This is a genomic window from Pseudomonas folii (assembly GCF_014357575.1).
GTDB classification, from domain to species: Bacteria; Pseudomonadota; Gammaproteobacteria; order Pseudomonadales; family Pseudomonadaceae; genus Aquipseudomonas; species Aquipseudomonas folii.
This window is the reverse complement of the sequence record NZ_JACONW010000009.1, coordinates 1-55,546: the sequence shown is the minus strand read 5'-3', so window position 1 is coordinate 55,546 and position 55,546 is coordinate 1. Positions and strand designations below refer to the sequence as shown.

Genomic DNA, 55,546 nt, shown 5'->3' with positions numbered 1-55,546 from the left:
CAAAGAAATCCGTTCGCTCGGCATCGATATCGATCTGGAAACCGAATAACACGTGACGCGAATCGAGGGTGGGTCGGTATGACTGCCCTCTGCTCCGCCAGGAGGAAAGGCCTTGAAAGACCTACTGAATTTGCTGAAAAACCAGGGTCAAGTCGAAGAGTTCGACGCCATCCGTATTGGATTGGCATCGCCTGAGATGATCCGTTCGTGGTCGTTCGGTGAAGTTAAAAAGCCGGAAACCATCAACTACCGTACGTTCAAACCTGAACGTGACGGCTTGTTCTGCGCCAAGATCTTTGGTCCGGTCAAGGATTACGAGTGCCTGTGCGGTAAGTACAAGCGCCTGAAACACCGTGGTGTGATCTGCGAGAAGTGCGGCGTTGAAGTTGCACTGGCCAAGGTCCGTCGTGAGCGTATGGCTCACATCGAACTGGCATCGCCTGTTGCCCACATCTGGTTCCTGAAATCACTGCCGTCCCGTATCGGCTTGCTGATGGACATGACCCTGCGTGATATCGAACGTGTTCTCTATTTCGAGAGCTATGTCGTAATCGATCCAGGCATGACCACCCTTGAAAAAGGTCAGCTGCTGAATGATGAGCAGTACTTCGAAGCGCTGGAAGAGTTCGGTGATGACTTCGACGCCCGCATGGGTGCTGAAGCCGTTCGTGAGCTCCTGCACGCTATCGATCTGGAGCATGAGATTGGTCGTCTGCGTGAAGAAATTCCGCAAACCAACTCCGAAACCAAGATCAAGAAGCTGTCCAAGCGTCTGAAGCTGATGGAAGCCTTCCAGGGGTCGGGTAACCTGCCTGAGTGGATGGTTTTGACCGTTCTGCCGGTTCTGCCGCCAGATTTGCGTCCATTGGTTCCGCTGGACGGTGGTCGCTTCGCGACTTCTGACCTCAACGATCTTTATCGTCGAGTGATCAACCGTAACAACCGTTTGAAGCGTCTGCTTGATCTGTCCGCTCCGGACATCATCGTGCGCAACGAAAAGCGTATGTTGCAGGAAGCTGTCGATGCTCTGCTCGACAACGGCCGTCGCGGTCGCGCCATCACTGGCTCGAACAAGCGTCCTCTGAAATCCCTGGCTGACATGATCAAGGGTAAGCAGGGTCGTTTCCGTCAGAACTTGCTCGGTAAGCGTGTTGACTACTCGGGTCGTTCGGTAATTACCGTTGGTCCGACCCTGCGTCTGCACCAGTGCGGTCTGCCGAAGAAAATGGCTCTCGAGCTGTTCAAGCCTTTCATTTTTGGCAAGCTGGAAATGCGTGGCCTCGCCACGACCATCAAAGCTGCCAAGAAGATGGTTGAGCGCGAGCTGCCGGAAGTCTGGGACGTTCTCGCAGAAGTTATCCGCGAACACCCAGTGCTGCTGAACCGTGCGCCAACGCTTCACCGTCTGGGCATCCAGGCTTTTGAACCGGTACTGATCGAAGGTAAAGCTATCCAGCTGCACCCTCTGGTCTGTGCTGCGTACAACGCCGACTTCGACGGCGACCAGATGGCCGTACACGTACCGCTGACGCTGGAAGCCCAGCTCGAAGCGCGTGCGTTGATGATGTCGACCAACAACATTCTGTCCCCAGCCAACGGTGAGCCAATCATCGTTCCTTCGCAGGACGTTGTATTGGGTCTGTACTACATGACTCGTGAAGCGATCAACGCCAAAGGCGAAGGTCGTGTGTTCGCGGATCTGCAGGAAGTCGACCGTGTATTCCGCGCCGGCGAAGCCGCGCTGCATGCCAAGGTTAAAGTCCGGATCCACGAAACGATCAACGATCGTGATGGTGGCAGCGTCAAGAACACCCGTATCGTCGACACCACTGTCGGCCGTGCGCTGTTGTTCCAGGTGGTTCCGGCTGGCCTTTCGTATGACGTGGTCAACCAGCCAATGAAGAAAAAGGCGATCTCCAAGCTGATCAACCAGTGCTACCGCGTGGTTGGTTTGAAAGAGACCGTTATCTTCGCTGACCAGTTGATGTACACCGGTTTTGCTTACTCGACTATTTCGGGTGTTTCCATTGGTGTTAACGACTTCGTTATCCCTGATGAAAAAGCTCGGATCATCGACGCGGCTACTGAAGAAGTTAAAGAGATCGAAAGCCAGTACGCTTCGGGCCTGGTAACTCAGGGCGAGAAGTACAACAAGGTGATCGACCTTTGGTCCAAGGCGAACGACGAAGTCTCGAAAGCGATGATGTCGAACCTGTCCAAAGAGCGCGTTATCGACCGTCACGGCGTCGAAGTTGATCAAGAATCCTTCAACTCGATGTACATGATGGCTGACTCCGGTGCACGGGGTTCGGCTGCACAGATTCGTCAGCTGGCGGGTATGCGTGGTCTGATGGCCAAGCCGGATGGCTCGATCATTGAGACGCCGATCACTGCGAACTTCCGTGAAGGCTTGAGCGTACTTCAGTACTTCATCTCTACTCACGGTGCTCGTAAGGGTCTTGCGGATACCGCGTTGAAGACAGCTAACTCCGGTTATCTGACTCGTCGTCTGGTTGACGTTGCCCAGGATCTGGTTGTTACCGAAGTTGACTGCGGTACCGAACACGGTCTGCTGATGACTCCGCACATTGAAGGCGGTGACGTTGTTGAGCCGTTGGGTGAGCGCGTACTGGGTCGAGTAATCGCCCGTGACGTATTCAAGCCTGGCACCGACGAAGTCATCGTGCCTGCCGGTACGCTGGTAGACGAGAAGTGGGTTGAGTTCATCGAGCTGAATAGCATCGACGAAGTAATCGTTCGTTCGCCGATCAGTTGTGAAACCCGTTACGGCATCTGCGCCAAGTGCTACGGCCGTGATCTGGCTCGTGGTCACCAGGTAAACATCGGTGAAGCGGTCGGCGTAATTGCTGCCCAGTCCATCGGTGAGCCGGGTACCCAGCTCACCATGCGTACGTTCCACATCGGTGGTGCGGCAAGCCGGACCTCTGCTGCTGACAGCGTTCAGGTGAAAAACGGCGGTACTGTTCGCCTGCATAACCTGAAACACGTTGAGCGAGTAGACGGTCACCTGGTAGCTGTGTCCCGTTCGGGCGAGCTGGCCATCGCTGATGATTACGGTCGTGAGCGTGAGCGTTACAAGCTGCCTTACGGTGCAGTGATTTCGGTGAAGGAAGGCGACAAGGTCGACGCAGGTTCGATCGTGGCCAAGTGGGATCCGCACACTCACCCAATCGTTACCGAAATGAAAGGTACCGTGACCTACGTGGGCATGGAAGAAGGCATCACGATCAAGCGTCAGACAGACGAATTGACCGGTATGACCAACATTGAAGTTCTGGATGCCAAAGACCGTCCAGCAGCTGGCAAAGATATTCGCCCTGCTGTGAAAATGGTTGGTGTTGATGGTAAGGATCTGTTGCTGCCAGGAACCGATGTTCCTGCACAGTACTTCCTGCCAGCTAACGCACTCGTTGGTGTCGCGGATGGTGTGCAGGTTGCGATCGGTGATGTTATCGCCCGTATCCCGCAAGAAACATCGAAGACTCGAGACATCACCGGTGGTCTGCCGCGTGTTGCCGATTTGTTCGAAGCTCGTCGTCCGAAAGAGGCGTCGATCCTTGCAGAGGTCAGCGGTACGATTGCATTCGGTAAAGAAACCAAAGGCAAGCGTCGTCTGGTTATTACCCCGAACGATGGCAGCGATCCGTACGAAGAGCTGATTCCGAAGTGGCGCCACCTGAACGTCTTTGAAGGCGAACAGGTTAACCGCGGCGAAGTTATCTCTGACGGTCCTAGCGATCCACACGATATCCTGCGTCTGCTGGGTGTAAGTGCGCTGGCCAAGTACATCGTTAACGAGATCCAGGACGTTTACCGTCTGCAGGGCGTGAAGATCAACGACAAGCACATCGAGACCATCCTGCGTCAGATGTTGCGTAAAGTTGAAATCTCCGAATCTGGCGATTCCACCTTTATCAAAGGTGATCAGATGGAGCTGACTCACGTACTGGTCGAGAACGAGCGTCTGAACGCGGAAGAGAAATTTGTTTCCAAGTTCACCCGTGTACTGCTGGGTATCACCAAGGCTTCGTTGTCCACTGAGTCGTTCATTTCCGCGGCGTCTTTCCAAGAGACAACCCGTGTACTGACCGAAGCAGCAGTAACAGGCAAGCGCGACTATCTGCGCGGTCTGAAGGAAAACGTGGTTGTGGGTCGTTTGATCCCGGCTGGTACAGGTCTGGCTTATCACAGCGAGCGCAAGCGTCGCCGTGAAGTAGACAAACCGTTGCGCGTGAGCGCGAGCGAAGTCGAAGCAGCATTGACTGAAGCGTTGAACTCAAGCGGTAACTAAAGGGTAAGGCCTCGGCCTCCTGGCTCATCAAGCGGCAGATAAATTCTGTCGCTGGACGAGAAAGGACGTCGGGGCTTTGTCTTGACTGGGGACAGGATCCTCTTTAGACTCTTGTACCCCTAAATTTGGCGGGACTCGCGTCCTGCCATTTTGCTTTTCTTGCAAGACAATAGCGTCGCAAGACAACAGTGGAGCTAGTAGATGGCAACTATCAACCAGCTGGTACGTCAGCCGCGCAAGCGTATCGTCGAGAAATCCGACGTACCTGCGCTGCAGAACTGCCCGCAACGTCGTGGCGTATGCACTCGTGTGTATACCACCACGCCGAAAAAACCTAACTCGGCACTGCGTAAAGTATGCCGTGTGCGCCTGACCAACGGTTTCGAGGTTTCCTCGTACATCGGTGGTGAAGGTCACAACCTGCAAGAGCACAGCGTGGTACTGATTCGTGGCGGTCGTGTAAAAGACTTGCCAGGTGTTCGTTATCACACCGTTCGCGGTTCTTTGGATACTTCCGGCGTTAAGGGTCGTAACCAGGGTCGTTCGAAGTACGGTACCAAGAAGCCTAAGTAGTATTTGGCTTCCTGTGACAAATTGCAGATTTCTATTTTTCTGAGTCGATAAGAGTAAGGTCGGGCGCACTCCAGAGTGAGTGGTGGTCCCGAGCTACCTGAAGACCGTTTGAGGGCTTATCCATGCCAAGAAGACGCGTAGCAGCCAAGCGCGAAGTGCTTGACGATCCAAAATACGGAAGCCAAATTCTGGCCAAGTTCATGAACCACGTAATGGAAAGCGGCAAAAAAGCCGTTGCCGAGCGTATCGTTTATGGCGCGCTGGAAAAGGTTAAAGAACGCAAGAACAGCGATCCCCTGGAAATCTTCGAGAAAGCTCTCGACGCCATCGCTCCGCTGGTCGAAGTAAAGTCGCGCCGTGTAGGCGGTGCTACTTACCAGGTTCCGGTCGAAGTTCGTCCGTCCCGTCGTAATGCATTGGCAATGCGCTGGCTGGTAGACTTCGCGCGCAAGCGCGGTGAGAAGTCTATGGCTCTGCGTTTGGCTGGCGAACTGCTGGACGCCGCTGAAGGTAAAGGTGCTGCAGTTAAGAAGCGTGAAGACGTGCACCGTATGGCTGAAGCTAACAAAGCTTTCTCGCACTACCGCTTCTAATTTCAGCGTCACTAATTTTGCGAGGGCTTTATGGCTCGTACTACTCCGATTAACCGCTACCGTAACATCGGTATCGTTGCTCACGTGGATGCTGGTAAAACCACCACCACTGAGCGCGTCCTTTTTTACACTGGCGTAAACCACAAAATGGGCGAGGTGCATGATGGCGCCGCGACCATGGACTGGATGGTGCAAGAGCAGGAGCGGGGTATTACCATTACTTCCGCTGCTACGACGGCATTCTGGGCTGGCTCCGTCAAGCAGTTCGAGAAACATCGCTTCAACATCATCGATACTCCGGGTCACGTTGACTTCACCATTGAAGTAGAGCGCTCCCTGCGCGTACTCGATGGCGCGGTCGTTGTGTTCTGCGGTACGTCGGGTGTTGAGCCTCAGTCGGAAACCGTATGGCGTCAAGCCAACAAATACGGCGTTCCACGTCTTGTTTATGTAAACAAGATGGACCGTGCTGGTGCGAACTTCCTGCGCGTGATCGGTCAGATCAAGCAGCGTCTGGGTCACACTCCGGTGCCGATCCAGTTGGCTATCGGTTCTGAAGACAATTTCCAGGGTCAGATCGATCTGATGACCATGGAAGCTGTTTACTGGGATGACGCTGACAAGGGCATGGCCCCTCGTCGCGAAGCTATCCCGGCTGAGCTGCAAGAGCTGGCTGACGAGTGGCGCAGCAACATGGTTGAAGCTGCCGCTGAAGCCAACGAAGAGCTGATGAACAAATACCTCGAAGGTGAAGAACTCACCATCGCGGAAATCGAAGGCGCTTTGCGTCAGCGTACGATCGCTGGCGAAATCGTTCTGGCAGTTTGCGGTTCTTCCTTCAAGAACAAGGGTGTTCCCCTGGTTCTCGACGCAGTGATCAAGTACCTGCCTGCGCCTGTAGACATTCCTGCCATCAAGGGTTCAGACCCGGATGACGAGACTGTTGAAATGGAGCGTCATGCAGACGACAACGAGCCGTTCTCGGCTCTGGCGTTCAAGATCGCTACCGACCCATTCGTGGGTACTTTGACCTTTGCTCGTGTTTACTCGGGCGTGTTGAGCTCCGGCGACGGCGTGATCAACTCGGTTAAAGGCAAGAAAGAGCGTGTTGGTCGTATGGTGCAAATGCACGCGAACACACGTGAAGAGATCAAAGAGGTTCGCGCTGGTGACATCGCGGCTCTGATCGGCATGAAGGACGTCACCACTGGTGATACCCTCTGCTCGGCTGACAAGCCAATCATTCTGGTTCGTATGGACTTCCCGGAGCCGGTTATTTCGGTTGCCGTTGAGCCTAAGACCAAGGATGACCAGGAAAAAATGGGTATCGCTCTGGGCAAGCTTGCTCAGGAAGACCCGTCTTTCCGTGTAAAAACTGATGAAGAGACTGGTCAAACGATCATCTCTGGCATGGGCGAGTTGCACTTGGACATCCTGGTTGACCGGATGCGCCGTGAGTTCAACGTTGAAGCCAACATCGGTAAACCACAGGTTTCCTATCGTGAGAAAATCACGAAGGCTTGTGAGATCGAAGGCAAGTTCGTTCGTCAGTCCGGCGGTCGTGGTCAGTTCGGCCATTGCTGGATCCGTTTTGCTCCTGCTGACGAAGGTCAGGAAGGTCTGCAATTCGTAAACGAAGTAGTGGGTGGTGTTGTTCCTAAGGAATACATCCCTGCTATCCAGAAGGGTATCGAAGAGCAGATGAAGAACGGTGTTGTTGCCGGCTATCCGCTGATCGGCCTGAAGGCTACCGTTTTCGATGGTTCTTACCACGACGTCGACTCCAACGAGATGGCGTTTAAGGTGGCAGCCTCCATGGCGACCAAGCAACTTGCTACCAAGGGTGGCGGTGTTGTACTTGAGCCGATCATGAAGGTTGAAGTTGTTACACCTGAGGACTACATGGGCGACGTGATGGGTGACCTGAACCGTCGTCGCGGTCTGATCCAGGGTATGGAAGATACGGTTTCTGGCAAAGTGATTCGCGCCGAAGTACCGTTGGGTGAGATGTTCGGTTATGCGACCGACGTTCGCTCCATGTCCCAGGGTCGCGCGAGCTACTCTATGGAATTCTCCAAATACTCCGAAGCTCCGTCGAATGTCGTCGAAGCTATCGTTAAAAAACAAGGCTGATTTCAGCCCCTTTAGGCTAGGAGTTCACTGTCGTGGCTAAAGAAAAATTTGAACGTAACAAACCGCACGTCAACGTTGGCACCATCGGTCACGTCGACCACGGTAAAACCACTCTGACTGCTGCTCTGACTCGCGTTTGCTCCGAAGTTTTCGGTTCGGCTAAAGTCGACTTCGATAAAATCGACAGCGCGCCAGAAGAAAAGGCTCGTGGTATCACCATCAACACTGCTCACGTTGAGTACGATTCGGCCGTTCGCCACTACGCGCACGTTGACTGCCCAGGTCACGCCGACTACGTAAAAAACATGATCACTGGTGCTGCTCAGATGGACGGCGCTATTCTGGTTTGTTCGGCTGCTGATGGCCCGATGCCTCAGACTCGCGAGCACATCCTGCTGTCCCGTCAGGTTGGCGTTCCGTACATCGTTGTCTTCCTGAACAAGGCTGACATGGTTGACGACGCAGAGCTGCTGGAACTGGTTGAGATGGAAGTGCGCGATCTGCTGAGCACTTACGACTTCCCAGGTGACGACACCCCGATCATCATCGGTTCTGCTCTGATGGCTCTGAACGGCCAAGACGACAACGAGATGGGCACTACTGCCGTTAAGAAACTGGTTGAAACTCTGGATAGCTACATCCCAGAACCAGTTCGTGCTATCGACAAGCCGTTCCTGATGCCAATCGAAGACGTATTCTCGATCTCGGGTCGCGGTACTGTTGTTACCGGTCGTGTTGAGCGTGGTATCGTCAAAATCCAGGAAGAAGTAGAGATCGTGGGTCTGCGTGACACCACTAAAACTACTTGCACTGGCGTTGAGATGTTCCGCAAGCTGCTGGACGAAGGTCGTGCTGGTGAGAACTGTGGCGTTCTGCTGCGTGGCACCAAGCGTGACGACGTTGAGCGTGGTCAGGTTCTGGTTAAGCCAGGCACTGTTAAGCCGCACACTCAGTTCGAAGCTGAAATCTACGTTCTGAGCAAAGAAGAAGGCGGTCGCCACACTCCTTTCTTCAAGGGCTACCGTCCACAGTTCTACTTCCGTACTACCGACGTAACTGGTAGCTGCGAACTGCCGGAAGGCGTTGAGATGGTTATGCCAGGTGATAACGTGAAAGTTAGCGTTACCCTGATCAAGCCAATCGCAATGGAAGATGGTCTGCGTTTCGCAATTCGTGAAGGCGGTCGTACCGTCGGCGCCGGCGTCGTAGCCAAAATCATCGCGTAAGCAATGATTTGAAAAAAAGCCTCCGCTTGCGGGGGCTTTTTTTATTGGGTTGACACCCCGTTACCTCGTCTATAGAATTGCGCCTCCTTTTAACGGGCGTATTGCGCTCGGTGGGAACAGCAATCTGGAGTCTGAATCCAATGCAAAACCAGCAAATCCGTATCAGGTTGAAGGCTTTTGACCATCGCCTGATCGACCAATCCACCCAGGAAATCGTGGAAACCGCGAAACGTACTGGTGCTCAGGTGCGTGGTCCAATCCCACTGCCGACACGTAAAGAGCGGTTCACCGTTCTGGTTTCTCCGCACGTCAACAAAGACGCGCGCGACCAGTACGAGATCCGTACTCATAAACGCGTTCTGGACATCGTCCAGCCAACGGATAAAACCGTTGACGCGCTTATGAAGCTTGATCTTGCAGCCGGTGTGGAAGTGCAGATCAGCCTCGGCTAAGACTTGGGTCTTAGTCGTGTAACGCTCTGAAATGGGCGGCCATAGCGGGTGAAAGCCCCGTACACTCATGAGGTTTACAACATGACTATTGGTGTAGTCGGTCGTAAATGCGGTATGACCCGTATTTTCACCGAAGAAGGTGTCTCCATTCCGGTTACGGTCATTGAGATCGAGCCGAATCGCGTCACCCAGTTCAAAACTGAAGAGACCGATGGCTATCGTGCAGTGCAAGTCACTGTAGGCGAGCGTCGTGCTTCGCGTGTTACAGCTGCTCAAGCTGGCCACTTCGCTAAAGCGAACGTTGCCGCTGGTCGTGCCGTCATGGAATTCCGTCTTGAAGAAGGCGAGTACCAAGCAGGCGACCTGATCAACGCTGAAATCTTCGCTGCTGGTCAACTGGTTGATGTAACCGGTCAGTCCAAGGGTAAAGGCTTCCAGGGTACGATCAAGCGTTGGAATTTCCGCGGGCAAGATAACACCCACGGTAACTCCGTATCCCACCGCGTCCCAGGCTCTATCGGCCAGTGCCAGACTCCTGGTCGTGTATTCAAGGGCAAAAAAATGTCCGGTCATATGGGCGCTGAGCGCGTGACCGTGCAGTCCCTGGAAGTAGTGCGCGTGGACGCTGAACGCAATCTGTTGTTGGTCAAGGGCGCTGTTCCTGGCGCTACTGGCGGCAACCTGGTTGTACGTCCAGCAGCCAAGGCTCGCGGTTAAGGGGAAGCTGACATGCAATTAAATGTAAATGACGCTCAAGCAATCGAAGTTTCCGAACTGACATTTGGCGGCGAGTTCAACGAGACACTGGTACACCAGGCAGTCGTAGCCTACATGGCTGGCGGTCGTCAGGGCACCAAGCAGCAAAAGACCCGTTCCGATGTTCGTGGTGGCGGTAAGCGCCCATGGCGTCAGAAGGGTACTGGCCGTGCTCGTGCCGGTACTATCCGTAGCCCAATCTGGCGTGGCGGTGGTACCACTTTCGCAGCACGTCCTCAGGACCACTCTCAGAAGCTCAACAAGAAGATGTATCGCGCAGCTTTGCGCTCCATCCTTGCTGAACTGGTTCGTACTGATCGTCTGGTCGTGGTTCAGGACTTCGCTGTTGAAGCACCGAAAACCAAAGATCTGCTGAACAAGCTGACTGGCATGGGCCTGACTGACGTCCTGATCGTGTCTGACGCTGTTGACCAGAATCTGTACCTGGCTGCTCGCAACCTGCCGCACGTAGATGTACGTGACGTACAAGGTTCCGATCCAGTTAGTCTGATCGCATACGACAAAGTGTTGATCACTGTGTCGGCCGTGAAGAAATTCGAGGAGCTGCTGGGATGAACCAGGAACGCGTATTTAAAGTTCTGCTTGGCCCGCATGTTTCCGAAAAGGCTACGGTTCTTGCAGACAAAAAAGGTCAGTTCGTTTTCAAGGTTGCTACTGACGCAACCAAGCTGGAAATCAAGAAGGCCGTCGAAAGCCTGTTCAGCGTGAAAGTAGAGCGTGTTACTACCCTGAATGTTCTGGGTAAGAGCAAGCGCACTGCTCGCGGTCTGGGCAAGCGTAATGACTGGAAGAAGGCAGTTATCTCCCTTCAGCCAGGCCAAGATCTCGATTTCAGCAGCAGTGCTGAGTAAGGAAGGGGTGCATCATGGCAATCGTTAAATGCAAACCGACTTCCCCTGGCCGCCGTTTTGTGGTCAAGGTGGTCAACCAGGAGCTGCATAAAGGCGCTCCTCACGCACCGCTGCTCGAGAAAAAATCGAAGTCTGGTGGTCGTAACAACAATGGCCGTATTACTACCCGTCATATCGGTGGTGGTCATAAGCAGCATTATCGTCTGGTCGATTTCCGTCGCAACGACAAAGATGGCATCGCTGCCACTGTCGAGCGTATTGAATACGATCCAAACCGTACTGCTCACATCGCATTGCTGCTTTACGCAGACGGCGAGCGTCGCTACATCATCGCCCCTAAAGGCGTGAGTGCTGGCGATCAGCTGATTGCAGGCGCTTTGGCTCCAATCAAACCGGGCAACGCTCTTCAACTGCGTAACATTCCAGTTGGTAGCACCGTTCACGGTATCGAATTGAAGCCAGGTAAAGGTGCACAGATCGCTCGTTCCGCTGGTGCTTCGGCTCAGCTGATCGCTCGTGAAGGTGTCTACGTGACCCTGCGTCTGCGTTCCGGTGAAATGCGTAAAGTGCTTTCCGAGTGCCGTGCAACGCTGGGCGAAGTCTCGAACTCCGAGCACAGCCTGCGTTCCTTGGGTAAAGCTGGTGCTAAGCGCTGGCGTGGCGTTCGCCCAACCGTTCGTGGTGTTGCCATGAACCCGGTTGATCACCCACATGGTGGTGGTGAAGGTCGTACCTCTGGTGGTCGTCATCCGGTATCGCCGTGGGGCTTCCCGACTAAGGGCGCGAAGACTCGTGGTAATAAGCGTACCGACAAAATGATCGTCCGTCGTCGCAAGTAAATAGAGGGATACGACAGTGCCACGTTCTCTGAAAAAAGGTCCTTTTATTGATCTTCACCTACTGAAGAAGATCGAAGTGGCGGCGGAAAAGAACGATCGCAAACCGGTGAAAACCTGGTCGCGTCGTTCGATGATCCTGCCACAAATGGTCGGTCTGACCATTGCTGTGCATAACGGTCGCCAACATGTTCCAGTTCTCGTGAACGAAGACATGGTCGGCCATAAACTAGGCGAGTTTGCCGGTACCCGCACTTATCGTGGGCACGTGGCAGACAAGAAAGCCAAGCGTTAAGGGGTAAGGAACGATGGAAGTAGCCGCTAAGTTGTCGGGCGCTCGAATCTCCGCCCAGAAAACCCGCTTGGTCGCCGACCAGATCCGCGGGAAGAAGGTGGGCGAAGCGCTCAACCTGTTGGCTTTCAGCAACAAGAAAGCTGCCGAGATCCTGAAGAAAGTGCTGGAGTCGGCTGTAGCCAACGCCGAGCATAACGAAGGCGCAGACGTTGATGACCTCCGGGTCTCCACCGTTTTCGTCAACGAAGGGCGTTCGCTGAAGCGCATCATGCCACGTGCCAAAGGCCGTGCTGATCGCATCGTCAAGCGGTCTTGCCATATCACTGTCAAGGTTGCTGACAAGTAACGGAGTCGAAGAGATGGGTCAGAAAGTACATCCCATTGGCATTCGCCTGGGAATCGTCAAGGAGCACACCTCCGTCTGGTACGCAGACGGTCGGACTTATGCGGACTATTTGTTCGCTGATCTGAAAGTGCGTGAGTATCTCCAAGACAAACTAAAAAGCGCGTCCGTAAGCCGTATCGATATCCATCGTCCGGCTCAGACAGCACGTATCACCATCCACACTGCTCGTCCTGGTATCGTTATCGGGAAGAAAGGTGAAGATGTTGAGAAACTGCGTCAGGACCTGACCAAGCAAATGGGTGTGCCTGTGCACATCAATATCGAAGAAATCCGCAAGCCGGAGCTCGACGGTATGTTGGTTGCGCAGAGCGTAGCTCAGCAGCTGGAGCGTCGCGTTATGTTCCGTCGCGCTATGAAGCGCGCTGTACAGAACGCCATGCGCATTGGTGCCAAAGGCATCAAAATCCAAGTGAGCGGTCGTCTCGGCGGTGCTGAAATCGCACGTACTGAATGGTATCGCGAAGGTCGTGTGCCTTTGCACACCCTGCGTGCCGACATCGACTATGCCAACTACGAAGCTCACACCACTTATGGTGTGATCGGTGTAAAGGTTTGGATCTTCAAAGGCGAAGTAATTGGTGGTCGCCAAGAAGAACTGAAACCACAAGCACCTGCGCCTCGTAAAAAAGCTGCTAAGTAAGGGGTACGCCAAATGTTGCAACCAAAGCGTACGAAGTTCCGCAAGCAGATGACTGGCCACAACCGTGGCTTGGCATTGCGCGGTAGCAAAGTCAGCTTCGGCGAATATGCGCTGAAGTCTGTTGCTCGTGGTCGTCTCACTGCCCGTCAGATTGAGTCAGCGCGTCGTGCTCTGACCCGTCACGTTAAACGTGGCGGTAAAATCTGGATCCGTGTATTCCCGGACAAGCCTGTAACCAAAAAGCCCCTCGAAGTTCGTATGGGTAAAGGTAAGGGTAACGTGGAGTACTGGGTTGCCCAGATTCAGCCAGGCAAAGTCCTGTATGAAATCGAGGGTGTTTCTGAAGAGCTGGCGCGTGAGGCTTTCGCCCTGGCTGCTGCAAAGCTGCCGCTCGCCACCTCCTTTGTTAAACGGACGGTGATGTGATGAAAGCGAATGAACTTCGTGAAAAATCAGCACAGCAGCTGAACGAGCAACTGCTCGGCCTGCTGCGCGACCAGTTCAATCTGCGTATGCAGAAAGCAACTGGCCAGTTGGGGCAGTCTCACCTGCTCTCGCAAGTTAAGCGTGACATCGCTCGCGTGAAGACTGTGCTCAACCAGCAGGCAGGTAAGTAATCATGGCTGAAGCCGAAAAAACCGTCCGTACGCTGACTGGCCGTGTTGTCAGCGACAAGATGGACAAGACCATCACCGTTCTGATCGAGCGTCGCGTTAAGCACCCGATCTACGGTAAATACGTTAAGCGTTCGACTAAGCTGCACGCGCACGACGAAACCAATCAATGCCACATCGGCGACAAAGTCACGATTCGTGAAACTCGTCCTGTAGCCAAGACCAAGTCTTGGGCACTGGTTGATATTCTCGAACGCGCTGTGGAAGTCTAAGGACTAGGGGTCGGAGAAATTATATGATTCAGACTCAATCCATGCTCGATGTGGCCGATAACAGCGGCGCACGCCGCGTTATGTGCATCAAGGTGCTGGGTGGCTCCCATCGTCGTTACGCTGGTATCGGTGACATCATCAAAGTTACCGTCAAGGAAGCAATTCCTCGCGGTAAGGTGAAAAAAGGCCAAGTGATGACTGCTGTTGTAGTCCGCACTCGCCATGGCGTTCGTCGTGCTGACGGCTCCATCATCCGCTTTGATGGCAACGCTGCTGTTCTTTTGAACAACAAGCAAGAGCCGATCGGCACCCGTATCTTTGGGCCAGTGACCCGTGAACTTCGTACTGAGAAGTTCATGAAGATCGTCTCGCTCGCCCCAGAAGTGCTGTAAGGAGATCCGACATGCAAAAGATTCGTCGTGACGACGAGATCATCGTGATCGCCGGCAAAGACAAAGGTAAGCGCGGTAAGGTGCTCAAGGTTCTCGCTGACGACCGTCTGGTCGTTGGTGGGATCAACCTGGTCAAGCGTCATACCAAGCCTAACCCGATGTCGGGCGTACAGGGCGGTATCGTCGAGAAAGAAGCGCCACTGCACGCTTCTAACGTCGCTATTTTCAACGGCGCAACCAACAAGGCTGACCGCGTTGGTTTCAAAGTTGAAGATGGCAAGAAAATTCGTGTCTTCAAGTCGACCCAAAAAGCGGTTGATGCTTGAACACTGCTAGGTAGAAGACCATGGCACGACTAAAAGAGATTTACCGGAAGGAAATCGCTCCGAAGCTTAAGGAAGAACTTAAGCTCGCGAACGTGATGGAAGTTCCGCGCGTTACTAAAATCACCCTGAACATGGGTCTGGGCGAAGCGATCGGCGACAAAAAAGTCATCGAGCACGCTGTTGCTGACCTGGAAAAGATCACCGGTCAAAAAGTCGTTGTGACTTACGCTCGGAAATCCATCGCTGGCTTTAAAGTCCGTGAAGGTTGGCCGATCGGCGTCAAAGTGACTCTGCGCCGCGATCGTATGTATGAATTCCTGGATCGTCTGCTTTCGATCTCCCTGCCTCGGGTTCGTGACTTTCGCGGCCTGAATGCCAAGTCCTTCGACGGTCGTGGTAACTACAGCATGGGCGTAAAAGAGCAGATCATTTTCCCGGAAATCGACTACGACAAGATCGATGCTCTCCGCGGTCTGGACATTACCCTGACCACCACTGCCAAGAACGATGACGAAGGCCGCGCTCTGCTGCGTGCTTTCAAATTCCCGTTCCGCAACTGATTGGAGTAGGAAAATGGCCAAGAAGAGCATGAAGAACCGTGAGCTGAAGCGTCAGCTCACAGTTGCCAAGTACGCCACCAAGCGTGCAGCGCTCAAAGCAATCATCGTTGATCTGAACGCAAGTCCAGAAGCGCGTTGGGAAGCTACCGTAGCTCTGCAGAAGCAGCCACGTGACGCAAGCGCTTCGCGCATGCGTAACCGCTGCCGCATCACTGGTCGTCCGCACGGCGTTTACCGCAAGTTCGGCCTTGGCCGTAACAAGCTGCGTGAAGCCGCAATGCGTGGTGATGTGCCAGGTCTGGTTAAAGCCAGCTGGTAATACGCCTTTCTCGCGAAGTTCCGGCTTATCGTGCAAGCGATTGGTCGGAATCAAGCCTGAATTTGAATCAAGCCCCTATTGGGGCTTGATTCATTTCCGGGGTACGCCTAGAATTGCCGGCTCGCCTGAGCCCGTGTTTTTCATTTGCCCGGAATTCTCGGCGATAAGCTGTAGCCGCAAGGCTAATTATTTTGTATTAGGAGCGTCTAGCCCATGAGTATGCAGGACCCGTTAGCGGACATGCTAACTCGTATCCGTAATGCCCAGATGGCTGAAAAGCCCGTCGTAAGCATGCCATCTTCCACTGTGAAGGTTGCTGTAGCCAAAGTCCTGAAAGACGAAGGTTACATTGCGGGTTATCAGATCAGCAGCGAAACAAAACCGCTGTTGTCTATCGAGCTGAAGTACTTCGAAGGCCGTCCAGTCATCGAAGAAGTGAAGCGCGTAAGCCGTCCAGGCCTGCGTCAGTACAAGTCCGTCGATGATCTGCCAAAAGTTCGTGGCGGCCTCGGTGTGTCTATCGTCTCCACCAGCAAAGGTGTGATGACGGATCGTGCTGCGCGCGCTGCCGGTGTCGGCGGCGAAGTGCTTTGCACAGTGTTCTAAGGGGGGATAAGCATGTCACGCGTAGCTAAGAACCCCGTTAAGTTGCCAGCAGGCGTCGAAGTTAAACTCGTCGGCCAGCAGCTTTCGGTGAAGGGCGCCAAAGGCACTCTAGATCTGAACATCCATTCGTCCGTTGAGATTGTTGAAGAAGCTGGTGAGCTGCGTTTCGCTGCTCGCAATGGCGATCAACAAACTCGCGCAATGGCCGGCACCACTCGTGCACTGGTTAACAACATGGTCCAGGGCGTAAGCCAAGGCTTCGAGCGTAAGCTCCAGCTGGTCGGTGTTGGTTACAAAGCGCAAGCAAAAGGCACAGTGCTGAACCTGGCTCTTGGCTTCTCGCACCCAGTGGATTACGACCTGCCGGAAGGCATCACCGCTGAGACTCCCAACCAGACCGATATCTTCATCCGAGGTATCGACAAGCAGTTGGTTGGTCAAGTGGCCGCTGAGATCCGCGACTTCCGCCGTCCTGAGCCGTACAAAGGCAAAGGTGTGCGTTACGCAGACGAAGTCGTCCGCCGTAAAGAAGCCAAGAAGAAGTAGGGCATAGCAAATGACCGTCAAAAAAGTTACCCGACTGCGTCGCGCTCGCAAAGCACGCCTGAAAATGCACGAGCTAGAAGTCGTGCGTCTCTGCGTGCACCGCTCTTCGCAGCACATTTATGCCCAGGTCATTTCGGCCGACGGCAGCAAAGTCCTGGCGAGCGCCTCGACTTTGGACAAAGAACTGCGTGATGGTGCCACTGGCAACATCGACGCGGCCACTAAGGTTGGCCAGCTGGTTGCTGAGCGTGCGAAAGCCGCCGGTGTATCACAAGTGGCTTTCGACCGTTCTGGCTTCAAGTACCACGGCCGCGTCAAGGCGCTGGCTGATGCTGCTCGTGAAGGCGGGCTGGAGTTCTAAGTTATGTCAAATAACGACCAAAAACGCGACGAAGGCTACATTGAGAAGCTGGTTCAAGTTAACCGCGTTGCAAAGACTGTAAAAGGCGGCCGTATCTTCACTTTCACCGCGTTGACCGTGGTTGGTGATGGTAAAGGGCGTGTTGGTTTTGGCCGTGGCAAGTCACGTGAAGTGCCTGCTGCGATCCAGAAGGCGATGGAAGCTGCTCGCCGCAACATGATCCAGGTTGATCTGAATGGCACTACTCTGCAGTACGCAATGAAGTCCGCCCATGGCGCTTCGAAGGTGTACATGCAGCCTGCCTCTGAAGGTACCGGTATCATCGCTGGCGGCGCTATGCGCGCAGTGTTGGAAGTTGCTGGTGTTCAGAACGTATTGGCCAAGTGCTATGGCTCGACTAACCCTGTAAACGTGGTTCACGCCACTTTCAAGGGTTTGAAGGCTATGCAATCTCCTGAGTCTATTGCTGCCAAGCGCGGCAAAAGTGTCAAGGAGATCTTCTGATCATGGCTACCGTTAAAGTAACGCTGATCAAAAGCATGACCGGTCGCATTCCTAACCACAAACTGTGTGTTAAAGGTCTGGGTCTGCGTCGCATCGGTCACACTGTAGAAGTACTGGATACTCCTGAGAATCGCGGGATGATCAACAAGGCTTACTACATGCTGCGAGTCGAGGGTTAATCGATGAAACTCAATGATCTGAGTCCAGCGCCGGGTTCCCGTCGCGAAAAGCATCGTCCGGGCCGTGGTATCGGTAGCGGTTTGGGTAAGACTGGTGGCCGTGGCCACAAAGGTCAAACCTCCCGCTCCGGTGGCACTATTGCTCCGGGCTTTGAAGGCGGTCAACAGCCGCTGCATCGTCGCCTGCCAAAATTCGGCTTCGTTTCCCTGAAGGCCATGGATCGCGCAGAAGTGCGTTTGTCCGAGCTGGCTAAAGTGGAAGGCGACGTTGTAACTGTGCAGTCCCTGAAGGATGCCAACGTGATCAACCAAAACGTACAGCGTGTGAAAATCATGCTGTCCGGCGAAGTTAATCGCGCTGTCACCATCAAAGGTATCGCAGCCACCAAAGGTGCGCGTGCGGCTATCGAAGCAGCTGGCGGCAAGTTCGAGGAATAAATGGCTAAGCAAGGTGCTCTCTCTGCGCTCGGCAAAGGCGGTATGTCTGAACTCTGGGCTCGTCTGCGTTTTCTATTCCTGGCGATTATCGTCTACCGAATAGGCGCACACATCCCGGTTCCAGGTATTAACCCGGAGCGACTCGCAGACCTGTTTCGACAGAATGAGGGGACCATTCTTAGCTTGTTCAACATGTTTTCCGGCGGTGCGCTGGAGCGGATGAGTATTTTTGCACTGGGGATCATGCCGTACATTTCGGCATCGATCATCATGCAATTGATGACCGCCGTCAGCCCACAGCTGGAGCAGTTGAAGAAGGAAGGGGAAGCTGGCCGTCGCAAGATCAGCCAGTACACCCGCTACGGCACCGTTGTCCTGGCCTTGGTTCAAGCTATCGGCATGTCCGTTGGCCTGGCAGGTCAGGGCGTCGCGTTCTCTGCAGACATAGGCTTCCACTTCGTTGCTGTCACCACCTTTGTGGCTGGTGCGATGTTCATGATGTGGCTAGGCGAGCAGATTACCGAGCGCGGTGTTGGTAACGGTATCTCGATGTTGATCTTCGCAGGTATCGTCGCCGGTCTTCCGAGAGCGATTGGGCAGTCTTTCGAGTCTGCACGCATGGGTGACATCAATATCTTCGCCCTGGTTGCTATCGGTTTGCTGGCAGTAGCGATTATCGGTTTCGTGGTGTTCATTGAGCGTGGTCAGCGTCGTATTGCTGTTCACTACGCCAAGCGTCAGCAGGGCCGTAAGGTTTTTGCTGCGCAGACTAGCCACTTGCCGCTGAAAGTGAACATGGCTGGCGTTATTCCAGCTATTTTCGCGAGCAGCATTTTGCTGTTTCCGGCGTCGTTGGGTGCCTGGTTTGGTCAGTCTGAAGGTATGGGCTGGTTGCAGGACATCTCGCAGTCGATCGCTCCTGGTCAGCCGTTGAATATTCTGCTGTTTAGTGCGGGGATTATTTTCTTCTGCTTCTTCTATACGGCGTTGATGTTCAATCCGAAAGACGTAGCGGAAAACCTGAAGAAGTCCGGTGCCTTTATTCCGGGTATCCGTCCAGGTGAGCAGTCTGCGCGCTATATTGATGGCGTTCTGACCCGCTTGACCATGTTCGGTGCTCTATATATGACGGCCGTCTGCTTGTTGCCCCAGTTCCTGGTGGTTGCAGCAAACGTACCGTTCTACCTTGGCGGGACCTCGTTGCTGATCGTGGTAGTGGTTGTGATGGACTTCATGTCCCAAGTACAATCGCACCTCGTTTCGCACCAGTACGAATCCCTGATGAAGAAAGCCAACCTGAAGGGCTACGGCAGCGGCATGTTGCGCTGATGTACCCATAAGGTTCGAGGAGCTGGTAATGAAAGTTCGTGCATCGGTGAAAAAGCTGTGCCGCAACTGCAAGATTATTCGCCGCGAAGGTGTTGTTCGAGTAATTTGCAGCGCGGAACCACGTCACAAACAGCGCCAAGGCTGAGTGTGATCTGTGCTTAAGCCCAGCAGCTAGTGCGCTGCTGGGTTGATTATTTGTTATTACAGCGATATTATCTCGCGCCCTATTTCTTGGCTTCCGGGGCGTAGGTAGCTGTCAATTGGAGTCCCACTGAATGGCCCGTATTGCAGGCGTTAACATTCCAGATAACAAGCATACTGTTATCTCGCTGACCTACATCTATGGTGTTGGTCGCACCACTGCACATAAAATCTGTGCAACCACTGGGGTTAACCCAGCGGCAAAGATCAAAGATCTGAGCGACGAGCAGATTGAACTACTGCGTGGCGAAGTGGCGAAGTTCACCACTGAAGGTGACCTGCGTCGCGAAATCAACATGAAAATCAAGCGCTTGATGGACTTGGGCTGCTACCGCGGTCTGCGCCATCGTCGTGGTCTTCCAGTACGCGGTCAGCGTACCAAGACTAACGCGCGTACTCGCAAAGGTCCGCGTAAGCCGATCCGCAAGTAATCGCATTAGCGCAACGACAGGAATTTAGTCATGGCAAAACCTGCTGCTCGTCCTCGTAAAAAAGTTAAAAAGACGGTGGTTGATGGCATCGCCCACATCCACGCTTCTTTTAACAACACAATCGTCACCATCACCGATCGTCAAGGTAACGCGCTGTCCTGGGCTACCTCCGGCGGTTCGGGTTTCCGCGGTTCTCGCAAGTCCACGCCGTTCGCTGCTCAAGTAGCTGCTGAACGTGCTGGTCAAGCTGCGCTGGAATATGGTCTGAAGAACCTCGACGTTAACGTCAAAGGTCCAGGTCCAGGTCGTGAGTCTGCTGTCCGTGCATTGAACGGCTGTGGCTATAAGATCGCCAGCATCACCGACGTGACGCCAATCCCGCACAACGGGTGCCGTCCGCCGAAGAAGCGCCGCGTGTAATCCAGGAGACTGTAGAAAATGGCTCGTTACATTGGTCCAAAATGCAAGCTTGCTCGTCGTGAAGGCACCGATCTCTTTCTGAAGAGCGGCGTTCGCGCGATCGAATCCAAGTGCAACATCGAAGCAGCTCCAGGTATCCACGGCCAGCGCCGTGGCCGTCAGTCCGACTACGGCACCCAGCTGCGTGAGAAACAAAAAGTTCGTCGTATCTATGGCGTACTCGAGCGTCAATTCAGCGGTTACTACAAAGAAGCTGCCGGCAAGAAAGGCGCTACTGGTGAGAACCTGCTGCAACTGCTCGAATGCCGTCTGGATAACGTTGTATACCGTATGGGCTTCGGCTCGACTCGTGCTGAATCCCGTCAATTGGTTTCGCACAAGTCGATCAGCGTGAACGGCAAAACCGTTAACGTTCCGTCGTATCAGGTTCGTGCCGGTGACGTGGTAGCTATCCGCGAGAAAGCCAAAAACCAACTGCGCATCGTCCAGGCTCTCGATCTGTGTGCCCAACGTGGCCGCGTAGAATGGGTAGAAGTAGACACTGAGAAGAAATCGGGCGTTTTCAAGAACGTTCCAGCTCGCAGTGATCTGTCCGCCGACATCAACGAAAGCCTGATTGTCGAGCTCTACTCCAAGTAAGGGCTAGAAAATAGGTGCATCCATGCAGATTTCGGTAAATGAGTTCCTGACACCCCGCCACATTGATGTGCAGGTTGTCAGTCCAACCCGCGCCAAGATTACTCTCGAGCCTCTCGAGCGTGGTTTTGGCCATACCCTGGGCAACGCGCTGCGCCGCATCCTGTTGTCCTCCATGCCCGGCTGTGCAGTAGTCGAGGCCGAGATTGACGGTGTACTCCATGAGTACAGCGCCATCGAAGGTGTACAGGAAGATGTCATTGAAATCCTGTTGAACCTTAAAGGTCTGGCTATCAAGCTGCACGGTCGAGACGAAGTTACGCTGACCTTGTCGAAGAAGGGTTCGGGGGTGGTTACCGCTGCCGATATTCAGCTGGATCATGATGTCGAGATCGTTAACCCCGATCACGTAATCGCTAACCTGGCGTCTAACGGCGCCTTGAACATGAAGCTCACCGTAGCTCGTGGTCGTGGTTATGAACCGGCAGACTCGCGTCAGAGCGATGAAGATGAAAGCCGCAGCATTGGTCGCTTGCAGCTTGACTCTTCGTTCAGCCCGGTTCGCCGTATCGCATACGTGGTGGAAAACGCCCGTGTCGAGCAGCGTACTAACCTGGACAAGCTGGTTATTGATCTGGAAACCAACGGTACTCTGGATCCTGAAGAGGCTATCCGCCGCGCTGCAACCATTCTGCAACAGCAGTTGGCTGCGTTCGTCGACCTCAAAGGTGACAGTGAGCCAGTGGTAATCGAACAGGAAGACGAGATCGATCCGATCCTGCTCCGTCCGGTTGACGATTTGGAACTGACTGTACGTTCGGCCAACTGCCTCAAGGCGGAGAACATTTACTACATCGGCGACCTGATTCAGCGCACCGAAGTGGAATTGTTGAAGACTCCAAACCTTGGCAAGAAGTCCTTGACTGAGATCAAAGACGTCCTGGCCTCCCGTGGTCTGTCCCTCGGCATGCGCCTCGACAACTGGCCGCCGGCAAGTCTTAAGAAGGACGACAAGGCGACTGCCTGATCGTCGTAATCACCGAACGTTGTGTTTGGTAAGGAATGAACCATGCGTCATCGTAAAAGTGGTCGTCACCTGAGCCGGACTAGCTCCCACCGTAAGGCCATGTTCCAAAACATGGCGGTGTCGCTGTTCGAGCACGAGCTGATCAAAACTACATTGCCGAAAGCTAAAGAACTGCGTCGCGTTGCTGAGCCGCTGATCACTTTGGCTAAAACAGACAGTCTGGCTAACCGCCGTCTGGCTTTCGACCGTACTCGTTCGAAAGCAATCGTTGGTAAGCTGTTCAACGATCTGGGCAAGCGTTATGCAACCCGCGAGGGTGGCTATCTGCGCATCCTGAAGTGCGGTTTCCGCACTGGCGACAACGCGCCAATGGCGTATGTCGAGCTGGTTGATCGTCCTGCTGGCGGCGAAGCTGTATCCGCTGAGTAAGACGTCAGTCTGAAACAAAAAACCGGGCCTAGTGCCCGGTTTTTTGTTTTCAGGAATGGATAACCTCTTATTAGCTTTCGCTATTGGCGGCAAAGATTTAATAAGCTTTGTTGTGTTACAGGATTGGACAATAATCCCTGCCATGCCGATTAGCCGGTCGTTTATGCCAGAGGAAATTGTTAATGAGCCAGCCCAAGACTCTCACCACCGCCAGCGGCGCACCTGTAGCTGATAACCAGAATTCCCGCTCTGCAGGTCCTCGTGGACCGTTGCTGCTTGATGATTTTCATCTGATCGAGAAGCTTGCCCATTTCAACCGTGAAAACATCCCTGAGCGTCGAGTACATGCGAAAGGTTCGGGCGCTCACGGTACTTTCACTGTCAGCCGCGACATCACTCAATACACCAGCGCTAACCTGTTCAATACAGTGGGTAAGCAAACTCCAATTTTCCTGCGCTTCTCCACTGTCGGTGGCGAACGTGGTTCGGCTGACACTGAGCGCGATCCACGCGGTTTCGCGCTTAAGTTCTACACAGAAGAAGGCAACTGGGACATCGTGGGTAATAACACGCCGGTGTTTTTCATCCGTGACCCACTGAAATTCCCGGACTTCATTCACACTCAGAAACGCCAGCCGCAGACCAACCTGAAAAATGCCCAGATGATGTGGGACTTCTGGTCTCATTCGCCAGAGGCGTTGCACCAGGTCACGATCCTGTTTTCGGATCGCGGTATTCCGGATGGTTATCGTCACATGCACGGCTTCGGTAGCCACACCTACAGCCTGATCAGCGCTGCTGGTGAGCGTCACTGGGTCAAATGGCACTACAAGACCCAGCAAGGCATTAAGAACCTGACCCCTGCGGATGCTGCACGTATCGCCGGAACCGATCCGGATTACGCTCAGCGCGACTTGTTCACCGCCATTGAAAAAGGCGATTTCCCGAAGTGGACCGTTTGCATTCAGTTGATGACCGAAGCTCAGGCTGCAGCTCATCACGAAAACCCTTTCGACGTGACCAAAACGTGGTCGCAGAAAGAGTATCCGTTGATCGAGGTCGGAGAGATTGAGCTCAATCGCAATCCGCTCAACTATTTTGCCGAAGTTGAACAGGCGGCTTTCGGGCCGAGCAACATGGTCCCTGGTGTAGGCCTGTCTCCGGATCGCATGCTGCAGGGTCGCGTTTTCGCGTACGCTGATGCGCATCGCTACCGAGTAGGTACCAATCACCAGCACTTGCCAATCAACGCGCCCAGAAATCCGGTTCACAGCTACCAGCGTGATGGTGCGATGGCTTTCGGCACCAACGGTGGCTCAGGGCCTAACTACGAGCCTAACAGCTACTCAGACGCACCGAAGCAGGCTCCGCACTATGCTGAGCCATCTCTGGCCCTGAGCGGCGCAGCTGACCGTTATGATCATCGTGAAGATGGCGATTATTACAGTCAGGCGGGCAAGTTGTTCAACCTGATGAGTGCCGATCAGAAGGCGCTGCTGATTAACAATATTGCAGGCACGATGGCGGATGTTTCCAACGATGTAGTGCAGCGCCAGTTGCAGCATTTCTATAAGGCTGATGCCGCTTACGGCGAGGGCATTGCGAAAGCATTGGGCGTATCGCTTATGTAAGTCTAAGTGATAACCGGAACCGCCCTCATTTGGGCGGTTTTTCGTATCTGATCACCGATTTTTCACTGCTTTTTGTCGATTTTTATCACTTGGGACAGTGACCTGAGCGAGCGGTTGGTTCAGACTATGCACTTTCAGGCAGGAGACGTGGGCGATGCTAGGCCACCCGGAAGTAATCGATTATCTCAATACGCTGCTGGTGGGCGAATTGGCAGCGCGTGACCAATATTTCGTTCATTCGCGTATGTACGAAGACTGGGGCTTCACCAAGCTCTATGAGCGTATCAATCACGAGATGGAAGAAGAGGCACAGCACGCCGATGCCCTGATGCGTCGTATCTTGATGCTCGAAGGTACTCCGCGCATGCGCCCGGACGATCTCGATGTTGGTACTACAGTGCCTGAGATGTTCGCTGCGGACTTGCGTCTCGAATACAAAGTCCGTGCTGCGCTGTGCAAGGGCATTGAGCTCTGCGAGCTGCACAAGGATTACGTAACGCGCGAAATCCTCCGTGTTCAGTTGAACGATACCGAAGAAGATCACACCTACTGGCTCGAAAAGCAGCTGGGTCTGATCAAGACCATCGGCCTGGAAAACTACCTGCAATCGCAATTCTGATTCTGTAGACAATACAAGCCGCATAAAAAAGCCCCTGCACTTTACGTGACAGGGGCTTTTTGACTCTAGCGGTTGGACAATGTCAGGCTTTGTCTCTGAGCAGCAGAGGCTTGAGGTAGTGGCCTGTGTAGGATTGCTCCATTTCAGACACTTGCTCCGGCGTACCCACGGCAATGATCTGTCCGCCTTTGGAACCGCCTTCCGGACCAAGGTCCACAAGCCAGTCGGCAGTCTTGATCACGTCAAGGTTGTGCTCAATGACCACAACGGTATTACCGTGGTCACGCAGACGATGCAGGACGTCCAGCAGTTGTTGGATATCTGCGAAGTGCAGGCCTGTGGTCGGCTCATCGAGGATATACAGCGTTTTGCCGGTATCGCGCTTGGACAGCTCGCGGGACAGCTTCACCCGTTGAGCTTCGCCGCCAGACAACGTAGTCGCAGACTGCCCCAGCTTGATATATGAAAGGCCTACATCCATCAAAGTCTGGAGCTTACGCGCCAGGGCTGGAACCGCGTCGAAGAACTCGCGTGCTTCTTCGATGGTCATTTCCAGCACTTCGTGGATGCTCTTGCCCTTGTATTTGATCTCAAGGGTTTCGCGGTTGTAGCGCTTGCTCTTGCACACATCGCACGGCACGTAGATATCCGGCAGGAAGTGCATCTCAACCTTGATCAGGCCATCGCCTTGACATGCCTCGCAGCGACCGCCTTTGACGTTGAAAGAGAAGCGCCCTGGACCGTATCCACGGGAGCGCGATTCAGGCACCCCGGAGAACAGCTCGCGGATCGGCGTGAACAGACCGGTGTAAGTTGCCGGGTTGGAGCGAGGTGTACGGCCAATCGGGCTTTGATCGATGTCGACAACCTTGTCCAGGTGTTCCAGACCTTTGATGCTGTCGTGGGTCGCAGCTTCCAGCGTCGTCGCGCCGTTCAGGGCGGTCGCGCTGAGCGGGAACAGCGTGTTGTTGATCAGCGTCGATTTGCCCGAACCTGAAACACCGGTCACGCAGGTCAGCAAGCCAATGGGGATTTCCAGATCGACGTTACGCAAGTTATTGCCGCGGGCACCCTTGAGGGTCAGTGAAAGCTTCTTGTTACGCGGCGTACGTTTGGCCGGCACTGCGATCTTCACCCGGCCGGAAAGATACTTGCCAGTGAGTGAGTCGGGGTGCGACATGACCTCATCCGGCGTCCCCTCGGCAACGATGTGCCCGCCGTGCACGCCAGCGCCCGGTCCGATATCGACCACGTAGTCTGCGAGGCGAATCGCGTCTTCGTCGTGCTCGACTACGATCACCGTGTTGCCGATGTCACGCAGGTGCTTGAGGGTGCCTAACAACCGGTCATTGTCCCGCTGGTGCAGGCCAATCGAGGGTTCATCGAGGATGTACATCACACCGACGAGCCCCGCACCAATCTGGCTGGCTAACCGGATACGCTGCGCTTCACCGCCCGAGAGCGTGTCAGCGCTGCGATCCAGCGTCAGGTAATCAAGACCAACGTTGACGAGGAACTCGAGACGCTCGCGAATCTCCTTAAGAATCTTGTCAGCGATTTCACCACGACGTCCTGTCAGCTTCAGCTCACCGAAATAGTCGGTTGCATCACCGATTGGCATGTTCGTAACGGCAGGCAGCGTCTTTTCGCCAACCCATACGTGACGCGCCTCGCGACGCAGGCGTGTACCGCGGCAATCCGGGCAAGGCTGCGTGCCCAGAAACTTGGCCAGTTCTTCGCGCACAGTCGCTGATTCGGTCTCCCGATAGCGACGTTCTAGGTTGGGCACGATGCCTTCGAATGGGTGGGCACGTTTGACGATGTCACCGCGATCGTTCAAATAGCGAAAGTCGACATTCTGCGAGCCGCTGCCATTAAGCAGGGTTTTCTGAATGTCACCTGGCAGTTCCTTGAACGGTACTTCCAGACTGAAATCGTAGTGCTTGGCCAGCGAGCCAAGCATCTGGAAGTAATACACGTTTCGCCTGTCCCAGCCGCGTATAGCGCCTTCAGCCAGGGTTAGCTCTGCGTTTACCAGACGCTTGATATCGAAAAACTGCTTAACGCCCAGGCCGTCGCACGTCGGACATGCACCAGCCGGGTTGTTGAAGGAAAACAGTTTGGGTTCCAGCTCGCTGATGGCGTGGCCGCAGACTGGACAGGCAAAGCGGGCAGAAAAAATCATCTCTTCGCCGGGCTCGTCATCCATTGGCGCAACCCAGGCGATACCGTCAGCCAGTTTCAGTGCGGTCTCAAAAGATTCCGCCAAACGCTGTTGCAGATCGGCACGCACCTTGAAGCGGTCGACAACCACATCAATGGAATGCTTCTTCTGTTTATCCAGCTTTGGCAGCTCATCGAGTTCGCACAAACGGCCATCTACCCGAGCGCGGACGAAGCCTTGTGCGCGCAGCTCTTCGAACACTGACAAGTGCTCGCCCTTGCGCTCACGAATCACCGGGGCCAGCAGCATCAATTTGCTGCCCTCAGGTTGCGCCATCACCAGGTCAACCATCTGGCTGACGGTTTGCGCTTCCAGCGGAATGTCGTGATCCGGGCAACGAGGCTGCCCAACGCGTGCATAAAGCAGACGCAGGTAGTCGTAGATCTCGGTGATGGTGCCCACGGTTGAGCGTGGGTTGTGGGACGTCGATTTTTGCTCGATGGAAATTGCCGGCGACAGACCTTCGATGGTGTCGACGTCCGGCTTTTCCATCATGGAAAGGAATTGCCGGGCATACGCGGACAGGGATTCGACATAGCGCCGTTGCCCTTCGGCGTACAGGGTGTCGAATGCCAGCGATGATTTGCCAGAACCGGAAAGCCCGGTAATGACGATCAGCTTGTCGCGTGGCAGGGTCAGGTCAATGTTCTTCAGGTTGTGGGTTCGAGCCCCACGAATCAGGATCTTGTCCAAAATGGCCTCGCACGGCGGGCGTCGAAAACGTAGGAGTATACGGAAAAACACTGGATGGATGCACACTATCTGGATAGCTGTCTTAGCCGTAAATGAAGACTGTGTCATCTAGGCGTGTCATAGCGTCGCGATATACCCCGTCAATCGATGGGACTGGTAGAATCGCCGCCGGTTCACACGAGGTTTTTCCATGCACGATCCCCACAGCGAGAGAATGAGCGGCGGCGAGACCCGCGCAGCAGGCGGTCTTGCGCTGGTATTTGCGTTTCGCATGCTCGGCATGTTCATGGTGCTGCCCGTGCTTGCGACCTATGGCATGGACCTGGCGGGAGCGAGCCCGGCGTTGATCGGTCTGGCAATCGGTGCCTATGGCCTGACCCAGGCATTCCTGCAAATTCCTTTCGGGATTATTTCCGACCGTATCGGACGGCGTCCGGTTATCTATTTTGGTTTGATCATTTTTGCCTTGGGCAGCGTCCTGGCAGCCAGCGCGGATTCGATCTGGGGCATCATCGCCGGACGCATCCTGCAGGGGGCCGGTGCTATCTCCGCCGCGGTCATGGCTTTGCTCTCGGACCTGACCCGGGAGCAGCATCGCACCAAGGCAATGGCCATGATTGGCATGACCATTGGCCTGTCCTTTGCGATTGCGATGGTCGTAGGGCCGATCCTGACCAGCGCCTTTGGCTTGTCCGGCCTGTTCCTCGCGACCGGTGCGATGGCCTTGGTGGGGATTTTCATTGTCGCGTTCGTGGTGCCGAAAAATACCGTCACCTTGCAGCACCGGGAATCGGGAGTAGCACGTCAGGCGTTAGGGCCGACCTTGCGTCATCCTGATCTTCTTCGACTGGATTTGGGTATCTTCGTGTTGCACGCGATGCTCATGTCAAGCTTTGTGGCCTTGCCGCTGGCGCTGGTGACAAAAGCCGGTTTGCCCAAGGAAGAGCACTGGTGGGTCTATCTCACGGCGCTGTTGATTTCATTTTTCGCAATGATCCCATTCATTATTTATGGTGAGAAAAAGCGTCAGATGAAGCGTGTGCTCATCGGCGCGGTCGCCGTATTGATGCTCACTGAACTATTCTTCTGGGAGTTTGGGAACACGTTACGAGCACTGGTCATCGGGACAGTGGTATTCTTCGTCGCGTTCAACCTGCTGGAAGCGTCTTTGCCGTCATTGATCAGCAAAGTCTCACCGGCTGGCGGAAAAGGTACGGCGATGGGGGTTTATTCCACCAGCCAGTTCCTTGGTTCGGCCGCAGGTGGGATACTCGGCGGCTGGTTGTTCCAGCATGGCGGGCTCGACGTGGTGTTCCTTGGCGGGGCTGCGATGGCCGCCATCTGGCTAGCGGTTGCAGTGACCATGCGTGAACCGCCTTACGTGACGAGCCTGCGTCTGCCCTTGTCGCCTGAAGCCCTGCGTGATGCGGGCCTGGTAGACAGACTCAAGGCCGTGGAAGGCGTAACGGATGCAGTGGTGGTTGCCGAAGAGGCAGCCATCTATATCAAATTGGATACAAAACTATTGGATCGCGCGTCTCTGGAACGGATGGTCAACCCATCGACCCAAGCGTGCGAAGCCTAGGAGAACGTTATGGCCCGTGGGGTTAACAAAGTTATATTGGTCGGCACATGCGGCCAGGATCCCGAAGTTCGCTACCTGCCTAACGGTAATGCCGTGACCAACCTGAGTCTGGCGACCAGCGAACAGTGGACTGACAAACAGACCGGTCAGAAAGTCGAAAAGACTGAATGGCACCGTGTGTCGATGTTCGGTAAAGTCGCCGAAATCGCTGGCGAATACCTGCGCAAGGGTTCCCAGGTCTACATCGAAGGCAAGCTGCAGACCCGCGAGTGGGAAAAAGACGGTATCAAGCGTTACACGACTGAAATCGTCGTCGACATGCAGGGCACCATGCAACTGCTGGGCGGCCGTCCACAAAACGACGGCGCTCCTCAGGGCCAGGGTGGCGGCGGTTATCAGAACTCCGCTCCACGTCCTCAGCAGTCGCGTCCACAACAGTCCGCGCCACAGCAGCAGCCACAACGCGAATCCCGTCCGGCTCCACAGCAACAAGCGCCACAGCCGGCCGCCGATTTCGACAGCTTCGATGACGATATTCCGTTCTAGCCAACTCGCTTCATCCGGCTAAACGAAAAAGCCCGCAGCGTTCATTCGCTGCGGGCTTTTTGTTGGGCGTGCGTATGACAGATTGCACCTTGTAGGAGCTGCCGAAGGCTGCGAAGCCGTTATGCTGAGACACCGCAATCGCAGCCTTCGGCAGCTCCTACACGTCCAATGTTTGCGGAGAGTCAGCGCGGTGCCATGGGCAACGGAGCTTTCTGTTACAACCCCAACTCAGACAACCCCGGATGATCATCCGGACGGCGACCCAGCGGCCAGTGGAACTTGCGCTCTGACTCTTTGATCGGCATGTCGTTGATGCAGGCGAAGCGGTTGGCCATCAGGCCGTTTGCGTCGAACTCCCAGTTTTCGTTGCCGTATGAGCGGAACCAGTTGCCCGAGTCATCGTGCCATTCGTAGGCGTAGCGCACGGCGATACGATTGTCGGTGAAGGCCCACAATTCTTTGATCAACCGGTAGTCCAGTTCCTTTGTCCATTTGCGAGTCAGGAAGGCTTTGGCCTCGTCACGGTTAGTCGCGAATTCGGTGCGGTTGCGCCATTTGGTGTCCAGTGTGTAGGCCAATGCGACTTTCTCTGGATCGCGGCCATTCCAGCCATCCTCGGCCAGACGGACTTTCTGGATTGCAGACTCCCGAGTAAAGGGCGGCAAAGGCGGGCGGGTTTCGGTGCTGGATGACATGGCAAAACCTCTGGGCGAGCAGTGGATGATCAGTTTGCAGGGGGAGCAGAATTTTTCAGGGCAGACTTCAGGAGTATTTGCGCCATGTCGCGGGCGCTGTCAGCGGCACTGTGGTCGCCCATCACCAGGGCGAGGGTGATAGCGCCGTCGATCAGGATTAGCAGTTGTTTGGCCAGCGCTTCGGGCTGCTCGATGTTCAATTGCTGGGACAGCTCTAGCGCGTAGTCAAACAGCTTCTGTTTGTGAGCTTTTGCCAATTGCCGGATCGGATCTTCAGCATCGCCGATTTCACCCGCCGTATTGATAAATGCGCAGCCACGGAAGCCTTCCGATTCAAACCAGCCCTTGAGCACCATAAACATTTCAAGAATTCGCGCTTCAGGGCTCGTGGCCTTATCGGTCTCAGTGCGAAACCAGTTCATCCAGCGAACGTCGCGCGCGCTCAATGCGTTCACGGCTACGTCTTCTTTGGTGGCGTAATATCGGTAGATGCTTTTGCGTGCCACGCCGGAAGTACGCACGAGCAAGTCCATGCCCATGGCATGAATCCCGTTGGTGTAGATCAGTTGCTCTGCGGTTTGCAGGATTTTGTCCCGCACAGCTGTAGTCGATGTCTTGTTCATGATCAGAGGGTAGAACGATCGTTCTACCCTGTCAATCGTATCGCTTATACCACCTGATCCGTTTTCGGGATCGCCCGTTTGCGTTCTGCAGAGCCTGGCTCTGCGCGGCTAAGGGTGATTGGAATAGATTTGGCGGCCGGGACCTTGCTACGTTCCGCGTAGTGCCAAAGCGGCACTAACGGATTACATTCCGGGTAATACGCCGCGCTGCAGCCTTCGGGAATGTCGTAAGCGATGATTTGCATTGGCCCGGCTTCTCGCGGTGTTTCCGGTTCCACCGCTGTTTTTAGCAACACCCAGTCACCTGCGGTGAAGCCGAGTCGCACGATGTCGTTACGATTCATGAAGATCACCGAGCGTGTACCGCTGACGCCCCGAAAGCGATCTTCATAGCCGTAGATCGTGGTGTTGAATTGGTCGTTGCTGCGTAGCGTCATCAGTTGCAGAACATCACGGCTATCAGATCCCGGGCTGACGTCACTGTCTTCATCAAGGGACTGTGGAGTGATGAAATGGGCACGCCCGCTCTCGGTTTTCCATTCACGCTGAATGGCCGGGATCGGTTTGTGAAAACCACCGGTTTGCCACATCCGGGTTTCCATATCATGGAAAATTTCCGGGTACACCGTCGCGATGGCTTGGCGAATCTGCCTGTAGTCACTGCGCCAGGCATTCCAGTCTATGTGCTCGGTTCCTGTCAGTGTCGCTTGCGCCAGGCCAGCAATGATCGAGGTTTCGGCGCGCAATTGTTCGCCGATCGGTTCGTTGGTGCCTTTCCAGCCATGAATGCAGCCGGTACTGTCTTCGGTGCTATAACTTTGTTCGTGCCCGTTCTGGCGGTCGATTTCAATTTTGCCCAGGCACGGCAGCAGCCAACTGTTTTTCGCCGTAACCAGATGGGTGCGGTTGAGCTTGGTGGCAATTTGTACGCTCAGTTGCAGATTTTTCCAGGCAGGTTCCATGCGTGAGGTATCGGGAATCGCCCGGAGAAAATTACCGCCCAGACCAATGAAGCCGCGCACGCTGCCATCAAGGATGCCTTCACAGGTTTCCACGGTCGCACGGCCTTTGTTTTTCGGAACCTGAAACCCGAACAACGTCTCAATTTTATCCACAGGCACCTTGCCAGGGTCTTCAGTGATGCCGACGGTACGCTGACCTTGCACGTTGGAATGACCCCGCACCGGGCAAATACCCGCACCGGGCTTGCCGATGTTACCGCGCAGCATCAGCAGGTTGACCAGCATCTGTACGGCCTCAACCCCTTTACGGTGTTGCGTGATCCCCATGCCGTAAACAATTATTGCCCGTTCGCTGGCGGCATAGACTGTCGCCGCCGCCTCCATGGCTCCACGAGTGAGCCCTGAGCGTTCCGTCAGGGTGTCCCATTCGCAATTACGTACCGCATTAACAAAGTCGGCGAAGCCTTCGGTATGTTGGCCGATGAACGCTTGATCAATCACTGGCGGCTCGCCCTTGATGAGTGCGGTCTTGTCGATTTCCAGCAATGCCTTGGCTATGCCCATGACGGCTGCAATGTCACCGCCTATCGCTACCTGATGGTATTGGGTGCTGATGACTGTCGAATCCGGACCGAGCATCTGGAGTGGTGATTGAGGATTGACGAAGCGTTCCAGTCCTCTTTCCCGGATGGGATTGAACGTGATGATTGGCACATTTCGACTGCGTGCTTCTTGCAGATCATGGAGCATGCGCGGGCTGTTGCTGCCTACATTCTGCCCAAAGAAAAAGATGCAATCTGTCTGCTTGAAGTCCTCAAGCGTAACAGTGCCTACGGGGACGCCAATGCTTTCCTGCAAGCCCACCGATGTGCTTTCGTGGCACATGTTGGAGCTGTCTGGCAGGTTGTTTGTCCCGTAAGCTCTGGCGAATATCTGGTAGATGAAGGAGGTCTCAAGGGAGGCACGCCCTGAGGCATAAAACGCGACGCTGTCCGGTTCCAGTTGTTTTAGCTGAGCGCCTATCTCGCGGTAAGCCTGCTCCCAGGAGGTTTCACGGTAACGGTCAGTTTCGGGGTCATAGCGCATCGGGTGGGTCAGGCGGCCATGCTGCTCGAGGTCGTAGTCGGGCAGTTGCAGCAGCTCTGTGACTGAGTGGCGGGCAAAGAAATCAGGGCCGGTTTTCAGCGAGGTTAATTCCCATGCTGTGGCTTTCGCTCCGTTTTCGCAGAACTCCAGCGCGTGGGGTTTGCCGGGTTTGGCCCACGCACAGCTGACACAGGCAAAGCCGCCTTGCTTGTTTTGCCGGGTCAGTGCACCCGTCGCTTTGAGTAGTGTCTGTTCACGCCAGAGAATACGCATGACCGATATGGCGGAGCCCCAACCTCCAGCTGCCATTTTGTAGGGTTTGTAGCGTGTCCGGGGATGGATGAGCATCAGGGTATTCCTCTTGCCGAACAGCCGCGCTGAACGTCTTATGCAACTCTGACGTGGGGGCCTATGGAAGGTTCGCTGTGCTTTCTCCAGTGGTTGTCATGGGATTGACGGGCGAAAACCGAACTTGTCCGCCGTATATGAATCAGTTCCTATTGCCTGATAAAGAGAGCCCTGATCATCAAGGAGTGCCCCGCGTTTTGTTGAATTTCAAGTCCATCGTCCTGCTCTGCATGCTGCTCGTTGCCGGCAGCTTCAATTTGCAGGCTGCCGAGCAAGCGGCTGCCGCTCCCGCTGCTTCGGCAGACGCAGCACCGGATACGCCCGAAACGCCTGCTGCGCCTGAAATCCTCGTGCAGGGCGGCCTGCTTGGTGTGATAAGTTCCAGCATCGATGATGTGCAGGAAACCCTGTCACTGGACGGCCGCCTGCTCGACAGCTGGCGTCTTCGTGCTGACCGTGCAGCCGATGAACTGGACAAGCTGGTCAACAAGCCGACCTCGCGTTCCAAGTGGGGCGTTGTGGGCGACTTCCTGATGCTCTCGGTGGTGTGGATCGGCGCTTTCGCCGCGTTGACCACCCTCGGCAGTTTCGTTGCCATGCGTCTCAGCCGCCGCCCGTTTTTCCAGGTGCGTGAACGCAGTCAGGCGTTGCTTGGCTATGTATTGCCCTACACCTTGCCCGCGTTGATCAGCTTGCCGCTGACGCTATATGCCAGCCACTTCCTGACGGCCTCCGTGGGGCGGGCGCTGGCGCTGTGTCTGGCTTACTCCACCAGTAGCGGCATCGTCTCTACGTCAGTGCTGTTGTGCGTGATCGTCATGTTCAACTACGGGCACAAGCGTGCCGCAGTACGAATGATTCGCCGCTTCAGCCCCAAGCCGCTGTTCGTCATCGGTTTCATGGCGGCCCTCAGTGACGCCTTGACCAGTCCGCAGATCGCTCGCCAGATTGGCAACAACGTCACCACCAGCGTTGCGGTGTTTACCGGGCTGTTTGCATCAGTCGTGTTCTGCATGTTGGTGATCAAGGTGCGTCGTCCTATCGCGCATCTGATACGCAACCGTTCGCTAAGCAGCCGCTTGGCCCGACCGGCGCTACAAGAATCCCTGAAGGTGTTCTCGAACCTGTGGTATCTGCCGATTCTGCTGATGATTCTGGTGTCCGCAGTGAATCTCATCGGTGCAGGCGAAGACAGTCAGAAGGCTTTACGTTGCGCGTTGTTCACGACGGTATTGCTGATTGCCACAGTATTCTTGAGTACGGTTTTTCAGCATCTGTTCAAGCCCGCGACCGTTGAAGGGCGTGGTGGGCATATCTATAAAGCACGGTTGCTGAATCTGGCCCATGGGCTGGCCCGAATTGTTCTGGCGGTCGCGTTCATTGAAATCCTCGGCCAGATCTGGGGTTTTTCGCTGTTCGAGTTTGCCCAGAGCAACAGCCTGGGACGAGCCATCGGTGAGTCGCTGAGCAGCATTGGTCTGATCTTCATGGTCACCTGGATGCTGTGGGTGGTGCTCGACACAGCTATTCAGGAAGCGCTGAAAACTCCGATCAATCATCGGTCGTCTCGTCAGCCGAGTACGCGAATCAAGACGATTCTGCCGCTGTTGCGTAACGCGATAAAAATCATTCTGGTGGTGATCTGCGCCATCACCACCATGGCCAACCTGGGCATTAACGTTGCGCCGCTGTTGGCGGGTGCGGGTGTGGTCGGTCTGGCGATTGGTTTTGGCTCTCAGCAACTGGTGCAGGACGTTATTACCGGTCTGTTCATCATCATCGAGGACACCTTTTCCATTGGCGATTGGGTGGTGCTCAGCACGGGGCACTCGGGCACGGTTGAGAGCCTGACCATTCGCACCGTGCGTCTGCGGGACGGCAAAGGCTTTGTGCATTCGGTGCCGTTCGGCCAGATCAAGGCGGTGACGAACCAGTCCCGGCAATTTGCTTACGCGTTCTTCTCCGTGCAGTTCACCTATGATTCCGACATCGACAGTGCGCTGTCACTGATTCGTGAAGCTGGCCAGTCGATTAGCGAAGACATCTTGCTCAAGAGCAATCTGCAAGGGCCGCTGGAAGTCTTCGGTGTGGATCGCATGGACCTCAACGGCGTGGTGCTCACTGCTCAGTTCCGGACATCTTCAGGCGGGCAGTACAGCGTGGGCCGGGCGTTCAACGAACGATTGAAAAAGCTTGTGGATAAATCCGATGACGTCCGTTTCGCACAAACTTATCCACAGACGGTCATCAGCCCGAGTGCTGGGCATGTACAGCAGCTTTCTGTCGACAGAGATGCGCAACCGGCGTCGGGCAAAGGCAACGTGGTGAACGTCGACGGGTCGGAGAGCCCGCCGGTCAAGCCCGGCTAGGCTCTGACTTGTGGGAGATTCTATGTTTGCCTGCAATCAGACGCGGGACCGGCTTTAGCCGGGAAGGCGGTATTTCTGCAGATAAAGATTCAGCGTCTGTCCCGGCCTCTTCCCGGCTGAAGCCGGTCCCACGTGATCAGTGATTTCTGTGGGGGCTTGCTCGCGATTTTGGCACGGCGGGCAAGCCCGGCTCCCACAGTTCCGCGCACTCTCGTAGGACCGGCTTTAGCCGGGAGGACGTCAGTACATCCGCTAAAAATCCATCGCCAGAAATACTGCTCTCCCGGCTAAAGCCGGTCCTACAAGGTCAATAGCGCATGAGCAAGCTTGCAGGCCAACATAGAATCTCCCACAGGGCGTCGGTGCTTTTCAAAGTCAGCGCAACAGCCTGTCCCGCACCTGCGCCATCGCTTCCTGATCCAGCTCCAGCCAATACTGGGGTTTACCCGCAATAACTGCCGCAGCCGGAATACCATCGCGATACACCAGCCGATTACCCACCAGCGCCGGGACTTTGCTGCCCGGCAACAGCGTGCCTGGCAAATTCAGCGGATCAACCGCGCTCAGGCTGATCAGGCTGCCATCCAGTGGTCGCTTGCGAATTTCCCGCAGCACCGGAATCGCTTCAGGCAGTGCGAATTGCTCGCCCGCCAGGCCACTCACGAAGCGCCCGCCGCGGATTTCACCGCGAGCTTCGAGCCTATGAAAGGTGCGCAGCAATTCCCGCCAGCTTGGCAGCCAGTCGGCTTCGCGCTCAAGTAGACGCCAGAACACCACACCATAGCGGCGCAGCAGTGTCATCGCGACGTGCTCCAGGACTTGCGGGTCTACAGGCTGCGGGCGCTTGTTGGCGACAGCGGCGGGGCGCGTCGAACGTTTTAGTAACGCCCAACGCCCGGCATCGTCCATGCCGCCAATAAACGCCCCGCGATTACGTCGGCTGGTGTGAGCAGAGCGCTTGCTGGCGGGAGTGATCAAGGCACGGAGCCCGGCAAAGCTGTCGGCATTTACCAGTCCGGCAGCCACCAACTCTTGCAGCGCGATTTCAAGTTCCGCGCGCAGCAAATGCGCTTCGTTTACCAACTCATCAAAAAACATGGCGCCGTGTTGGGTCAGCGCCGCATGTACTTTCTGTGCCTTGGGCGATAACTCGTCGGGCTCCGGCTGCTCAGTCAGACCGCTCCATAAACTGACCTGGCTACGGGGCAGCAGCACTATCGGTGTGCTGCGTAATGCCACCGCTCCGGTTTTACTGCGGGTGGCCAGTCGGGTCCAGACCACCTTGCCCGAGCGGCAGATTTCATCGAGCCAGACTGACGAGTAATCCTTGATCCGGGCCGACAGCAAGTCGCTGTCCCAAGCCCCGGCGGCGGCGCTGAAGCCCTCAAGTTGACTGATGATTTCCGGCAGCGCCGCTCGGCCCTGACTGCGAGTGGCTGTGGATAAATGCTGCCAGTCGAAGAGAAATCGCATGAAGTCCTGCAAGGACACCGGTTCGATTTCCCGGCGCAGTCGCTTGACGGTGTAGCGATGAATCCTCGCCAGCAAATGCCGTTCGCACCACTGGTCCTCAGTGGCACCGGGGCTGAAGCGCCCGCGCAGCACATAACCCTCGCTCTCCAGCCGTGCCAGCGCCTGAGCCACGCTGCTGGCGCTCAACGCCAACGGCTCGGCGATGTCCCGCGTTGGCATCGGGCCAAAGCCGCTCAAGCGGGCGCGCACCACTTCAACGATTGCGTCATCGGTTTCCCAGACATCATCGAAGCCGGGCAGGGCGCTAAGCGGTGGATGCATGGGCGCCAGTGGATAAATGGCCTGTAGACAAGTCAGGCGTTCCAAGGGGACCCACAGCATCTGATCGGCACCGACCTCGAAACGCGTGGCGCGTCCTGAGCGGGCCAAAGATTCCAGCCATTTCAGCCAGGCCCCATTTGCAAAGGCCTCCGTGTTGCTTACACAACTCAGACTCATCAGCGCTTCATGCATTTCGTCGATGTTCTGCGGTTGAGGCCAGGCTTCCTCGTTGACTGCCACGATGGCGTCGGCATCCAGCGCGCCGAGATCGTCTGACGACTGCGGATCACTCCAGCGCCGGTTGAGCACGGCTTGAGTACGACGCTCCTCCAATGGGGCGTCGTCGAGAAAGGCGTAAGGCCGCGCGTTGAGAATTTCGGCGGCCAGCGGCGACGGTGCAGGCAGGTCGCGGGCAATCAGCCGGACCTCACCCTTTTCCATGCGCCGCAGAAGATTGAGCCAGCCTTCAGCGTCCATCGCTTCGTGCAGGCAATCGTCGAGGGTTTGCTCCACCAAAGGATGATTCGGCACTTCGCGTTCGCCGACGATATTTTCCAGGCAGGCGATCTGATCGGGGAACACTGTCGCGATCAGGTCTTCGCTTTTCATGCGCTGTAACTGTGGCGCGACTTTACGTCCGCCGGTGTAACGGGGCAGCGCCAGCGCAGTTCCGGCATTCCAGCGCCAGCGTACGCCGAACAGCGGCGCATCCAGCACCGCCTGAACCAGCAGATGTTCAGCTGTGTTGGCGTTCAGATAACGCCAGACTTCATCCAGCTCAAAGCTATGGCTGGTGGAAAGCGACAGCACGATTGCATCTTCACTGGCGGCGGCTTGCAGCTCGAAATTGAACGTACGGCAGAAGCGTTTGCGCAACGCCAGGCCCCAGGCACGATTCAGGCGGCTGCCGAACGGCGTGTGTATGATCAGTTGAGTGCCGCCGGACTCGTCGAAAAACCGCTCCATGATCAACGTGTCTTGCGACGGCAGTGCAGTCAACACCGAGCGAGTCCGCGCCAGGTAATCCACCAATTGTTCGGCACTCGCCAGGTTCAAACCCAGAGTGTCGATCAGCCAGTCAGTACACGGCTGCAGATCACCGGGGTGGGCGCCTAACAGTTCGTCAATCTGACCTTGCAGGCGTGCCACGGCAAACGACAACTCATCGCTTCTGCCCGGTGCTTCACCCATCCAGAATGGGATATTGGGCGGCTGGCCCTGGGCGTCTTCAACGCGTACGCGGCCGCTCTCGATGCGCAGGATGCGGTACGACGTGTTGCCCAACTGGAAGATGTCCCCGGCGATGCTCTCGACCGCGAAGTCTTCGTTGACGGTGCCAATGTTCAGCGCCTGCGGCTCAAGAATCACACTGTAGTCGGCGTTGTCCGGGATCGTACCGCCGCTTGTGACGGCGGTCAGTTTGCTGCCTCGTCGACCCCGTAAGGTGCGGGTCATGGCATCGCGATGCAGGTAAGCGCCGCGCACGCCCTGACTTCCGCTATAGCCTTCGGCCAACATACCCAGCAGTGCCTGGTAGTGGTCGGCGTCCAGCCCGGCGTAAGGCGAAGCTAGACGAAACATGTCCAGCAGCGCGTCTTCGTGCCACTCCTGCAGGCTGACTTCAGCGACGATTTGTTGCGCGAGCACGTCCAACGGTGCTTTGGGGATCTGCAAAATGTCCAGCTCGCCACGTCGCACGCAGTCCAGCAGCGCGGCGCATTCGATGAGGTCGTCGCGGGAGGTCGCGAACAACCGACCTTTGGGCGTGCCACCAACGTGGTGCCCGGAGCGCCCGACCCTCTGCAGAAAGGCCGAAATGGAGCGCGGCGAGGCAATCTGACACACCAGATCCACATCGCCGATATCGATGCCCAGCTCCAGAGACGCGGTCGCGATCAGCACCTGCAAATCGCCGCGCTTGAGACGCTGCTCGGCATCGAGCCGTTGCTCCTTGGCGAGGCTGCCATGGTGCGCCGCCACAGCTTCTCTGCTCAGGCGATCACTCAAGTGTCGCGCCATGCGTTCAGCCATGCGCCGAGTGTTGACGAAGATCAGCGTGGTCCGGTGCTCCCGCGCCAGCTCGGCAAGGCGGTCGTAGACCAGCTCCCACACATCATTGGACATGACCGCCCCCAAGGGCACAGGCGGCACCTCGATCCCCAGATCCCGCGGCCGTGCATGGCCGATATCGACAATGGCGCACGGACGCCTGACCGGGTCAGCACCCACCAGAAAGCGCGACACTAATTCGATAGGTTTTTGCGTCGCCGATAAACCGATGCGCAGCAACGGTTCGCTGCACAGCGCTTGCAGTCGTTCCAGTGTCAGCGCCAGGTGGCTGCCGCGCTTGCTGGCGGCGATAGCGTGGATCTCGTCGACAATTACCGTCCGTGTGCTGGCGAGCATGCGTCTGCCAGAGTCGGAGCCGAGCAATACGTAAAGCGATTCGGGCGTGGTCACCAGAATGTGCGGCGCGGTCTTGCGCATGGCGGCGCGATCTTTCTGCGGCGTATCGCCGGTTCGCACGGCAGTGCTGATACGCAGCGGCGGCAGATTCATGCGCTGCAATTGTTCCGTGATGCCTGCCAGCGGGTTTTGCAGATTGATCTGAATGTCGTTGGACAGCGCCTTGAGCGGCGAGACGTAAACCACGAAAGTCTGGTCGGGTAATTCGCCGCCGTGTTCAAGGCCTTTATGCACGAGATCATCGAGCACAGCCAGAAACGCCGTCAGGGTCTTCCCTGAGCCGGTGGGCGCGGCAATCAGCGTCGAGCGCCGGGCCTTGATCAACGGCCACGCCTGCGCCTGAGCGGGCGTCACCGCAGGGAAGGTACTGCGAAACCAGGCACTGACCGCCGGATGAAAACCGTCGAGCGCCGGGTCGGGAATAAGCGGGAAGTTCATGGGCAAATTAATGAGGGTGGCAAGGGGAAGATGCAAGCGCCTTTGATCGGTGGCATTCCGACTTTCCCTCGATAAGGCTAGCTTATTAGGCGCCGCGTTATCGTTTATCGCGAGCAAGCTCGGCTCCCACAGGATCACTGATGGCGTGGGACCGGCTTTAGCCGGGAAGAGGCCGGGACAGACGCTGAATATTCATCGGTAGAAATACCGCTTTCCCGGCTAAAGCCGGTCCCACGTCGTTTCGGACACACATGGAGTCTCCACATAGATCGCAATCCTCGCCCTATAGGATTAGGTGTTAATCCTGTGCCTGCATGCGGAGCAGAAAAATCCCACAGCCCTCAACGGTTGGGGGTTAAGCGCCGACGTGATATGTTTGCAGGCGTTTTACACATAATATTTCAACTGAATTTGATACCGAGCCTGCTGACTCTATGCGAATGCGCCTTATGCTGTTGGGCGGCGGGAATGCCCTCGGGCAGGCGCTGATTCGTCTGGGTGCAGAGGAAGACATTGGCTTCCTGGCACCGCGTCCACCGCAAGACGGCTGGGATGCAGCGAGTCTGACGCAACTGCTTGATGACACCCGTCCGGATGCCTTGATCAATCTTGCCTACTATTTCGACTGGTTTCAGGCGGAATCCGTAAGCGACGCGCGTCTGTCCAGTCAGGAACGCTCTGTTGAGCGCCTTGCCGAGCTGTGCCAGCACCACAACATTGTTCTGCTGCAGCCTTCCAGCTATCGGGTCTTCGATGGTTCGCGGGCGACCGCCTACAGTGAAAAAGACGAGCCGGTGCCCTTGGGCGCACGCGGCCAGGCTCTGTTGCGCATTGAGCAAAGTGTGCGTGCTACTTGCCCGCAACACCTGCTGCTGCGTTTCGGCTGGCTGCTCGATGACAGCGCCGAGGGTGTGTTGGGGCGGTTTCTGAAACGTGCCGAATCGACAGAAGAGCTGTTGATGGCCGACGACCGACGTGGCAATCCGACGCCGGTAGACGATGCTGCACGGGTCATGATCGCTGTCCTCAAACAGCTCGATTGTGAAGCGCCGCTCTGGGGCACTTACCACTACGCCGGTCATGAGGCGACTACGCCGCTGGCGCTTGGGCAGGCGATTCTTACAGAAGCCCGCTTGTTGCATTCGCTGGCGATAGAGTCTCCGACTGCGCAGGCTCATGCTGCACGTCCCGACGCGGCAGACGAGCCGCAACATGGCGTGCTGGCCTGCAAGAAAATTCTCCATACTTTCGGCGTCAAACCTCGCGCATGGCGTGCCGGGTTGCCGAGCCTTCTGGATCGTTATTACCGTCATGTCTGATCTTCCCGTCCTGATTACCGGCGGTGCCGGTTTCATTGGCTCGCATCTCGCCGATGCACTGCTGGCCCAAGGGCATGCGGTGCGTATCCTTGATGACCTTTCCACTGGCAAGCGCAGCAACCTGCCGCTGGATAACCCGCGTATCGAGCTGATCGAAGGTGACGTTGCCGATGCCGATCTGGTGACGCGCGCTGCACTGGGCTGCAAAGCTGTTGCGCATCTGGCGGCTGTTGCCTCGGTTCAGGCTTCAGTCGATGACCCTGTGCGTACGCACCAGAGCAATTTCATCGGCACGTTGAACGTGTGTGAGGCCATGCGTGAAGCAGGCATCAAACGCGTGGTCTTTGCCTCCAGTGCTGCGGTGTACGGCAACAACGGCGAAGGCGAAGCCATCAGCGAAGACACGCCCAAAGCGCCCTTGACGCCTTATGCCTCTGACAAGCTGTCCAGCGAGCACTACCTCGATTTCTACGGCCGCCAGCATGGTCTGGAGCCGGTAGTCTTTCGTTTCTTCAATATCTTTGGTCCGCGCCAGGATCCATCGTCGCCTTATTCCGGTGTGATCAGTATCTTTGCCGAGCGCGCAGTAAAAGGCCTGCCCATCGCTGTGTTTGGTGATGGCGAGCAAACACGGGATTTCTTCTACGTGGGCGACGTGGTCAAGTTGCTGACTCAAGCACTGGATCTGCCGCAGGTCGAGTCGGGTGCGGTCAACGTCGGTCTGAACAAGACCACTTCGTTGAACCAGTTGCTGGCAGCGTTGGCAGACGTGGTGGGCAAACAGCCGCAAGTGACCTATCAAACGGCTCGCTCCGGTGACATCCGCCACTCACGAGCGAATAACCAGCGCCTGCTGGAGCGGTTTACTCTGGGTGAGCCAACGCCGCTGAAGGTAGGGTTGGCGAAATTGCTTGGTCGTTGATAGCTGATCGAGACTCAAAAAAAAGCACCGCGAAGGTGCTTTTTTTGTGGGCGCAGGCTGTGACTCAATGTAGGCGGGGTCCCAAATATTGGCGCTATGTCGTGGGACCGGCTTTAGCCGGGAAGGCTATATTCCTGGCAACGAAAATGTATCGAATGTTCGGGCCTCTTCCCGGCTAAAGCCGGTCCCACGTCAGTGCGGCACACATGGAATTCCCTGCAGTTCAAATCGCATTCATGCCTTCAAAACTTATAACCCACACCCACCATGTAAACCCATGGGTCAATGTCCACGCTCACTTTGGTCTTGCCGACGCTCAGTGCTGACGGGCCGTCGACAGTCGCTTCGGTGTCGATGTCCACATACCAGACTGAGGCGTTAACCAGAATGTTGTCGGTCAGCATGTAGTCCATACCGACTTGTGCAGCCAGGCCGACGGAGTCTTTCATCTTCAGGTTGCTGAAGCCCTGGCTCTTGCGATTGCCGGTCAGGTCGGTGTCGAAGAACGTGGTGTAGTTGATGCCTACACCCGCGTAGGGCTGAAACTTCGACGAGGCTTCCATCGGGTAGTACTGCAGCGACAGAGTCGGCGGCAGTTGTTTAACGTCCGCCAGTTTGCCATCCAGGCCAGGGCCCAGCCCTTTGACCGAAACGGTGTGGCTGAAAGGTGTTGCCGCCAGCAATTCAAGACCCACGTGCGGGGTAATCATGTAGCCGAACGTCAGACCAAGCTGATTTTCGCCATCAACCGTCGCCTTGGTGCCGGAGACTTTGGTGCCGTCGAGCTTCACCTCGCCGCTGTCTTCATTCGGCTCAACGTGCGCGACACCGGCGCGAACGATGAAGTCACCGGCCTCATAAGCCTGAGCGGCGTAAGGGGCGCTGAGCGCCAGCGCAAAGAGGGAAGCGCTGAGCAGGGTCTTGTTCATGAGGGCTCCAAAAGGCGATTCAAGTTGTCTGTCGCCAATGGTACGGAGCGTCTGAACCAAGGCTTTGACACAGCTCAATGAAATCGCAATTAAGCCCCCTGAAACGATCTTTTGCACCAAACCGGTAGGAACGAACTTGTTCGCGAAAGGGCCGGCACATCCGCTGCATCTGCTTCGTCAGAAGTCCTGCTTTCCCGGATGAATTCGGCCCCCGCGGGTGGGCCTACGTATCGGGCAACTCATAAACCAGGATCTTGTCAGCCTCCATGCTGTAGCCCGCGTCGGCCAACTCACTGGTCGAGGCTTTGACCTGCATTGGCCCTTCAATCCAGTACGGCTGATAAAGCTCTTCAACCTTCACGCCCAGCCCGCTGGTGACATGCACGATCTGGTTCGAAGGCGGTGGCGGCACGTGGATGCACGCGCCGAAATACGGCACCAGCAGGAACTCCGTGACGCGGCCTTCTTCGCTGACTTCCAGTGGCACGATATAACCCGGCAAGCGCACATTCTGGCCGTCCAATGCCTTGACCACTGGCGCGTGGGGCGATTGTTGATGGGCGGCGGGTGCCGACTCCACGGACAACGCGTCGGACAGCTTTGACATGTCATGAATGGGCGCCGTGATCGGCGCGATTTTTGGCGCATCCGGGGGGATCATTTCTTCCCAGGTCAGCACCTTCGGTTCGGCCGCCCACAACGGTGAGCTGACCGATAACAGCAAAAGCAACAAAAGGCGTCGCATGTTGAACGTCCTCACAAACGAATCGACAAACCGTCGGCCAACGACTGCCGATAGGCACGCCACGCAGGCACAACACCCATCAACAACGCGGCAGCCAGAATGCCACCGAGCAGCGTCCATTCATATTCACTGGGCAGCGAAAGCGGCAGGAACAGCCCGTAATTGCTTTGTACGTAGCCTTGAGCGGCAGCGATGCCGACATACAGCAGGACCATGCCGCTGGCTACGCCCGCGAGTGCAAGGGCAAAGGCCTCCATGATCAGCAGCGTCGCGATGTGCCAGGGACGGGCGCCCACTGAACGCAGAATTGCCATCTCTCTGCGTCGCTCGTTGAGGCTGGTGAGAATGGCCGTGAGCATGCCGATCAAACCCGTCAGAACCACGAACAGCGAAATCACAAACAAGGCTTTTTCGGCCGTGCCCATCAGACTCCACAGTTCCTGAAGGGCCACGCCGGGCAGGATCGCCAGCAACGGCTCGCCCCGGAATTCATTGATCTGACGTTGCATTGAGAAGGTGGCGATCTTGCTGTTCAAACCTAACATGAACGCCGTAATCGCCTTGGGCGTCAGGTCCATGTTGCGCGCTTGATCGGCAGATATACGTCCGTTGCCGTGGGCAGGCACGCCGTTTTGCCAGTCGATATGAATCGCTTCCATGCCGCCGAGGCTGATGTGCAACGTACGATCCACCGGCGTGCCGGTACGCTTGAGAATACCGACTACGGTAAACGGTTTATCGTCGTGCTTGACCAGACTGACCGCCGCGACGCCATGGGCCAGCACCAGCTTGTCACCGAGCTTGTACTTCAAGGCATCGGCCACTTCTGCGCCGAGTACCACTTCAAATGGGTCCGTCGCAAAGGCCCGACCTTGGGCGAGCTCCAGATGTTGCTGGCGCCCAAACTGATAATGCTCGAAGTAGTTTTCGTTGGTGCCCATCACCCGATAGCCGCGATGGGAGTCGCCCAGGGAAATCGGGATCGCCCATTTCACCTGCTTGCTCTGTGCGATCTCCTCAAAGCTGTCCCAGCGAATATTGTTGGTGGCGTTACCGATACGGAACACCGAATACAGCAGCAGATTGATCGAGCCGGAGCGCGCACCGACGATCAAGTCCGTCCCGCTGATGGTGCTGGCGAAACTGGCGCGGGCTTCGGTGCGCACGCGCTCCACGGCCAGCAACAGGCACACCGACAAGGCAATGGCGAAGGCGGTAAGGAAGGCAGTGAAACGACGATTAGCCAGACTGGCCATGGCTAGGCGAAACAAATACATCTCAAACCTCTGCGGCGACGGCGGCGCGATTGAGTTCGGACAGCGACAGGCTGCGGTCGAATAGCGGTGCCAGGCTCTGGTCATGGCTGACGAACAACAGGCTGCTGCCTGCTTCGCGGCACTCGGCGAACAACAATTTGATGAAGGCTTCCCGTGCGTCGGTGTCGAGTGCCGAAGTCGGTTCGTCAGCGATCACCAGCTCTGGCTGGCCGATCAAGGCGCGGGCGGCTGCCACTCGCTGCTGTTGACCTATGGACAACGAGTCGGCGCGTCGTGCAAGCATTTGCGGGTCTTTCAAACCTAGATGAGCCAGTAGCGTGGTGGCGGCACTTTCCACGCTGCCGTGGCGCTGTTTCGCACGTTCGGCGCGGACCTTGGAGAAGTGGCATGGCAGTTCGACGTTCTCCCGTACCGAAAGAAACGGCAGCAGGTTGAACTGCTGGAAGATGTAGCCGGTGTGATTGACCCGAAACCGGTCACGCTCACCGGATGAGAGTTCATTCAGTTCCTGGCCCAGCAAGCGAATGCTGCCACGATTGGGTTTTTGCACGCCGCCCAGCAAGCCCAGTAGCGTCGTCTTGCCGCTACCGCTGGGGCCTTTGAGAAACAGCGTTTCGCCCGGCTCCAGCCGAAATGCCGGGATATCCAGCAATTGCGTGTGGCCTGGCCAGGTGAAGCCAAGGTTGGACAGTTCGATCAGTGCTTGAGTCATGGCCAGTGTGAATCCGCCAGAATGGAAATCAAACGACCGGGCAAGCCCGGTCGGTTTTCAACAATAGCTGAATCAGAATTTCAGGCTTGGATTGCTCGGACGAACTTCGGCACCCGACTGGCCTTTTGGCGAGATCAACTGGACCTGAAGTTTTTCGGTGCCCGGGAACGACTTGAAGATGGTCGACAGGTCGAGGGTCTTCAGTACGGCCGGAACCTTACAGGTGAACTTGTAAGTGCCATGGATTTCGCTGTGTTCGTGCTCATCGTGGGCGTCTTTGGCGTCATGGTCATGATCGTGGCCTGCGTCAGCATCAGGCTTGTCACCGAACAATGGGCTTTCCAGCTTCTGGGAAACCACGTTGCATTCGGCGGCTTCCGGAATGCTGAACAGCGCGTGAGGCTTGAGCAGCACATCTTTGGCAGCGGCGACTTTGGCCTTGTCTTCAGCGCTGGTGGCCAGATGCTCGAAACCGACGAGGTTCATGGCCGGGCTGTCCAGTTCGAACTCCAGCGTGCCGCCGACCAGCGCAACGTCCAGCCGACCCACACCGTGCTCATGTGCGCCGAGGCTACCGTGCTCGTGGTCGTGATCATGCTCGGGGGCTGCATTAACCATCGCGAGGGGAAGCAGGGCCAAGGGCAAAGCGAGCAGCAGACGGCGCATAAAACAGACTCCGGACATGACTGGATAAAGATCGTTATGTGATCTTATAACAATTATTGTCGGGAGCGTGAGCCGGAATTTGGATTGAGTAGCGAGCACTTCCCAGGTAGGAGCCAACTTGTTGGCGAGACGATAGTTCTCATTACGCAGGTCCTATGCCTCGCCAACAAGTTGGCTCCTACCGGGGATTCATTCCAGTTATTAAGCGCGCTGAGCCCAAGGCCGCGCCCGGCGCAGGTCCTGGGCCAATGTATAAATGATTGTTCGCCCGGCATGAGTGGTCCAGCGCAGGGTTTCTATAAGACGATGTTCATCGGGCGTGAGGTAGGCGAAGCCTTGGGTTCTGGCTTCGTGGAGGCAGTCGATGGGTTGGTGAATTGAGCTTTTCTTGGTTTTTTTCATGGCATTTCCTTTGGGGTAAAGGCTGCCACACAACGCTGCGTTCGAATGGGTGGCGGCTGTAATGGGTTCGCAGACCGAGCCAAAGGCATCCCGGCACACCTTTCAGGTGTCCCACATACAGCCGCCATAAAGCGTTTTGAAAGTATGTATGCCTTCTGCTGGTTCAGACTGCGACGTCTGTTCGCTGCTGCTGCAACGACTGGCGCACATTACCGACGCGGTGCGGGGACAGGGAGGTAACAAAAGCGATATGAGGTGTAGGAATGGTCTCTGCCTGAGTGCAGATCCTGTTGGAGCGAGGCTTGCCCGCGAAGAACGATAACGCGGTGTGTCTGCCATACCGAGGCAACTGGTTCGCGGGCAAGCCTCGCTCCAACAGGAGCTGTGTTATTCAGTGGGACCGACTTCAGCCGGGAAAGGGCCAGTACAGTCACCAAAAATGCCCAGCAGGACAATCGCGGTATCCCTATGCGAGCATGTCCCCCTGCAAAAAAAGAGGAAGCACCCATGTTGCGTATTCGTGGAACCGTTGGCGATTGGCCGGTGGATTTGACGCTGGAGCTGGATGAGGGCGATTGGGCGCAGCTCGGCGCTCAACTCAAAGCTGCCAAACCTGAAGCCACCGCCGCAGCCGTGGTCAGCAAACCGGCAAGGCAGGACGACAAGATTTGGCAGATTGCCTTGGACCTGTTACGCAAGGCCGGGCAGATCAATGGCCCAGAGTTACTGGATCAACTGGAAGGTCTGACTGGCAGTACGGCGGCAGGCAAGCGCCTGTTAGTGCGCTTGCGCCACAGTTCGCAAGTCAAGGTCGAGAGCGGGCAGGACGCGCCGCTCTACAGCTGGGTCAATACAGACGCCTGATGACAGGGGCTTAGTACAGCGCAGCAAACAACTTGCGACGGTAGGCAGTGACCAGTGGATGGTCGTTGCCCAACAGGTCGAAGACTTGCAGCAGGGTTTTGTGTGGCAGGCCGTCGGCGTAGTTGCGGTTGCGGATGAACAGCTTCAACAAGCCTTCCAGCGCCGCTTCGTATTGCTGGCGGGCCAGTTGCTGAATCGCCAGCTGATGCACGGCTTCGTCATCCTGCGGGTTTTGCGCCAGGCGAGCCTTGAGGTCTGCCGCATCCGGGAATGCCTTGGCTTCAGCCAGGAAGGTCAACTGGGCGCGAGCACCGGCCAAATCAGCTTTGTGTTCGTCAGTCTTCACCGCGTCCAGGACTTGTCGTGCTTCGCCCAGCTCACCGCGCTCCGCCAGGCAGCGTGCGTAAAGAATCAGCGCCTCCGCGTTGGTGTTGTCTTCGGTCAGGATCTGTTGCAACGCAGCTTCGGCTTCAGCGAAGTGGCTTTCAGCGAACATTTCCTGAGCCAGTTTCAGCGGATCAGCGGCGACTGGCGCAGGCATGACCACGTGCTGTTCGAGAATCTTGCGGATCTCTGATTCAGGCTGGGCGCCGGTGAAGCCGTCGATGGGCTGGCCGTCCTTGAACAGCACAACCGTCGGCAGGCTACGGATGCCGAAGCGGGCGACGATGTCTTGTTCGGCGTCGCAATCGACCTTCACCAGCAGCAACTCACCCTGATAGCTCTCGGTGATCTGCGCCAGCAGCGGCATCAGCACTTTGCAGGGCGCGCACCATTCGGCCCAGAAGTCCACCAGCACGGGCTGGTCGAAAGACTTGTCGATGACCAGTTGCTGAAAGGTCGCCGCCGTAGCGTCGAAGATGTAGGTAGTGTCCTGGTTCATTGCGAATCTCGGGGGGGGATCTGAATGGGGTCAACTATAAAGGGCGCGTGGGTTTGCGCAAAGCGGCGTTGCAGGCGAAGCACTTCCTTGTGGGAGCGGTGATCATGTGGGAGCGGTGCTTGCCCGCGATAAGGCTGGACGCGGTTCACTTTAGATCGCGTCGTTCCTATCGCGGGCAAGCACCGCTCCCACAGGGGATTGCATTTCAACTCGCTCAGCGTGGTAGAGGCTCACTTTGCGAAACTCATGGGGCTCAGCCAGATCCGGCAAGGTGTGCGCCTCGAATATCCCCAGGCGCTCGTACAGCGGGTGCTGAAAATCCCGCACTCTCGAATCAGCCACCAACGCCTGCTGCCCGCGACTGAGAAACTGGTCCAGCAGCGGCAAGTTGGCCCGGTCGTAGAGCACGTCCGCGACGATAATCAAATCGAAACTATCCGCTTCGGCAAAGAAGTCAGCCGAGTAGCTCAATTGCACGCCGTTCAGTTCAGCATTCGCGCGGCAGGCTTCTAGGGCCAGCGGATCAAGATCACAGGCGACCACTTCAAGTGCACCCGCTTTAACCGCCGCAATCCCCGCCACACCTGAACCTGCGCCAAAATCCAGCACTCGCTTACCGGCGACCCACTGCGGTTGCTCTGCCAGAAACCGCGCCAGCGCCAGGCCGCTGGCCCAGCAGAAACTCCAGTACGGCGGCTCTTCAAGAATGCGTCGGGTTTCTTCGGGGCTGAAGGCACGATCCATGTTCTCGGCGTCGATCAGCCACAGCCGCAAGTCGGTGTCCGGCAGGGCGGTGGCGACCAGTTGCGCATCGCCAAGCAATTCGCTGAGTGCCTGTTGCAGGTGTTGCGGTGCAATCATGGCGCAGTTTCGAACTGCAAAGGCCCCAGCGCTTGTGTGACGGGTTGTTCAATACGCATCGACGGCAGATGCAGGATCAATTGCCCGGACTTGCTGGCACGGCCGCGCAGTTCGACGCGCTGACCCACCGGAAAGGCTTCCGGGTTGAAACGCAGCTGGAATGGCAGCGACTGATTGTTGCCTTGCAGTTTGGTGCTGGTCAGCAGTTTCTGCGGACGACCGCGCTCGTCGATCACTAACAGCGCCAATTCAACCTCGGCACCAGCGGGTACGCCTAGCAACTGCCCGCTCAGCTCTCGCTGGAAGGGCTGCAATGGGCCGGGGCCGGCCGGTACTTTTACGACGGGCACCGTGGCAGGTTTGGCCGGAACAGTTTCTGGTGTCTCATTGCTGCTGCACGCGGCAAGCAAGCCAATCAGGCTGAGCAACATCAGCGATCGTAGCGTCATGAACAGCTCCAACAAAAATTCAATACGAAGGACAGCACTAAACCGCTCAATGACGGTAACGCTAAATTACCCGCAAACGCCGATAAATAGCCCAATGGCCAGCAGTATCGCTGAACACCGCGCCAGATGCGCGCCTATATAGCGCAAAGTCCAAGACTTGTCTTGCCAGCGGGATGCGCTACCATGGCGGCCCTTCCTATTTTTGTTGCCTGCCACCATGCACTGTCCCTTTTGCGGTGCCAATGACACCAAAGTCATCGATTCCCGCCTGGTTGCCGAAGGCGATCAAGTTCGTCGTCGTCGCGAATGTCTGGCGTGCGGTGAGCGTTTCACGACGTTCGAAACAGCCGAACTGGTTCTCCCGCGCCTGATCAAGCAGGACGGCAGCCGTCAGCCCTTCGATGAAGAGAAGCTGCGCGCCGGTATGCAGCGTGCTCTTGAGAAACGCCCGGTCAGTGTCGAACGTCTGGAAGCTGCGCTGGTGCACATCAAGCACAAGCTGCGTGCGACGGGCGAACGTGAGGTCAAGTCGCTGGTGGTGGGCAATCTGGTTATGGGCGAACTGCAAAAGCTCGACGAAGTGGCGTATATCCGCTTTGCTTCTGTTTACAGGCGTTTTCAGGACCTCAACGAATTCCGCGAAGAAATCGATCGCCTGGCTCGCGAGCCAGCTAAAGAGTGAGTGCTTCGTTGACTGAGCTAACCGTGCTGGACACCCATTACATGGCGCGCGCGCTGGAACTGGCGCGCCACGGGATTTACTCCACCCATCCCAACCCACGTGTCGGCTGCGTGATTGTGCACGACGGGCAGATTGTCGGCGAAGGCTGGCACGCCCGGGCTGGCGAACCTCACGCCGAAGTGCATGCATTGCGTCAGGCGGGCGACAAGGCCAAAGGCGCGACGGCTTATGTGACTCTGGAGCCTTGCAGCCACCATGGCCGCACGCCGCCGTGCGCTGATGCGCTGGTCAATGCTGGCGTGGCGCGAGTGGTCGCTGCCATGCAGGACCCCAATCCCGATGTTGCCGGACGTGGCTTGCTGCGTCTGATGAATGCCGGTATTTCGGTGCAGTGCGGGGTGCTGGAAGACGAAGCCCGGGCGCTGAATAAAGGCTTTCTCAAGCGCATGATCAAAGGCTTGCCGTATGTGACGGTCAAGCTCGCCATGAGCCTGGACGGTCGCACCGCCATGGCCAGCGGCGAAAGCCAGTGGATCACCGGCCCGGCTGCGCGTGGGGCGGTACAGCGGCTGCGTGCGCAATCAAGTGTCGTATTGACCGGCGCGGATACCGTGCTCGCCGACAAGGCTCGCCTGACCGTACGTCCTGATGAACTGGGCCTGAATGCCGAGCTCACGGGCTTGGCCATGACGCGCCCGCCGCTGCGGGTGTTGATCGATGGCCGTCTGCGAGTGCCGCTGGATGCGCCGTTCTTTCAGGCCGGACATGCGTTGGTTGTGACCTGCGCTGCCGCATCAGCCCGCGAGCGTTATCACGATGAAGGCCACGACATGTTGGCCCTGGCCGGAAGCGGCGGTCATGTAGACCTGCGCAAGTTGCTGGTCGAACTGGTGGCTCGTGGCGTCAACGATGTGCTGATCGAAGCGGGCCCGCGCCTGGCCGGGGCGTTTACTCGCCTGGGGCTGGTGGATGAGTTTCAGATTTTTATCGCAGGCAAGTTCCTCGGCTCTTCAGCTCGCCCATTGCTTGATCTGCCTTTGGCGCAGATGAGCGAGGCTTTTGAGCTGAAAATTACCGATATACGCGCCGTTGGTGATGACTGGAGAGTCATTGCCACCCCCAAGCTCGCACCCGGCGTATAATTTCGGCCTTTCGCTCAGCGCGCTGGGCTTGTTCTCCTGGAGGACCCATGTTTACTGGCATCATCGAATCCATCGGCAGCATCCGCGCCATCACCCCTAAAGGCGGCGATGTCCGCGTTTACGTCGAGACGGGCAAACTTGATCTGAGCGACGTCAAACTGGGCGACAGCATCGCGGTCAACGGCGTTTGCCTGACTGCTGTAGAGCTGCCCGGCGATGGCTTCTGGGCTGATGTCAGCCGCGAAACCCTCGACGTCACGGCGTTCATCGATCTCAAGACCGGCAGCCCGGTCAATCTGGAAAAGGCCCTGACCCCGACTACCCGTCTGGGCGGCCATCTGGTCAGCGGCCACGTCGATGGCGTTGGCGAGATCGTATCCCGCGAGGAAAACGCCCGTGCCATTCAGTTCAAGGTGCGCGCACCCCGCGAGCTGGCCAGGTACATATCGCACAAAGGTTCTATCACGGTTGATGGCACCAGCCTGACCGTGAACGCCGTTGACGGTGCGGAGTTCGAGCTGACCATCGTGCCGCATACCCTGGCCGAAACGATCATGGCCGACTACCGTCCGGGCCGTAAGGTCAATCTTGAGGTGGATTTGCTGGCGCGTTATCTGGAGCGTTTGCTGATGGGCGACAAGGCCGCCGACTCCTCGAAAGGGCAGGCTGGCACCATCACCGAAAGCTTTCTGGCCGCCAACGGCTACCTCAAATCCTGAATTGAAGGGGGTGCCGCGTGGCGCTCAATAGTATCGAAGAACTGGTTGAAGACATTCGCCAGGGCAAAATGGTCATCCTCATGGATGACGAAGATCGCGAGAACGAAGGCGATCTGATCATGGCTTCCGAATGCGTCAAGGCTGAACACATCAACTTTATGGCCCGCTATGCGCGTGGCCTGATTTGCATGCCGATGACCCGTGAGCGCTGTGAGGCCCTCAAGCTGCCACTCATGGCTCCGCGCAACGGTTCCGGTTTCGGCACCAAGTTCACGGTGTCCATCGAAGCGGCCGAAGGCGTGACCACCGGCATTTCTGCTGCTGACCGTGCTCGCACCGTGCAGGCTGCAGCGGCCAAAGACGCCAAAGCGGAAGACATTGTCAGCCCCGGCCATATTTTTCCGTTGATGGCTCAGGCGGGCGGTACGCTGTCCCGGGCCGGTCACACCGAAGCGGCCTGTGACCTGGCGCGCATGGCCGGTTTCGAGCCCACTGGCGTGATCTGTGAAGTGATGAACGACGACGGCACCATGTCGCGTCGTGCTGAACTGGAAGCTTTTGCGCTGGAACACGACATCAAGATCGGTACGATTGCCGATCTGATTCACTACCGGATGATCCACGAACGTACCGTTCAGCGGATTGCCGAGCAGCCGATGGACAGCGAATTGGGCCAGTTCAACCTGGTGACCTATCGCGATTCAGTGGAAGGTGACGTCCACCTCGCGCTGACTCTGGGCAAGATTTGCGCAGAAGAGCCGACGCTGGTGCGGGTGCATAATATGGACCCGCTGCGTGACCTGTTGATGGTCAAGCAACCGGGGCGCTGGAGCCTGCGCGCCGCGATGACCGCGGTCTCTAACGCGGGCAGCGGTGTTGTCCTGTTGCTGGGGCATCCGCTGGATGGCGACGTGCTGCTGGCGCATATTCGTGAAACCGCCGGGCAATTACCGATCAAATCGCCGACCACTTACAGCACCGTGGGTGCCGGTTCGCAGATCCTGCGTGACCTCGGCGTGCGTAAAATGCGCCTGATGAGTTCGCCAATGAAGTTCAATGCGATATCCGGTTTCGATCTGGAAGTTGTAGAATACGTGCCCTCCGAATAAAGACCGGTCGGGTGGTACGCTTTTGTGCGTGCCACCGGCTAATCTGATTCGTGGCCTAACATCCCTATAGTCCGCCCCAAGGCTGACTTGCTCTTTAATACGAGACTTACACGAATGACCCTGAAGACCATCGAAGGTACCTTCGTCGCTCCCCAAGGCCGCTACGCTCTGGTAGTTGGCCGTTTCAACAGCTTCGTCGTGGAAAGTCTGGTGAGCGGCGCTGTTGATGCTTTGGTACGCCACGGCGTCAAGGAAAGCGACATCACCATCATCCGCGCTCCGGGTGCCTTCGAAATCCCGCTGGTTGTGCAGAAAGTTGCCCAGCGCAGCGAGTTCGCCGCCATCGTCGCCCTCGGCGCGGTGATTCGTGGTGGTACTCCGCACTTTGAATACGTGGCTGGCGAATGTGTCAAAGGCCTGTCTCAGGTCTCCATGGAGTTCGGCGTGCCGGTTGCGTTTGGCGTGTTGACGGTCGACACCATCGAACAAGCGATCGAGCGTTCCGGCACCAAAGCGGGTAACAAAGGCGCAGAAGCTGCGTTGTCCGCCCTTGAAATGGTCAGCCTGCTGGCGCAGTTGGAGGCCAAGTGATTTCTGACGATAGCGATCAGTTCAATCCGCGCGATCCAAAACCTGCGGACGCTGGCAAGCCATCCAAGAGTGTAAAGCGCCGGGAAGCCCGTCAGTTGGCAACTCAAGCGCTTTACCAGTGGCACATGGCGGGTCATTCGCTGAATGAAATCGAAGCACAGTTCCGCGTCGATAACGATTTCAAAGACGTCGACGGCCCGTACTTCAGCGAGCTGTTGCGCGGCGTGCCGACCAATATCGACGAAATCGATACGGCCCTGACGCCATGCCTGGACCTGACCATTGAAGAACTCGATCCGGTTGAACTGGCCATCCTGCGCCTGTCCACCTACGAGCTGCTCAAGCGCGTCGACGTGCCATATCGCGTTGTGATCAACGAAGGCATCGAGCTGGCGAAGGTCTACGGCTCCACTGACGGCCACAAGTTCGTCAATGGCGTGCTGGACAAACTGGCCCCGCGCCTGCGTGAAGCTGAAGTGAAGGCGTACAAGCGCTAGATTTTCGTCGCCCT

Annotated in this window: 62 protein-coding genes (1 of these 62 cut by a window edge); 48 read left to right on the top strand and 14 right to left on the bottom strand. The window is 56.4% G+C overall.

Annotation, left to right across the window (positions count from 1 at the left end; all coding sequences use genetic code 11):
• The 36 genes from rpoB to bfr all read left to right on the top strand — a co-directional run.
• Positions 1-49 carry the 3' end of a DNA-directed RNA polymerase subunit beta gene (gene rpoB, locus H8S59_RS03875; protein WP_095100567.1) on the top strand. Its footprint begins 4,025 nt before the window's first position, so only the last 49 of its 4,074 coding nucleotides appear in the window; its start codon lies off the left edge, out of view; the stop codon is at positions 47-49.
• 63 nt (positions 50-112) lie between these two features.
• Positions 113-4,312 (top strand): DNA-directed RNA polymerase subunit beta', encoded by a 4,200-nt coding sequence (gene rpoC / locus H8S59_RS03870; protein ID WP_027898298.1) that lies wholly within the window; start codon positions 113-115, stop codon positions 4,310-4,312.
• A gap of 201 nt (positions 4,313-4,513) precedes the next feature.
• Positions 4,514-4,885, top strand: a complete 372-nt coding sequence (gene rpsL / locus H8S59_RS03865; protein WP_002555494.1) for a 30S ribosomal protein S12 — start codon at positions 4,514-4,516, stop codon at positions 4,883-4,885.
• A gap of 122 nt (positions 4,886-5,007) precedes the next feature.
• Positions 5,008-5,478 (top strand): 30S ribosomal protein S7, encoded by a 471-nt coding sequence (rpsG, locus tag H8S59_RS03860; protein WP_002555493.1) that lies wholly within the window; start codon positions 5,008-5,010, stop codon positions 5,476-5,478.
• Positions 5,479-5,508: 30 nt separating this feature from the next.
• Positions 5,509-7,611, top strand: a complete 2,103-nt coding sequence (gene fusA, locus H8S59_RS03855) for an elongation factor G (RefSeq protein ID WP_027898299.1) — start codon at positions 5,509-5,511, stop codon at positions 7,609-7,611.
• A 32-nt stretch (positions 7,612-7,643) separates the two neighbouring features.
• Positions 7,644-8,837: an elongation factor Tu gene (gene tuf, locus H8S59_RS03850; protein ID WP_027898300.1), complete on the top strand. Its 1,194-nt coding sequence runs from the start codon at positions 7,644-7,646 to the stop codon at positions 8,835-8,837.
• A gap of 140 nt (positions 8,838-8,977) precedes the next feature.
• Positions 8,978-9,289 carry a 30S ribosomal protein S10 gene (gene rpsJ, locus H8S59_RS03845; RefSeq protein ID WP_003186070.1) on the top strand — a complete coding sequence of 104 codons (312 nt, stop codon included), beginning with the start codon at positions 8,978-8,980 and terminating at the stop codon, positions 9,287-9,289.
• Positions 9,290-9,370: 81 nt separating this feature from the next.
• Positions 9,371-10,006: a 50S ribosomal protein L3 gene (rplC, locus tag H8S59_RS03840; RefSeq protein WP_027898301.1), complete on the top strand. Its 636-nt coding sequence runs from the start codon at positions 9,371-9,373 to the stop codon at positions 10,004-10,006.
• 12 nt (positions 10,007-10,018) lie between these two features.
• Positions 10,019-10,621: a 50S ribosomal protein L4 gene (rplD, locus tag H8S59_RS03835; RefSeq protein ID WP_020290705.1), complete on the top strand. Its 603-nt coding sequence runs from the start codon at positions 10,019-10,021 to the stop codon at positions 10,619-10,621.
• The gene (gene rplW, locus H8S59_RS03830) at positions 10,618-10,917 is read left to right on the top strand and encodes a 50S ribosomal protein L23 (RefSeq protein WP_002555488.1); all 300 of its coding nucleotides are present in this window, start codon (positions 10,618-10,620) and stop codon (positions 10,915-10,917) included. Before rplD ends, rplW begins: the two co-directional genes overlap by 4 nt.
• Before the next feature lie 14 nt (positions 10,918-10,931).
• Positions 10,932-11,756, top strand: coding sequence for a 50S ribosomal protein L2 (rplB, locus tag H8S59_RS03825; RefSeq protein WP_003317104.1), 825 nt, complete (start codon positions 10,932-10,934; stop codon positions 11,754-11,756).
• A 16-nt stretch (positions 11,757-11,772) separates the two neighbouring features.
• Complete coding sequence (gene rpsS, locus H8S59_RS03820) at positions 11,773-12,048, top strand: 30S ribosomal protein S19 (protein ID WP_002555486.1); 276 nt, start codon at positions 11,773-11,775, stop codon at positions 12,046-12,048.
• Positions 12,049-12,061: 13 nt separating this feature from the next.
• Positions 12,062-12,394, top strand: a complete 333-nt coding sequence (rplV, locus tag H8S59_RS03815; RefSeq protein WP_027898302.1) for a 50S ribosomal protein L22 — start codon at positions 12,062-12,064, stop codon at positions 12,392-12,394.
• Positions 12,395-12,407: 13 nt separating this feature from the next.
• The gene (gene rpsC, locus H8S59_RS03810; RefSeq protein WP_003176422.1) at positions 12,408-13,094 is read left to right on the top strand and encodes a 30S ribosomal protein S3; all 687 of its coding nucleotides are present in this window, start codon (positions 12,408-12,410) and stop codon (positions 13,092-13,094) included.
• Positions 13,095-13,106: 12 nt separating this feature from the next.
• The gene (gene rplP, locus H8S59_RS03805) at positions 13,107-13,520 is read left to right on the top strand and encodes a 50S ribosomal protein L16 (RefSeq protein WP_027898303.1); all 414 of its coding nucleotides are present in this window, start codon (positions 13,107-13,109) and stop codon (positions 13,518-13,520) included.
• On the top strand, positions 13,520-13,711 hold the full coding sequence (rpmC, locus tag H8S59_RS03800; protein WP_002555481.1) for a 50S ribosomal protein L29: 192 nt from the start codon (positions 13,520-13,522) through the stop codon (positions 13,709-13,711). The genes rplP and rpmC overlap by 1 nt, the downstream gene beginning before the upstream one ends.
• Before the next feature lie 2 nt (positions 13,712-13,713).
• On the top strand, positions 13,714-13,980 hold the full coding sequence (rpsQ, locus tag H8S59_RS03795; RefSeq protein WP_002555480.1) for a 30S ribosomal protein S17: 267 nt from the start codon (positions 13,714-13,716) through the stop codon (positions 13,978-13,980).
• A 23-nt stretch (positions 13,981-14,003) separates the two neighbouring features.
• The gene (rplN, locus tag H8S59_RS03790; RefSeq protein WP_002555479.1) at positions 14,004-14,372 is read left to right on the top strand and encodes a 50S ribosomal protein L14; all 369 of its coding nucleotides are present in this window, start codon (positions 14,004-14,006) and stop codon (positions 14,370-14,372) included.
• Positions 14,373-14,383: 11 nt separating this feature from the next.
• On the top strand, positions 14,384-14,698 hold the full coding sequence (rplX, locus tag H8S59_RS03785) for a 50S ribosomal protein L24 (RefSeq protein ID WP_002555478.1): 315 nt from the start codon (positions 14,384-14,386) through the stop codon (positions 14,696-14,698).
• Positions 14,699-14,718: 20 nt separating this feature from the next.
• On the top strand, positions 14,719-15,258 hold the full coding sequence (gene rplE / locus H8S59_RS03780; protein ID WP_004883677.1) for a 50S ribosomal protein L5: 540 nt from the start codon (positions 14,719-14,721) through the stop codon (positions 15,256-15,258).
• Between the two features lie 13 nt (positions 15,259-15,271).
• Complete coding sequence (rpsN, locus tag H8S59_RS03775) at positions 15,272-15,577, top strand: 30S ribosomal protein S14 (RefSeq protein ID WP_027898304.1); 306 nt, start codon at positions 15,272-15,274, stop codon at positions 15,575-15,577.
• Between the two features lie 213 nt (positions 15,578-15,790).
• Complete coding sequence (gene rpsH / locus H8S59_RS03770; protein ID WP_027898305.1) at positions 15,791-16,183, top strand: 30S ribosomal protein S8; 393 nt, start codon at positions 15,791-15,793, stop codon at positions 16,181-16,183.
• Positions 16,184-16,195: 12 nt separating this feature from the next.
• Complete coding sequence (gene rplF / locus H8S59_RS03765) at positions 16,196-16,729, top strand: 50S ribosomal protein L6 (protein ID WP_027898306.1); 534 nt, start codon at positions 16,196-16,198, stop codon at positions 16,727-16,729.
• A 10-nt stretch (positions 16,730-16,739) separates the two neighbouring features.
• Positions 16,740-17,090: a 50S ribosomal protein L18 gene (rplR, locus tag H8S59_RS03760; protein ID WP_027898307.1), complete on the top strand. Its 351-nt coding sequence runs from the start codon at positions 16,740-16,742 to the stop codon at positions 17,088-17,090.
• Positions 17,091-17,093: 3 nt separating this feature from the next.
• Positions 17,094-17,594, top strand: coding sequence for a 30S ribosomal protein S5 (rpsE, locus tag H8S59_RS03755; RefSeq protein ID WP_003186035.1), 501 nt, complete (start codon positions 17,094-17,096; stop codon positions 17,592-17,594).
• Between the two features lie 2 nt (positions 17,595-17,596).
• Positions 17,597-17,773, top strand: a complete 177-nt coding sequence (gene rpmD / locus H8S59_RS03750; protein ID WP_003186033.1) for a 50S ribosomal protein L30 — start codon at positions 17,597-17,599, stop codon at positions 17,771-17,773.
• 3 nt (positions 17,774-17,776) lie between these two features.
• Entirely contained in the window at positions 17,777-18,211 is a 435-nt protein-coding gene (rplO, locus tag H8S59_RS03745; protein ID WP_027898308.1) for a 50S ribosomal protein L15, read from the top strand.
• Positions 18,212-19,540 carry a preprotein translocase subunit SecY gene (gene secY, locus H8S59_RS03740; protein ID WP_027898309.1) on the top strand — a complete coding sequence of 443 codons (1,329 nt, stop codon included), beginning with the start codon at positions 18,212-18,214 and terminating at the stop codon, positions 19,538-19,540.
• A 28-nt stretch (positions 19,541-19,568) separates the two neighbouring features.
• Complete coding sequence (rpmJ, locus tag H8S59_RS03735; RefSeq protein ID WP_002555468.1) at positions 19,569-19,685, top strand: 50S ribosomal protein L36; 117 nt, start codon at positions 19,569-19,571, stop codon at positions 19,683-19,685.
• Between the two features lie 130 nt (positions 19,686-19,815).
• Positions 19,816-20,172 carry a 30S ribosomal protein S13 gene (gene rpsM / locus H8S59_RS03730; protein WP_027898310.1) on the top strand — a complete coding sequence of 119 codons (357 nt, stop codon included), beginning with the start codon at positions 19,816-19,818 and terminating at the stop codon, positions 20,170-20,172.
• A 30-nt stretch (positions 20,173-20,202) separates the two neighbouring features.
• On the top strand, positions 20,203-20,592 hold the full coding sequence (gene rpsK / locus H8S59_RS03725; protein ID WP_002555466.1) for a 30S ribosomal protein S11: 390 nt from the start codon (positions 20,203-20,205) through the stop codon (positions 20,590-20,592).
• A gap of 18 nt (positions 20,593-20,610) precedes the next feature.
• Entirely contained in the window at positions 20,611-21,231 is a 621-nt protein-coding gene (rpsD, locus tag H8S59_RS03720) for a 30S ribosomal protein S4 (RefSeq protein WP_025262045.1), read from the top strand.
• Between the two features lie 22 nt (positions 21,232-21,253).
• On the top strand, positions 21,254-22,255 hold the full coding sequence (locus H8S59_RS03715; RefSeq protein ID WP_003176403.1) for a DNA-directed RNA polymerase subunit alpha: 1,002 nt from the start codon (positions 21,254-21,256) through the stop codon (positions 22,253-22,255).
• Between the two features lie 42 nt (positions 22,256-22,297).
• Complete coding sequence (rplQ, locus tag H8S59_RS03710) at positions 22,298-22,684, top strand: 50S ribosomal protein L17 (protein WP_008145500.1); 387 nt, start codon at positions 22,298-22,300, stop codon at positions 22,682-22,684.
• A gap of 182 nt (positions 22,685-22,866) precedes the next feature.
• The gene (locus H8S59_RS03705) at positions 22,867-24,315 is read left to right on the top strand and encodes a catalase (protein ID WP_187520561.1); all 1,449 of its coding nucleotides are present in this window, start codon (positions 22,867-22,869) and stop codon (positions 24,313-24,315) included.
• Between the two features lie 154 nt (positions 24,316-24,469).
• The gene (bfr, locus tag H8S59_RS03700; RefSeq protein WP_027898312.1) at positions 24,470-24,934 is read left to right on the top strand and encodes a bacterioferritin; all 465 of its coding nucleotides are present in this window, start codon (positions 24,470-24,472) and stop codon (positions 24,932-24,934) included.
• An 82-nt stretch (positions 24,935-25,016) separates the two neighbouring features.
• Here bfr and uvrA read toward each other — a convergent pair whose 3' ends face one another.
• On the bottom strand, positions 25,017-27,851 hold the full coding sequence (gene uvrA, locus H8S59_RS03695; RefSeq protein WP_095100563.1) for an excinuclease ABC subunit UvrA: 2,835 nt from the start codon (positions 27,849-27,851) through the stop codon (positions 25,017-25,019).
• A 190-nt stretch (positions 27,852-28,041) separates the two neighbouring features.
• Here uvrA and H8S59_RS03690 point away from each other — a divergent pair, with 190 nt between their 5' ends.
• Positions 28,042-29,436 carry an MFS transporter gene (locus tag H8S59_RS03690; protein WP_187520560.1) on the top strand — a complete coding sequence of 465 codons (1,395 nt, stop codon included), beginning with the start codon at positions 28,042-28,044 and terminating at the stop codon, positions 29,434-29,436.
• A 9-nt stretch (positions 29,437-29,445) separates the two neighbouring features.
• Positions 29,446-29,982: a single-stranded DNA-binding protein gene (locus H8S59_RS03685; protein WP_032626487.1), complete on the top strand. Its 537-nt coding sequence runs from the start codon at positions 29,446-29,448 to the stop codon at positions 29,980-29,982.
• A gap of 215 nt (positions 29,983-30,197) precedes the next feature.
• Here H8S59_RS03685 and H8S59_RS03680 read toward each other — a convergent pair whose 3' ends face one another.
• From H8S59_RS03680 to H8S59_RS03670, 3 genes are read right to left on the bottom strand one after another with little or no spacing between them, the layout of a single operon-like run.
• Positions 30,198-30,677: a nuclear transport factor 2 family protein gene (locus tag H8S59_RS03680; RefSeq protein WP_187520559.1), complete on the bottom strand. Its 480-nt coding sequence runs from the start codon at positions 30,675-30,677 to the stop codon at positions 30,198-30,200.
• A gap of 29 nt (positions 30,678-30,706) precedes the next feature.
• Positions 30,707-31,300: a TetR/AcrR family transcriptional regulator gene (locus tag H8S59_RS03675; protein WP_187520558.1), complete on the bottom strand. Its 594-nt coding sequence runs from the start codon at positions 31,298-31,300 to the stop codon at positions 30,707-30,709.
• Positions 31,301-31,344: 44 nt separating this feature from the next.
• Complete coding sequence (locus H8S59_RS03670) at positions 31,345-33,696, bottom strand: FdhF/YdeP family oxidoreductase (protein WP_187520557.1); 2,352 nt, start codon at positions 33,694-33,696, stop codon at positions 31,345-31,347.
• 230 nt (positions 33,697-33,926) lie between these two features.
• Here H8S59_RS03670 and H8S59_RS03665 point away from each other — a divergent pair, with 230 nt between their 5' ends.
• The gene (locus tag H8S59_RS03665; protein WP_343073033.1) at positions 33,927-36,065 is read left to right on the top strand and encodes a mechanosensitive ion channel family protein; all 2,139 of its coding nucleotides are present in this window, start codon (positions 33,927-33,929) and stop codon (positions 36,063-36,065) included.
• Positions 36,066-36,440: 375 nt separating this feature from the next.
• Here the strand turns inward: H8S59_RS03665 and H8S59_RS03660 are convergent, their stop codons facing one another.
• Positions 36,441-40,763 carry a DEAD/DEAH box helicase gene (locus tag H8S59_RS03660; protein WP_187520555.1) on the bottom strand — a complete coding sequence of 1,441 codons (4,323 nt, stop codon included), beginning with the start codon at positions 40,761-40,763 and terminating at the stop codon, positions 36,441-36,443.
• 434 nt (positions 40,764-41,197) lie between these two features.
• Here H8S59_RS03660 and H8S59_RS03655 point away from each other — a divergent pair, with 434 nt between their 5' ends.
• Together H8S59_RS03655 and H8S59_RS03650 are read left to right on the top strand one after the other, a co-directional pair.
• Complete coding sequence (locus H8S59_RS03655; RefSeq protein WP_095100549.1) at positions 41,198-42,082, top strand: sugar nucleotide-binding protein; 885 nt, start codon at positions 41,198-41,200, stop codon at positions 42,080-42,082.
• Complete coding sequence (locus H8S59_RS03650) at positions 42,075-43,004, top strand: NAD-dependent epimerase/dehydratase family protein (RefSeq protein WP_095100547.1); 930 nt, start codon at positions 42,075-42,077, stop codon at positions 43,002-43,004. Before H8S59_RS03655 ends, H8S59_RS03650 begins: the two co-directional genes overlap by 8 nt.
• Positions 43,005-43,246: 242 nt before the next feature.
• On the opposite strand, the gene H8S59_RS03645 is transcribed toward H8S59_RS03650, so the two are convergent.
• The 6 genes from H8S59_RS03645 to H8S59_RS03620 form a co-directional block, all read right to left on the bottom strand.
• Positions 43,247-43,933, bottom strand: a complete 687-nt coding sequence (locus tag H8S59_RS03645) for an OmpW/AlkL family protein (RefSeq protein ID WP_187520554.1) — start codon at positions 43,931-43,933, stop codon at positions 43,247-43,249.
• Positions 43,934-44,156: 223 nt separating this feature from the next.
• Positions 44,157-44,678 carry a DUF3299 domain-containing protein gene (locus H8S59_RS03640; RefSeq protein ID WP_095100543.1) on the bottom strand — a complete coding sequence of 174 codons (522 nt, stop codon included), beginning with the start codon at positions 44,676-44,678 and terminating at the stop codon, positions 44,157-44,159.
• Between the two features lie 11 nt (positions 44,679-44,689).
• On the bottom strand, positions 44,690-45,955 hold the full coding sequence (locus H8S59_RS03635; RefSeq protein WP_095100541.1) for an ABC transporter permease: 1,266 nt from the start codon (positions 45,953-45,955) through the stop codon (positions 44,690-44,692).
• A gap of 1 nt (position 45,956) precedes the next feature.
• Positions 45,957-46,667 carry an ABC transporter ATP-binding protein gene (locus tag H8S59_RS03630; RefSeq protein WP_187520553.1) on the bottom strand — a complete coding sequence of 237 codons (711 nt, stop codon included), beginning with the start codon at positions 46,665-46,667 and terminating at the stop codon, positions 45,957-45,959.
• A gap of 72 nt (positions 46,668-46,739) precedes the next feature.
• Complete coding sequence (locus H8S59_RS03625; RefSeq protein WP_187520552.1) at positions 46,740-47,333, bottom strand: DUF2796 domain-containing protein; 594 nt, start codon at positions 47,331-47,333, stop codon at positions 46,740-46,742.
• 201 nt (positions 47,334-47,534) lie between these two features.
• The gene (locus H8S59_RS03620) at positions 47,535-47,735 is read right to left on the bottom strand and encodes a hypothetical protein (RefSeq protein ID WP_187520551.1); all 201 of its coding nucleotides are present in this window, start codon (positions 47,733-47,735) and stop codon (positions 47,535-47,537) included.
• A 507-nt stretch (positions 47,736-48,242) separates the two neighbouring features.
• Here H8S59_RS03620 and H8S59_RS03615 point away from each other — a divergent pair.
• Positions 48,243-48,599: a hypothetical protein gene (locus tag H8S59_RS03615; RefSeq protein WP_187520550.1), complete on the top strand. Its 357-nt coding sequence runs from the start codon at positions 48,243-48,245 to the stop codon at positions 48,597-48,599.
• Between the two features lie 10 nt (positions 48,600-48,609).
• On the opposite strand, the gene trxA is transcribed toward H8S59_RS03615, so the two are convergent.
• The 3 genes from trxA to H8S59_RS03600 form a co-directional block, all read right to left on the bottom strand.
• Positions 48,610-49,482: a thioredoxin gene (gene trxA, locus H8S59_RS03610; protein ID WP_187520549.1), complete on the bottom strand. Its 873-nt coding sequence runs from the start codon at positions 49,480-49,482 to the stop codon at positions 48,610-48,612.
• Between the two features lie 150 nt (positions 49,483-49,632).
• Positions 49,633-50,343: a class I SAM-dependent methyltransferase gene (locus tag H8S59_RS03605; RefSeq protein WP_187520548.1), complete on the bottom strand. Its 711-nt coding sequence runs from the start codon at positions 50,341-50,343 to the stop codon at positions 49,633-49,635.
• Positions 50,340-50,792 (bottom strand): hypothetical protein, encoded by a 453-nt coding sequence (locus tag H8S59_RS03600; protein WP_095100593.1) that lies wholly within the window; start codon positions 50,790-50,792, stop codon positions 50,340-50,342. The genes H8S59_RS03605 and H8S59_RS03600 overlap by 4 nt, the downstream gene beginning before the upstream one ends.
• A 217-nt stretch (positions 50,793-51,009) precedes the next feature.
• On the opposite strand from H8S59_RS03600, the gene nrdR reads away from it, so the two are divergent.
• The 6 genes from nrdR to nusB all read left to right on the top strand — a co-directional run bounded on the left by nrdR (position 51,010) and on the right by nusB (position 55,532).
• Positions 51,010-51,474, top strand: coding sequence for a transcriptional regulator NrdR (nrdR, locus tag H8S59_RS03595; RefSeq protein ID WP_027901698.1), 465 nt, complete (start codon positions 51,010-51,012; stop codon positions 51,472-51,474).
• 41 nt (positions 51,475-51,515) lie between these two features.
• Entirely contained in the window at positions 51,516-52,616 is a 1,101-nt protein-coding gene (gene ribD, locus H8S59_RS03590) for a bifunctional diaminohydroxyphosphoribosylaminopyrimidine deaminase/5-amino-6-(5-phosphoribosylamino)uracil reductase RibD (protein WP_176469963.1), read from the top strand.
• Between the two features lie 47 nt (positions 52,617-52,663).
• Positions 52,664-53,335 (top strand): riboflavin synthase, encoded by a 672-nt coding sequence (locus H8S59_RS03585; protein WP_095100526.1) that lies wholly within the window; start codon positions 52,664-52,666, stop codon positions 53,333-53,335.
• Positions 53,336-53,352: 17 nt separating this feature from the next.
• Positions 53,353-54,444 carry a bifunctional 3,4-dihydroxy-2-butanone-4-phosphate synthase/GTP cyclohydrolase II gene (gene ribBA / locus H8S59_RS03580; protein WP_095100524.1) on the top strand — a complete coding sequence of 364 codons (1,092 nt, stop codon included), beginning with the start codon at positions 53,353-53,355 and terminating at the stop codon, positions 54,442-54,444.
• Between the two features lie 114 nt (positions 54,445-54,558).
• A complete protein-coding gene (gene ribH / locus H8S59_RS03575) occupies positions 54,559-55,035 on the top strand; it encodes a 6,7-dimethyl-8-ribityllumazine synthase (protein ID WP_027901702.1) in 477 nt (158 codons plus the stop codon).
• Complete coding sequence (nusB, locus tag H8S59_RS03570; RefSeq protein WP_187520547.1) at positions 55,032-55,532, top strand: transcription antitermination factor NusB; 501 nt, start codon at positions 55,032-55,034, stop codon at positions 55,530-55,532. Before ribH ends, nusB begins: the two co-directional genes overlap by 4 nt.
• The last annotated feature ends 14 nt before the right edge of the window (positions 55,533-55,546 follow it).

Coding starts and splice junctions, on each gene's coding strand:
- H8S59_RS03690 (WP_187520560.1), top strand. CDS start 28,042: ATGCACGATCCCCACAGCGAGAGAATGAGCGGCGGCGAGACCCGCGCA.
- rpsQ (WP_002555480.1), top strand. CDS start 13,714: ATGGCTGAAGCCGAAAAAACCGTCCGTACGCTGACTGGCCGTGTTGTC.
- rplW (WP_002555488.1), top strand. CDS start 10,618: ATGAACCAGGAACGCGTATTTAAAGTTCTGCTTGGCCCGCATGTTTCC.
- rplO (WP_027898308.1), top strand. CDS start 17,777: ATGAAACTCAATGATCTGAGTCCAGCGCCGGGTTCCCGTCGCGAAAAG.
- H8S59_RS03640 (WP_095100543.1), bottom strand. CDS start 44,678: ATGCGACGCCTTTTGTTGCTTTTGCTGTTATCGGTCAGCTCACCGTTG.
- rplR (WP_027898307.1), top strand. CDS start 16,740: ATGACCGTCAAAAAAGTTACCCGACTGCGTCGCGCTCGCAAAGCACGC.
- rpsD (WP_025262045.1), top strand. CDS start 20,611: ATGGCTCGTTACATTGGTCCAAAATGCAAGCTTGCTCGTCGTGAAGGC.
- H8S59_RS03635 (WP_095100541.1), bottom strand. CDS start 45,955: ATGTATTTGTTTCGCCTAGCCATGGCCAGTCTGGCTAATCGTCGTTTC.
- rpsM (WP_027898310.1), top strand. CDS start 19,816: ATGGCCCGTATTGCAGGCGTTAACATTCCAGATAACAAGCATACTGTT.
- H8S59_RS03650 (WP_095100547.1), top strand. CDS start 42,075: ATGTCTGATCTTCCCGTCCTGATTACCGGCGGTGCCGGTTTCATTGGC.
- H8S59_RS03620 (WP_187520551.1), bottom strand. CDS start 47,735: ATGAAAAAAACCAAGAAAAGCTCAATTCACCAACCCATCGACTGCCTC.
- rplP (WP_027898303.1), top strand. CDS start 13,107: ATGTTGCAACCAAAGCGTACGAAGTTCCGCAAGCAGATGACTGGCCAC.
- rpsH (WP_027898305.1), top strand. CDS start 15,791: ATGAGTATGCAGGACCCGTTAGCGGACATGCTAACTCGTATCCGTAAT.
- rplF (WP_027898306.1), top strand. CDS start 16,196: ATGTCACGCGTAGCTAAGAACCCCGTTAAGTTGCCAGCAGGCGTCGAA.
- H8S59_RS03600 (WP_095100593.1), bottom strand. CDS start 50,792: ATGACGCTACGATCGCTGATGTTGCTCAGCCTGATTGGCTTGCTTGCC.
- rpsJ (WP_003186070.1), top strand. CDS start 8,978: ATGCAAAACCAGCAAATCCGTATCAGGTTGAAGGCTTTTGACCATCGC.
- H8S59_RS03705 (WP_187520561.1), top strand. CDS start 22,867: ATGAGCCAGCCCAAGACTCTCACCACCGCCAGCGGCGCACCTGTAGCT.
- rpsG (WP_002555493.1), top strand. CDS start 5,008: ATGCCAAGAAGACGCGTAGCAGCCAAGCGCGAAGTGCTTGACGATCCA.
- rpmJ (WP_002555468.1), top strand. CDS start 19,569: ATGAAAGTTCGTGCATCGGTGAAAAAGCTGTGCCGCAACTGCAAGATT.
- rplQ (WP_008145500.1), top strand. CDS start 22,298: ATGCGTCATCGTAAAAGTGGTCGTCACCTGAGCCGGACTAGCTCCCAC.
- fusA (WP_027898299.1), top strand. CDS start 5,509: ATGGCTCGTACTACTCCGATTAACCGCTACCGTAACATCGGTATCGTT.
- rplE (WP_004883677.1), top strand. CDS start 14,719: ATGGCACGACTAAAAGAGATTTACCGGAAGGAAATCGCTCCGAAGCTT.
- trxA (WP_187520549.1), bottom strand. CDS start 49,482: ATGAACCAGGACACTACCTACATCTTCGACGCTACGGCGGCGACCTTT.
- rpsE (WP_003186035.1), top strand. CDS start 17,094: ATGTCAAATAACGACCAAAAACGCGACGAAGGCTACATTGAGAAGCTG.
- rpsK (WP_002555466.1), top strand. CDS start 20,203: ATGGCAAAACCTGCTGCTCGTCCTCGTAAAAAAGTTAAAAAGACGGTG.
- H8S59_RS03615 (WP_187520550.1), top strand. CDS start 48,243: ATGTTGCGTATTCGTGGAACCGTTGGCGATTGGCCGGTGGATTTGACG.
- H8S59_RS03630 (WP_187520553.1), bottom strand. CDS start 46,667: ATGACTCAAGCACTGATCGAACTGTCCAACCTTGGCTTCACCTGGCCA.
- secY (WP_027898309.1), top strand. CDS start 18,212: ATGGCTAAGCAAGGTGCTCTCTCTGCGCTCGGCAAAGGCGGTATGTCT.
- bfr (WP_027898312.1), top strand. CDS start 24,470: ATGCTAGGCCACCCGGAAGTAATCGATTATCTCAATACGCTGCTGGTG.
- rpmD (WP_003186033.1), top strand. CDS start 17,597: ATGGCTACCGTTAAAGTAACGCTGATCAAAAGCATGACCGGTCGCATT.
- rplD (WP_020290705.1), top strand. CDS start 10,019: ATGCAATTAAATGTAAATGACGCTCAAGCAATCGAAGTTTCCGAACTG.
- ribH (WP_027901702.1), top strand. CDS start 54,559: ATGACCCTGAAGACCATCGAAGGTACCTTCGTCGCTCCCCAAGGCCGC.
- H8S59_RS03715 (WP_003176403.1), top strand. CDS start 21,254: ATGCAGATTTCGGTAAATGAGTTCCTGACACCCCGCCACATTGATGTG.
- rplX (WP_002555478.1), top strand. CDS start 14,384: ATGCAAAAGATTCGTCGTGACGACGAGATCATCGTGATCGCCGGCAAA.
- rpmC (WP_002555481.1), top strand. CDS start 13,520: ATGAAAGCGAATGAACTTCGTGAAAAATCAGCACAGCAGCTGAACGAG.
- H8S59_RS03605 (WP_187520548.1), bottom strand. CDS start 50,343: ATGATTGCACCGCAACACCTGCAACAGGCACTCAGCGAATTGCTTGGC.
- rpsC (WP_003176422.1), top strand. CDS start 12,408: ATGGGTCAGAAAGTACATCCCATTGGCATTCGCCTGGGAATCGTCAAG.
- H8S59_RS03685 (WP_032626487.1), top strand. CDS start 29,446: ATGGCCCGTGGGGTTAACAAAGTTATATTGGTCGGCACATGCGGCCAG.
- rpsL (WP_002555494.1), top strand. CDS start 4,514: ATGGCAACTATCAACCAGCTGGTACGTCAGCCGCGCAAGCGTATCGTC.
- H8S59_RS03625 (WP_187520552.1), bottom strand. CDS start 47,333: ATGCGCCGTCTGCTGCTCGCTTTGCCCTTGGCCCTGCTTCCCCTCGCG.
- ribD (WP_176469963.1), top strand. CDS start 51,516: ATGGCGCGCGCGCTGGAACTGGCGCGCCACGGGATTTACTCCACCCAT.
- rplB (WP_003317104.1), top strand. CDS start 10,932: ATGGCAATCGTTAAATGCAAACCGACTTCCCCTGGCCGCCGTTTTGTG.
- rpsN (WP_027898304.1), top strand. CDS start 15,272: ATGGCCAAGAAGAGCATGAAGAACCGTGAGCTGAAGCGTCAGCTCACA.
- rplC (WP_027898301.1), top strand. CDS start 9,371: ATGACTATTGGTGTAGTCGGTCGTAAATGCGGTATGACCCGTATTTTC.
- H8S59_RS03660 (WP_187520555.1), bottom strand. CDS start 40,763: ATGAACTTCCCGCTTATTCCCGACCCGGCGCTCGACGGTTTTCATCCG.
- H8S59_RS03645 (WP_187520554.1), bottom strand. CDS start 43,933: ATGAACAAGACCCTGCTCAGCGCTTCCCTCTTTGCGCTGGCGCTCAGC.
- H8S59_RS03655 (WP_095100549.1), top strand. CDS start 41,198: ATGCGAATGCGCCTTATGCTGTTGGGCGGCGGGAATGCCCTCGGGCAG.
- rplN (WP_002555479.1), top strand. CDS start 14,004: ATGATTCAGACTCAATCCATGCTCGATGTGGCCGATAACAGCGGCGCA.
- H8S59_RS03680 (WP_187520559.1), bottom strand. CDS start 30,677: ATGTCATCCAGCACCGAAACCCGCCCGCCTTTGCCGCCCTTTACTCGG.
- rplV (WP_027898302.1), top strand. CDS start 12,062: ATGGAAGTAGCCGCTAAGTTGTCGGGCGCTCGAATCTCCGCCCAGAAA.
- H8S59_RS03585 (WP_095100526.1), top strand. CDS start 52,664: ATGTTTACTGGCATCATCGAATCCATCGGCAGCATCCGCGCCATCACC.
- H8S59_RS03670 (WP_187520557.1), bottom strand. CDS start 33,696: ATGCTCATCCATCCCCGGACACGCTACAAACCCTACAAAATGGCAGCT.
- H8S59_RS03665 (WP_343073033.1), top strand. CDS start 33,927: ATGCTGCTCGTTGCCGGCAGCTTCAATTTGCAGGCTGCCGAGCAAGCG.
- nrdR (WP_027901698.1), top strand. CDS start 51,010: ATGCACTGTCCCTTTTGCGGTGCCAATGACACCAAAGTCATCGATTCC.
- H8S59_RS03675 (WP_187520558.1), bottom strand. CDS start 31,300: ATGAACAAGACATCGACTACAGCTGTGCGGGACAAAATCCTGCAAACC.